This is a genomic window from Salinicola rhizosphaerae, assembly GCF_014652715.1.
GTDB lineage: Bacteria > Pseudomonadota > Gammaproteobacteria > Pseudomonadales > Halomonadaceae > Salinicola > Salinicola rhizosphaerae.
On record NZ_BMZI01000008.1, the window covers coordinates 166,371 to 223,294 of the forward strand.

At 63.4% G+C, this 56,924-nt stretch carries 55 protein-coding genes (2 of these 55 cut by a window edge); 24 read left to right on the top strand and 31 right to left on the bottom strand.

Features of this window, described 5'->3' with window-relative positions:
• Together IE125_RS17425 and IE125_RS17430 are read right to left on the bottom strand one after the other, a co-directional pair.
• Positions 1 to 750, bottom strand: partial view of a DHA2 family efflux MFS transporter permease subunit gene (locus tag IE125_RS17425; protein WP_189445951.1) — the 5' portion only. Its footprint begins 816 nt before the window's first position; only the first 750 of its 1,566 coding nucleotides appear in the window; its start codon is at positions 748 to 750; its stop codon lies beyond the left edge, outside the window.
• Positions 751 to 756: 6 nt separating this feature from the next.
• Positions 757 to 1,977 carry an HlyD family secretion protein gene (locus IE125_RS17430; protein ID WP_189445952.1) on the bottom strand — a complete coding sequence of 407 codons (1,221 nt, stop codon included), beginning with the start codon at positions 1,975 to 1,977 and terminating at the stop codon, positions 757 to 759.
• Between the two features lie 196 nt (positions 1,978 to 2,173).
• Here IE125_RS17430 and IE125_RS17435 point away from each other — a divergent pair, with 196 nt between their 5' ends.
• Positions 2,174 to 2,821 (top strand): TetR/AcrR family transcriptional regulator, encoded by a 648-nt coding sequence (locus IE125_RS17435; RefSeq protein ID WP_189445953.1) that lies wholly within the window; start codon positions 2,174 to 2,176, stop codon positions 2,819 to 2,821.
• On the opposite strand, the gene IE125_RS17440 is transcribed toward IE125_RS17435, so the two are convergent.
• The 3 genes from IE125_RS17440 to IE125_RS17450 are packed head-to-tail and all read right to left on the bottom strand — an operon-like array spanning position 2,806 to position 6,625.
• The gene (locus tag IE125_RS17440) at positions 2,806 to 5,055 is read right to left on the bottom strand and encodes a xanthine dehydrogenase family protein molybdopterin-binding subunit (RefSeq protein ID WP_229809188.1); all 2,250 of its coding nucleotides are present in this window, start codon (positions 5,053 to 5,055) and stop codon (positions 2,806 to 2,808) included. The genes IE125_RS17435 and IE125_RS17440 overlap by 16 nt on opposite strands.
• The gene (locus tag IE125_RS17445) at positions 5,052 to 6,056 is read right to left on the bottom strand and encodes an FAD binding domain-containing protein (protein WP_189445954.1); all 1,005 of its coding nucleotides are present in this window, start codon (positions 6,054 to 6,056) and stop codon (positions 5,052 to 5,054) included. The genes IE125_RS17440 and IE125_RS17445 overlap by 4 nt, the downstream gene beginning before the upstream one ends.
• A complete protein-coding gene (locus IE125_RS17450) occupies positions 6,053 to 6,625 on the bottom strand; it encodes a (2Fe-2S)-binding protein (protein ID WP_189445955.1) in 573 nt (190 codons plus the stop codon). The genes IE125_RS17445 and IE125_RS17450 overlap by 4 nt, the downstream gene beginning before the upstream one ends.
• Before the next feature lie 380 nt (positions 6,626 to 7,005).
• Between IE125_RS17450 and IE125_RS17455 the strand changes: the two genes are divergently transcribed.
• The 3 genes from IE125_RS17455 (at position 7,006) to IE125_RS17465 (ending at position 10,055) form a co-directional block, all read left to right on the top strand.
• Positions 7,006 to 8,724: a Na+/H+ antiporter gene (locus IE125_RS17455; protein WP_189445956.1), complete on the top strand. Its 1,719-nt coding sequence runs from the start codon at positions 7,006 to 7,008 to the stop codon at positions 8,722 to 8,724.
• A gap of 37 nt (positions 8,725 to 8,761) precedes the next feature.
• Positions 8,762 to 9,250 carry a DUF302 domain-containing protein gene (locus tag IE125_RS17460; protein WP_229809189.1) on the top strand — a complete coding sequence of 163 codons (489 nt, stop codon included), beginning with the start codon at positions 8,762 to 8,764 and terminating at the stop codon, positions 9,248 to 9,250.
• A gap of 94 nt (positions 9,251 to 9,344) precedes the next feature.
• Positions 9,345 to 10,055: a ribonuclease activity regulator RraA gene (locus tag IE125_RS17465; protein WP_189445957.1), complete on the top strand. Its 711-nt coding sequence runs from the start codon at positions 9,345 to 9,347 to the stop codon at positions 10,053 to 10,055.
• 161 nt (positions 10,056 to 10,216) lie between these two features.
• Here the strand turns inward: IE125_RS17465 and IE125_RS17470 are convergent, their stop codons facing one another.
• The 16 genes from IE125_RS17470 to IE125_RS17545 form a co-directional block, all read right to left on the bottom strand.
• The gene (locus IE125_RS17470; protein WP_189445958.1) at positions 10,217 to 12,442 is read right to left on the bottom strand and encodes a xanthine dehydrogenase family protein molybdopterin-binding subunit; all 2,226 of its coding nucleotides are present in this window, start codon (positions 12,440 to 12,442) and stop codon (positions 10,217 to 10,219) included.
• Between the two features lie 22 nt (positions 12,443 to 12,464).
• Positions 12,465 to 13,460, bottom strand: a complete 996-nt coding sequence (locus tag IE125_RS17475; RefSeq protein ID WP_189445959.1) for an FAD binding domain-containing protein — start codon at positions 13,458 to 13,460, stop codon at positions 12,465 to 12,467.
• A gap of 5 nt (positions 13,461 to 13,465) precedes the next feature.
• Positions 13,466 to 14,149, bottom strand: a complete 684-nt coding sequence (locus IE125_RS17480; protein ID WP_189445960.1) for a (2Fe-2S)-binding protein — start codon at positions 14,147 to 14,149, stop codon at positions 13,466 to 13,468.
• Between the two features lie 302 nt (positions 14,150 to 14,451).
• Positions 14,452 to 15,357 (bottom strand): formylglycine-generating enzyme family protein, encoded by a 906-nt coding sequence (locus IE125_RS17485; RefSeq protein ID WP_229809190.1) that lies wholly within the window; start codon positions 15,355 to 15,357, stop codon positions 14,452 to 14,454.
• Between the two features lie 54 nt (positions 15,358 to 15,411).
• On the bottom strand, positions 15,412 to 16,176 hold the full coding sequence (locus IE125_RS17490) for a tetratricopeptide repeat protein (RefSeq protein WP_189445961.1): 765 nt from the start codon (positions 16,174 to 16,176) through the stop codon (positions 15,412 to 15,414).
• Positions 16,173 to 17,573, bottom strand: coding sequence for a BatD family protein (locus IE125_RS17495; RefSeq protein ID WP_189445962.1), 1,401 nt, complete (start codon positions 17,571 to 17,573; stop codon positions 16,173 to 16,175). The genes IE125_RS17490 and IE125_RS17495 overlap by 4 nt, the downstream gene beginning before the upstream one ends.
• A gap of 20 nt (positions 17,574 to 17,593) precedes the next feature.
• Positions 17,594 to 19,249 (bottom strand): VWA domain-containing protein, encoded by a 1,656-nt coding sequence (locus tag IE125_RS17500; protein WP_189445963.1) that lies wholly within the window; start codon positions 19,247 to 19,249, stop codon positions 17,594 to 17,596.
• Positions 19,246 to 20,229: a VWA domain-containing protein gene (locus IE125_RS17505; protein WP_189445964.1), complete on the bottom strand. Its 984-nt coding sequence runs from the start codon at positions 20,227 to 20,229 to the stop codon at positions 19,246 to 19,248. The genes IE125_RS17500 and IE125_RS17505 overlap by 4 nt, the downstream gene beginning before the upstream one ends.
• A complete protein-coding gene (locus IE125_RS17510; protein WP_189445965.1) occupies positions 20,222 to 20,776 on the bottom strand; it encodes a DUF4381 domain-containing protein in 555 nt (184 codons plus the stop codon). Before IE125_RS17510 ends, IE125_RS17505 begins: the two co-directional genes overlap by 8 nt.
• Complete coding sequence (locus IE125_RS17515; RefSeq protein WP_189445966.1) at positions 20,773 to 21,777, bottom strand: DUF58 domain-containing protein; 1,005 nt, start codon at positions 21,775 to 21,777, stop codon at positions 20,773 to 20,775. Before IE125_RS17515 ends, IE125_RS17510 begins: the two co-directional genes overlap by 4 nt.
• A gap of 73 nt (positions 21,778 to 21,850) precedes the next feature.
• Positions 21,851 to 22,846 carry an AAA family ATPase gene (locus tag IE125_RS17520; RefSeq protein ID WP_189445967.1) on the bottom strand — a complete coding sequence of 332 codons (996 nt, stop codon included), beginning with the start codon at positions 22,844 to 22,846 and terminating at the stop codon, positions 21,851 to 21,853.
• Positions 22,843 to 23,856 (bottom strand): HAD family hydrolase, encoded by a 1,014-nt coding sequence (locus IE125_RS17525; protein WP_229809191.1) that lies wholly within the window; start codon positions 23,854 to 23,856, stop codon positions 22,843 to 22,845. The genes IE125_RS17520 and IE125_RS17525 overlap by 4 nt, the downstream gene beginning before the upstream one ends.
• 115 nt (positions 23,857 to 23,971) lie before the next feature.
• Positions 23,972 to 25,594 carry an arylsulfatase gene (locus IE125_RS17530; RefSeq protein WP_229809192.1) on the bottom strand — a complete coding sequence of 541 codons (1,623 nt, stop codon included), beginning with the start codon at positions 25,592 to 25,594 and terminating at the stop codon, positions 23,972 to 23,974.
• Between the two features lie 202 nt (positions 25,595 to 25,796).
• Positions 25,797 to 27,164 (bottom strand): OmpP1/FadL family transporter, encoded by a 1,368-nt coding sequence (locus IE125_RS17535; protein ID WP_229809193.1) that lies wholly within the window; start codon positions 27,162 to 27,164, stop codon positions 25,797 to 25,799.
• 84 nt (positions 27,165 to 27,248) lie between these two features.
• Positions 27,249 to 28,061 (bottom strand): transporter, encoded by an 813-nt coding sequence (locus tag IE125_RS17540; RefSeq protein WP_189445968.1) that lies wholly within the window; start codon positions 28,059 to 28,061, stop codon positions 27,249 to 27,251.
• A gap of 442 nt (positions 28,062 to 28,503) precedes the next feature.
• A complete protein-coding gene (locus IE125_RS17545; RefSeq protein WP_189445969.1) occupies positions 28,504 to 28,992 on the bottom strand; it encodes a hypothetical protein in 489 nt (162 codons plus the stop codon).
• Positions 28,993 to 29,351: 359 nt separating this feature from the next.
• On the opposite strand from IE125_RS17545, the gene IE125_RS17550 reads away from it, so the two are divergent.
• Positions 29,352 to 30,116, top strand: coding sequence for a MipA/OmpV family protein (locus tag IE125_RS17550; protein WP_189445970.1), 765 nt, complete (start codon positions 29,352 to 29,354; stop codon positions 30,114 to 30,116).
• A gap of 79 nt (positions 30,117 to 30,195) precedes the next feature.
• Here the strand turns inward: IE125_RS17550 and nadA are convergent, their stop codons facing one another.
• The 3 genes from nadA to polA all read right to left on the bottom strand — a co-directional run bounded on the left by nadA (position 30,196) and on the right by polA (position 35,867).
• Positions 30,196 to 31,251, bottom strand: a complete 1,056-nt coding sequence (gene nadA / locus IE125_RS17555) for a quinolinate synthase NadA (protein ID WP_189445971.1) — start codon at positions 31,249 to 31,251, stop codon at positions 30,196 to 30,198.
• A gap of 119 nt (positions 31,252 to 31,370) precedes the next feature.
• Positions 31,371 to 32,786, bottom strand: coding sequence for an NADP-dependent phosphogluconate dehydrogenase (gnd, locus tag IE125_RS17560; RefSeq protein ID WP_189445972.1), 1,416 nt, complete (start codon positions 32,784 to 32,786; stop codon positions 31,371 to 31,373).
• Positions 32,787 to 33,086: 300 nt separating this feature from the next.
• The gene (gene polA, locus IE125_RS17565) at positions 33,087 to 35,867 is read right to left on the bottom strand and encodes a DNA polymerase I (protein WP_189445973.1); all 2,781 of its coding nucleotides are present in this window, start codon (positions 35,865 to 35,867) and stop codon (positions 33,087 to 33,089) included.
• Between the two features lie 220 nt (positions 35,868 to 36,087).
• Between polA and IE125_RS17570 the strand changes: the two genes are divergently transcribed.
• From IE125_RS17570 to speA, 3 genes are all read left to right on the top strand, one after another.
• Positions 36,088 to 36,393, top strand: coding sequence for a DUF2782 domain-containing protein (locus IE125_RS17570; RefSeq protein ID WP_189445974.1), 306 nt, complete (start codon positions 36,088 to 36,090; stop codon positions 36,391 to 36,393).
• A 151-nt stretch (positions 36,394 to 36,544) separates the two neighbouring features.
• Positions 36,545 to 37,492: a homoserine kinase gene (locus tag IE125_RS17575; protein WP_189445975.1), complete on the top strand. Its 948-nt coding sequence runs from the start codon at positions 36,545 to 36,547 to the stop codon at positions 37,490 to 37,492.
• Between the two features lie 217 nt (positions 37,493 to 37,709).
• Entirely contained in the window at positions 37,710 to 39,617 is a 1,908-nt protein-coding gene (speA, locus tag IE125_RS17580; protein WP_189445976.1) for a biosynthetic arginine decarboxylase, read from the top strand.
• A 201-nt stretch (positions 39,618 to 39,818) separates the two neighbouring features.
• Here speA and IE125_RS17585 read toward each other — a convergent pair whose 3' ends face one another.
• Positions 39,819 to 40,484: a fumarylacetoacetate hydrolase family protein gene (locus tag IE125_RS17585; protein WP_229809194.1), complete on the bottom strand. Its 666-nt coding sequence runs from the start codon at positions 40,482 to 40,484 to the stop codon at positions 39,819 to 39,821.
• 139 nt (positions 40,485 to 40,623) lie between these two features.
• Positions 40,624 to 41,571 (bottom strand): ectoine hydroxylase, encoded by a 948-nt coding sequence (gene thpD / locus IE125_RS17590; RefSeq protein ID WP_189445978.1) that lies wholly within the window; start codon positions 41,569 to 41,571, stop codon positions 40,624 to 40,626.
• A gap of 413 nt (positions 41,572 to 41,984) precedes the next feature.
• Here thpD and IE125_RS17595 point away from each other — a divergent pair, with 413 nt between their 5' ends.
• The gene (locus IE125_RS17595) at positions 41,985 to 42,170 is read left to right on the top strand and encodes a hypothetical protein (RefSeq protein WP_189445979.1); all 186 of its coding nucleotides are present in this window, start codon (positions 41,985 to 41,987) and stop codon (positions 42,168 to 42,170) included.
• Positions 42,171 to 42,304: 134 nt separating this feature from the next.
• Here the strand turns inward: IE125_RS17595 and IE125_RS17600 are convergent, their stop codons facing one another.
• From IE125_RS17600 to IE125_RS17620, 5 genes are all read right to left on the bottom strand, one after another.
• Positions 42,305 to 42,610: a hypothetical protein gene (locus IE125_RS17600; RefSeq protein ID WP_189445980.1), complete on the bottom strand. Its 306-nt coding sequence runs from the start codon at positions 42,608 to 42,610 to the stop codon at positions 42,305 to 42,307.
• Between the two features lie 818 nt (positions 42,611 to 43,428).
• A complete protein-coding gene (locus IE125_RS17605) occupies positions 43,429 to 44,061 on the bottom strand; it encodes a hypothetical protein (protein WP_189445981.1) in 633 nt (210 codons plus the stop codon).
• Positions 44,062 to 44,636: 575 nt separating this feature from the next.
• Positions 44,637 to 45,398 (bottom strand): DNA adenine methylase, encoded by a 762-nt coding sequence (locus tag IE125_RS17610; protein ID WP_189445982.1) that lies wholly within the window; start codon positions 45,396 to 45,398, stop codon positions 44,637 to 44,639.
• Positions 45,399 to 45,521: 123 nt separating this feature from the next.
• A complete protein-coding gene (locus IE125_RS17615) occupies positions 45,522 to 46,637 on the bottom strand; it encodes a phage portal protein (protein ID WP_189445983.1) in 1,116 nt (371 codons plus the stop codon).
• Positions 46,634 to 48,412 (bottom strand): terminase large subunit domain-containing protein, encoded by a 1,779-nt coding sequence (locus IE125_RS17620; protein ID WP_189445984.1) that lies wholly within the window; start codon positions 48,410 to 48,412, stop codon positions 46,634 to 46,636. The genes IE125_RS17615 and IE125_RS17620 overlap by 4 nt, the downstream gene beginning before the upstream one ends.
• A 161-nt stretch (positions 48,413 to 48,573) precedes the next feature.
• Here IE125_RS17620 and IE125_RS17625 point away from each other — a divergent pair, with 161 nt between their 5' ends.
• From IE125_RS17625 to IE125_RS17695, 15 genes are all read left to right on the top strand, one after another.
• Positions 48,574 to 49,392: a GPO family capsid scaffolding protein gene (locus IE125_RS17625; protein WP_189445985.1), complete on the top strand. Its 819-nt coding sequence runs from the start codon at positions 48,574 to 48,576 to the stop codon at positions 49,390 to 49,392.
• A 13-nt stretch (positions 49,393 to 49,405) separates the two neighbouring features.
• Positions 49,406 to 50,464: a phage major capsid protein, P2 family gene (locus tag IE125_RS17630; RefSeq protein WP_189445986.1), complete on the top strand. Its 1,059-nt coding sequence runs from the start codon at positions 49,406 to 49,408 to the stop codon at positions 50,462 to 50,464.
• Positions 50,461 to 51,171, top strand: coding sequence for a phage terminase small subunit (gene gpM / locus IE125_RS17635; RefSeq protein WP_189445987.1), 711 nt, complete (start codon positions 50,461 to 50,463; stop codon positions 51,169 to 51,171). Before IE125_RS17630 ends, gpM begins: the two co-directional genes overlap by 4 nt.
• Positions 51,172 to 51,282: 111 nt before the next feature.
• Entirely contained in the window at positions 51,283 to 51,756 is a 474-nt protein-coding gene (locus tag IE125_RS17640) for a head completion/stabilization protein (protein ID WP_189445988.1), read from the top strand.
• Positions 51,753 to 51,965, top strand: coding sequence for a tail protein X (locus IE125_RS17645; protein ID WP_189445989.1), 213 nt, complete (start codon positions 51,753 to 51,755; stop codon positions 51,963 to 51,965). Before IE125_RS17640 ends, IE125_RS17645 begins: the two co-directional genes overlap by 4 nt.
• Before the next feature lie 4 nt (positions 51,966 to 51,969).
• Positions 51,970 to 52,266, top strand: a complete 297-nt coding sequence (locus IE125_RS17650) for a hypothetical protein (protein ID WP_189445990.1) — start codon at positions 51,970 to 51,972, stop codon at positions 52,264 to 52,266.
• A complete protein-coding gene (locus tag IE125_RS17655) occupies positions 52,263 to 52,763 on the top strand; it encodes a lysozyme (RefSeq protein ID WP_189445991.1) in 501 nt (166 codons plus the stop codon). The genes IE125_RS17650 and IE125_RS17655 overlap by 4 nt, the downstream gene beginning before the upstream one ends.
• 10 nt (positions 52,764 to 52,773) lie before the next feature.
• Positions 52,774 to 53,142, top strand: coding sequence for a hypothetical protein (locus IE125_RS17660; RefSeq protein WP_189445992.1), 369 nt, complete (start codon positions 52,774 to 52,776; stop codon positions 53,140 to 53,142).
• 95 nt (positions 53,143 to 53,237) lie between these two features.
• Positions 53,238 to 53,720: a phage tail protein gene (locus IE125_RS17665; RefSeq protein ID WP_189445993.1), complete on the top strand. Its 483-nt coding sequence runs from the start codon at positions 53,238 to 53,240 to the stop codon at positions 53,718 to 53,720.
• Positions 53,717 to 54,388 (top strand): phage virion morphogenesis protein, encoded by a 672-nt coding sequence (locus IE125_RS17670; protein WP_189445994.1) that lies wholly within the window; start codon positions 53,717 to 53,719, stop codon positions 54,386 to 54,388. Before IE125_RS17665 ends, IE125_RS17670 begins: the two co-directional genes overlap by 4 nt.
• A 74-nt stretch (positions 54,389 to 54,462) precedes the next feature.
• Entirely contained in the window at positions 54,463 to 55,104 is a 642-nt protein-coding gene (locus tag IE125_RS17675) for a phage baseplate assembly protein V (RefSeq protein WP_189445995.1), read from the top strand.
• An 8-nt stretch (positions 55,105 to 55,112) separates the two neighbouring features.
• Entirely contained in the window at positions 55,113 to 55,454 is a 342-nt protein-coding gene (locus IE125_RS17680; RefSeq protein ID WP_229809195.1) for a GPW/gp25 family protein, read from the top strand.
• A complete protein-coding gene (locus IE125_RS17685) occupies positions 55,451 to 56,350 on the top strand; it encodes a baseplate assembly protein (protein ID WP_189445997.1) in 900 nt (299 codons plus the stop codon). The genes IE125_RS17680 and IE125_RS17685 overlap by 4 nt, the downstream gene beginning before the upstream one ends.
• Positions 56,343 to 56,906 (top strand): phage tail protein I, encoded by a 564-nt coding sequence (locus tag IE125_RS17690; protein WP_229809196.1) that lies wholly within the window; start codon positions 56,343 to 56,345, stop codon positions 56,904 to 56,906. Before IE125_RS17685 ends, IE125_RS17690 begins: the two co-directional genes overlap by 8 nt.
• Before the next feature lie 9 nt (positions 56,907 to 56,915).
• A protein-coding gene (locus IE125_RS17695) for a hypothetical protein (RefSeq protein ID WP_189445999.1) crosses the window boundary here: on the top strand, positions 56,916 to 56,924 show its 5' portion. It continues 2,418 nt past the right edge of the window; the window shows 9 of its 2,427 coding nt (coding positions 1-9); the start codon lies at positions 56,916 to 56,918; its stop codon lies beyond the right edge, outside the window.

Below are 56,924 nucleotides of genomic sequence, written 5' to 3' on the forward strand. Positions count from 1 at the left end.
CCAGATGATCAGCTCGCTGGCGAACCAGTCGTCGCCGGGCCCCTCTTCCAGCACGAACTCCAGACTGCCGAGAAACAGCGCGATCAGGATCAGGCCCTGGAAATCGAGCCGCTTGGCGACCTCGGGATCACCCTCGTCGACATCCAGAAAACGCCATGCCGCGATCGTCACGCAGATGCCCGGAATGACGTTGGCCAGGAACAGCCAGTGCCAGCTGAAGAGTTCGGTGACGTAGCCGCCGACCGTCGGCCCGATCGACGGCGCCATGGTGACGACCATACCGATCACCCCCTGCACCGCCCCCATCTTGCGCCGCGGAAACAGCGAGAAGCTCACCGCCTGGGTGATCGGAATCATCGCGCCACCCATGAAGCCCTGAATGGCGCGCAGGATGATGAGCTGCTCGATGCTCGAGGCCAGCGCACAGCCGAGACTCGCCAGGGTGAAGCCGGCGCAGGAGATGACGAAGGCGACTCGCGTCGAGAGCCAGCGCATCAGCACGCCGGAGAGCGGAATCATGATGATCTCCGCCACCAGATAGGAGGTCTGGATCCAGGAGATTTCGTCGCTCGAGGCCGAAACGCCGGCCTGAATCTCGTTGAGCGAGCTGGCGACGATCTGGATGTCCAGAATCGCCATGAACATCCCGAACACCGCCGCAATGAAGCCAAAGCGGTGATGCCAGGAAGGCATGTCCTGCGGGCCGGCGTGATTGCCTGCAGGCGCTTCGGGTGTTGCCACCTCACTCATGCCGAATCACTCGCTCGCGCCGCTGGCTTGGCGCGACATGGCCTCATCGGGCTCGGCAGTCGAGCCGCCTCCGGACTGTCCCGAGGTCGAGGCGCCATCGGGCGGTTTCTGATCCGAAGCATCATCGGCCAGCCCGGAGTCCGGATCGCCATCGGGCAGCCCCGGGCCCGGATTAAAATAGATCGCCTGACCGTCGACTTCGCGAGTATCCACCGAGGGTACCACCGAGAGCCCCGCCTGCAGGCGCCACAGCTGATCCTTCGGACCAGTCACGAGGATCTTCACCGGCACGCGCTGGACGATCTTGTTGAAGTTGCCGGTGGCGTTGTCCTGCGGCAGCAGACTGAATTCGGTCCCCGTCGCCGGCGCCACGCTGTCCACGCGGCCGGTGAACGCGATATCCGGGTAGGCATCCACCGCAAGCGAGACCGGCTGGCCGACGCGCATGCGCTCGATCTGCGTCTCCTTGTAGTTGGCGACCACATAGGCGCTGGAGACCGGAACCAGCTGCATCAGCGTCAACGATGGCTGCGCCAGATTGCCCGGCTCGACGGTGCGATTGCCGATCACGCCAGCCCGACTGGCGACGATGCGGGTTTTGTCGAGCTGGCTCTGGTTGTAGGCAATATCCGCCTCGGCGGCTTCGCGATTGGCCTTGGCGCTGTCGATCGAGGCTTGATCCGCCGTGAGCTGCCGCTTGGCGGACTCGACGCTCGCCTGGCGCGCCTTCAGCGTGGCCTGCGCGACGTTCAACGACGCCCGGTCATCGTCGAGCTGCTGGCGCGAGGCATAGTTGTTCGCCGCCAGCGATTGAGAACGCTGCAGATGCTGGCGCGCCTGATCCACGTCGGACTGGGCCGACGCGACCTGAGCCTCGGCCTCATCGATGCTCGCCCGGTCGAGATCTACCTGACGCTCGGCCTGGGTCACGTTGGCGCTGCTCACCGCCAGCTGTGCCTGCGACTGGGCGAGCTGGCTGCGCACGTCACGGTCGTCGAGCTGGACCAGCAGGTCACCCTTTTCCACCCGCTGATTGTCGTTCACTGCCACCCTGACCACCTTCTGGGTCAGTTCGGCACGCACCGCCACGCTGTCGGTCCGCACGTAGGCGTTGTCGGTCTCGATGAAGAAACGACCGGTTTGCCACCAGTGCCAGCCGTAGATCAACGCGACCACGAGCACGACCACGACCACCGCGACCGTGTACAACTTCTTCTTGATCTTCATGCCAAGCCTATTTCGATAAGCCCGTGTCGACGAGCCTGTTTCGATGCTGGTGATACAGGCAACTCAATGTGTAATGTATGCTACACTATCTTTTGTAAAACGCCACCGCCATCGAGTATGAGAAGGTAGCGGTACGCATCCGAACGCAGCGCCGTTTCCCGTTCTGGATGCGTCCTGCTCCCGGCCAGAGACTTCCATGCCAGAACATTGCTCACAGACACCGCGCAAGCCGACGACCGAACGCGGCATGAAGCGTCGAGACGCGCTGATCGATGCGGCACACAAGCTCTTTCTCGAGCGCGGATACGGGCAGGTCAGCGTCAATGACATCGTGGCCGAAGCCGGCGGCTCGCTCTCCACGCTCTATCGCCACTTCGGCAACAAGGAAGGGCTGTTCCAGGCCATGATCGAACGGCGCTCCCATCATCTCTATGACGCCCTCTCCGCCGAGCGCGTCGATGAGCTGCCGGTCGAAGAAGCGTTGCAACGACTCGGCGTCACGCTACTCGCCAAGGTGACCGATTGCGAGACGCTGGGAATCTACCGCGAGGTGGTGTCGGAAAATCCGCGTCAACCGGAGATCGGTCGCATCTTCTACGCCGCCGGCCCCGGACGCGTACGCCAGGCGCTGGCGGACTATCTCGAGCGCCAGATGCAGGCTGAGCGTTTGCCGGCGGCCGACGCCATGGAACTGGCCGGGATCTTTCTGGGTTCGATCCTTGGCGAGCTGCACCTGATCCAGCTGCTGCAACTGCAATCGCCGCCCTCTCGGGCGGCGATCGAATCACGCGTCAGTCGCTGTGTCGCGCTGTTCGTGGGTGGGCTTCGCTACGCCGAACGCTGATCGGCCAACAGGGCCTCGATCGTGACCGGCAGATCCCGGTAGCGCTTGCCGGTGGCGTGGTAGAGCGCATTGGAGATCGCCGGCGCGATCCCCGTCAGGCCGATTTCGCCGACACCTCGCGCGCCAAACTCGTTGAACTTGAAGTCCGGATAGTCGAGCAGTTCTACGTCGATCTCCGGCGCATCGGCATGAACCGGCACGATGTAGTCGGCGACGTTCGAGTTGATCAGCCGCGCATCGCGAGGGTCGTAGTCGAGCTTCTCGAACAGGCCCATGCCAATGCCCATGACGATACCGCCCTCGACCTGATTACGCGCCGTCGGCGGATTGATCGCCCGACCGATATCCATGGTCGAAACGACCCGCGCCACGCGCACTCGCGAAATGCCCGGATCGAAACGCACCTCGACGAAGTGGGCGCCGAAGGAGCGAAAACTGTACTCCCCCTGCTCATCGCCCGGGGCGCTGCTACCTTTGCCATTGACGCTCGCGAGCCGGTTGGCCGCAAGCACATCGGCAAAGCTCACCGTGCGGTTGCCGTCGCTGAAAGCGCCATCGGCGACAGTCAGCGAGTCGGCATCCGCGCCTTCGAACGCACCACCGCTACCGGTCGCGACTTCCTTGAGCGCACTCAGCGCATCGCGCACTGCCGCGGCCACCGCCGGCAGCGTCGTCGCGGTCGCCATCGAGCCACCGGAAAGCGGCCCCGCCGGCAGGCTGGTCTCGCCCAGCTTGACCTCGATGTCGGAAAGCTTGACGCCGGTCAGTTCGGCCACCGTCTGCGCCACGATGGTGTAGGTGCCGGTGCCGATATCCTGGGTGCCGCAGGCGGCGAACAGCGTGCCATCGGCGCGCAGTTCGACCCGCGCCTCGCAAGGCTGTCGCCCGGCGAACCAGGTGCACGAGGCCATGCCATAGCCGATGATCTCGTCGCCATCGCGCATCGAGCCGATTTGCGGGTTGCGCTGCGCCCAGCCGAAGCGTTCGGCGGCGCTCTGCAGACACTTGTCGAGCTGTTTGCTCGACCACGGCAGCCCGCTGGACGGGTCGGATTCGGCGTAGTTCTTCAACCGCAGTTCGACCGGGTCCATCTCGAGCGCGACCGCCAGTTCATCCATCGCCGTTTCCAGCGCGAAAATACCGGAGACTTCGCCCGGAGCACGCATCGGACAGGGCGTGCCGTGATTGACCGGCAGAATGCGCTGGCTGACCGCCAGGTTGTCGCAGGCGTAGAAGCTCGGCGTCGCGCTACCACAGGCATCGACGTACTGATCGACGAGTGAGGTCTCGGTGGTGCTGTCATGGATCACCGACGTCAGCCGACCCTCGCGATCCGCACCGAGGCGAATGCGCTGGCGCGAGGCGGGACGATTGCCGCCGGACATCATGTCCTGCTGTCGCGGCAGCACTACCTTGAGCGGTCGGCCAAGCTCGCGCGCGGCTCCCGCGGTGGCAACCGCATGCGGCCACATGAACAGCTTGTTGCCGAAACCGGAGCCGATATAGTGGGAAATGACCTCGAGATGCTCCTGCGGCATATCGAAAATGCGCGCCATGGCGTTACGCTGGTAGAACACCCCCTGACTCGACTCATGAACGACGAGCTTTTCGCCTTGCCATTCGGCGAGCGTGGCGTGCATCTCCATCTGCAGGTGGCTCTCGGCGGCGATGTGGTAGACCTCATCGATCTTCACCGCACTGCCGTCGAAAGCGGCTTCCGGATCGCCACGCGAGCTGCCCGCGCTCTCGAGCAGTTGGCCCTCCTCGTCACTGTCGTGATCGCCATCCAGCAGGCTGGAAACGGCCCCCGTCTTCTGACGGTAGCGAGCGACGACCCGCTGCGCGGCGGCACGCGCCTGTTCGAAGCTTTCGGCGGCCACTAGCGCGATGTACTGGCCATGGTAATAGATGCGCTCGTCCTCGAACGGCAGGCGCACTTCGCTGACCTGATCGCCATGCCCCATGCTGTTCGGTGAGCGGTGCAGCTTGGGGAAATTGCCGTGATGGAAGATATCGACCACGCCGGGCATCGCCAGCGCCTCATCGAGTTCCAGCGCTTCGAGTTCACCATTGGCGATGGTGGCCGGCACGGGATAGCCGTAAAGCATACCCTCGACGTGCAGCTCGCCGGTGTAGCCGGCACGCCCGGTCAGCTTGAATTCACCGTCGACACGCGGCGTGCGCTGGCCGACGACCTTGGGCTTGTGAAACGCGGATTGGGTCATGTCGTTCATGCGGACGCCTCCTGAGTCTCTCCAGCACAACGCGCCGCTTCACGCAGCGCGCGTACGATCGCCTGTTTCGCCAACGTCACCTTGAACCCGTTGTGCGCAAGCGGCCGGGCATCCGCCAGCGCGATCTCGGCGGCGCGCTCGAAGCTCGCGATCTCGGCCGGCTGGCCGACGAGCGCAGCCTCCGCCTCGGCGCAGCGCCAGGGCTTGGTGGCAACGCCTCCCAGCGCGACTCGCGCCTCGCCGATCAGCTCTCCATCGAGCGAGAGTTGGGCCGCGCAGGAGGCGAGCGCGAACTCGTAGGAAGCCCGGTCACGCAGCTTGAGATAGTGCGAACCGGCCGGCACCAGCGGCGCGTCGAGCGTAATCGCCGTGATCAGTTCACCATCGCGCAGGTCATGCTCGATGTGCGGCGTGTCGCCCGGCAGCCGGTGGAATTCGCCGAACGCGACCTCGCGCTCGCCGTCGGGGCCCTTGAGTGTCAGCGTGGCGCCGATGGCGGCCATCGCCACACACATGTCGGACGGATGAACGGCGACACAGTCGGTGCTGCCACCGAGCACAGCATGCATGCGATTGATTCCGTCACGCGCATCGCAGCCGCTGCCCGGCGCGCGTCGATTGCACGCCGCCGCGGGGTCACGGTAATAGGGACAGCGCGTACGCTGCATGACGTTGCCGGCAGTCGTCGCCATGTTGCGAAGCTGCGTGGAGGCACCGGCCAGCAGCGCCTGCGACAGCACCGGGTAGTGCGCCTTGACCTCCTCATGGTGCGCCAGATCGGTGTTGGTGACGAGCGCCCCGATCTTGAGGCGGCCGTCATCGAGACGCTCGACGCGCTTCAACGGCAGCGTGTTGATATCGACCAGTGCGGTCGGACGCATGACATCGAGCTTGACCAGGTCGAGCAGCGTCGTGCCGCCGGCGACGAAGGCCGCCGTTGGCGCCGTCTGATGCGCGGCATGATCGACGGAATCGGCGCGAGAAAAAGCAAAAGGTCTCATGCGGCTCCCTCCTTGCGCTGAACCGAACCACGCTCGGCCGTGGCATCGTAGGCCAGACGCGCCTGCTGAATCGCTTCGAGAATGTTCTTGTAGGCACCACAGCGACAGATATTGCCGCTCATCGCCTCCTTCACCGAGGCGTCATCGGTACCGATACGTTCATCGGCAAGCAGCGCCGAGGCCGACATCATCTGGCCAGGCGTGCAGTAGCCGCACTGAAACGCATCGCACTCGAGAAAGCTCTGCTGAACGGGATGCAGCTCACCGTCGCGCGAAAGCCCTTCGACCGTCGTCACGTGCTGACCTTCACACATGGCTGCCAGGCGCAGGCAAGAATTCATCGCCTGTCCGTCGACGTGAACCGTACAGGCGCCGCACTGCCCGTGGTCGCACCCTTTCTTGGTGCCCCCGAGTTGGAGCTGTTCGCGCAGGACATCGAGCAATACAGCGTTGGGTGCGACCTGAAGCGAGGTCGCCTTGCCATTCAGCGTGAAATTCACCGTCAACGGTTCTCCATCGCCGGTTCCAAGGGGGGATTTATTGGGGGAAGAATGCACGGAATCATCCATCTTGCCGGCTCCTCATCGATTCGTGGACCGCGGCTTGCTGCGCGTCACTGCGTCTGGCCACGGTCAGGGAAAGTGCTGTTATCGGTCTCTTACCGGTCTTCGCCGGCTGTCAGGCATTCGCAACTCCAGGCTCGCGGAGCGCTCGACGGTCGAGAGCTTCCGGCAACGGCCGGGCCTGGAGCGTCTCGAAGCGGACCACAAACGAGGCGTCGGTGTCAGGCCGCCGCCATCGTCTCGACTAGGAAGCATAGTCACCACTTCACCGACATGCCCGGCGCGCGATCGGAAAATTTGTCGCAGCTGTAGACGGGATTAACTTCCGTTAAGCTCGGCGACTTGGCGACGACCGCCCTCACCCCGACAAGCGACCTTCTGCCTTCATGAATACCCTGATTCTGGTTCTCATTCTTCTACTGGTGGCCTCGGCGACCGGGGTCATCGCGCGCTTTCTACCCTCGCTGCCGACGCCGCTCGTGCAGATCATTCTCGGCGCCATCCTCGCCTGGCCGGCTTCCGGTCTACACGTGGAGCTGGAGCCGGAAATCTTCCTGCTGCTGTTCATCGCACCGCTACTGTTCTCGGACGCCAGACGCTTCCCCCAGCGCGAGTTCATGATCCTGCGCGGGCCGATACTCGCGCTCGCACTTGGCCTGGTGCTGTTCACCGTGGTCGGCGTCGGCTACTTCATTCACCTGCTGTTCCCGGTTCTGCCGCTGGCGATCTGCTTTGCGCTGGCGGCGATCCTCTCGCCCACCGACGCCGTCGCCGTCTCCTCGATCTCGGGGCGATTGCCGGTCCCGCCGCGGCTGATGCGCGTGCTCGAAGGCGAATCGCTGATGAACGACGCCTCCGGTCTGGTCGCGTTCAAGTTCGCGGTCGCGGCGGCGATCACCGGCACGTTCTCGCTGGCTGACGCCACACTCAGTTTCTTCATCATCGCCGTGGGCGGACTGGTCGTCGGTGCCCTGCTTGCCCTCGGCTTCAATTTCGTGCGCACGCGTCTGATCGAGCGCCATCTGGGCGAGGCGACGACGGTGCAGGTCATTCTGCTGGTGCTGCTGCTGCCGTTCGCCGCCTTCCTGCTTGCCGAGCATCTCGGCATGTCCGGCATTCTGTCCGCCGTCGCGGCGGGCATGGTGATGAACCGGGCCGACATCAAGCGGGTCGGCCAGCTGCATACGCGAATGCAGACCCAGAGCGTGTGGGAAATGCTCGAGTTCGTGCTCAACGCGCTGGTCTTTCTACTGCTCGGTTTCCAGTTGCCGGCGATCATCACCGGCGCACTGGATCACTCGCTGCACGACGTCGGCGACTTCGAGTTTCTGCGTCTTCTGGGCTACGTGGCGGTCATCTCGATCGCACTGCTGGTGTCTCGCTTCGTCTGGATCTGGCTGGCCAGCGAGGTCGGCCGTGCGCTGACACGACTCGCCGGCGCGATTCGCGGTCAGCCGCGCCTGCCGTCGCCGAACGGCAATGCCCGTGTACCGCTGCGTCTGATGCTCGCCGCCACGCTGGCCGGCATTCGCGGTACCATCACGCTCGCCGCCGCACTCTCGCTGCCGCAGGTGATGGCAGACGGCACGCCGCTACCCGCGCGCGAACTGCTGATATTTCTCGCCACCGGGGTAATCCTGTTCACGCTGATCGTCGGCAGCGTCGGCCTGCCGCTGGTGTTGCGCAACCTGAAGATTCCCAACGACACTCATGAGTTCGAGGAAGAGAGGCGCGCCCGAATCGCCGGTGCCGAGGCTGCGATCTACCGCATCGAGCGTTTCCACCATGATCGCACCGGCGAGTTTGCCGAAGCCAAGACCAACGACGAGACGATCATGGCGTTCAACGATATCAGCGGCCAGCTGATGGCCTACTATCGGGAGCGACTGACGCTGCACTCCGCGGATACCGCGACGCCGCAACTGGAGATGACGCGCCAGCTCGAGCGTGAGACCCGGCTGGAAGCGCTGCGCGCCGAACGCCGCGAGTACTACAAACTGCGCGAGCGCGACCGCATCAACGACAACGTGCTGCGCAAGCTGGTGCGAGAGGTCGACCTCGCCGAAGCCGCGCTGACCAGCGATCAGGGCGCCAGCGTCCATTGAACGCCTTCGATCGATTTTCACCAAGCAGGAGAACGCCATGAGATCACCCTACCGCTGGCTGACCGCCGCCGCCATCGCCCTGAGCTGCCTGGGCGGTGCGACCAACGCCCAAGCACAGGCCACGTCCGATGCCCCGCAGGTACCGGGCATGATCGTCACGAAAAGTGACGCCGACGTTCACGAGACCGCCAGCCGATTCGCCGAGCAGGTGCGCACCAGCGGCATGACCGTCTTTGCGCGGATCGATCATCGTCAGGCCGCGATGTCGCGCAGCATGGCTTTGCTGCCGAACGAGGTAGTCATCTTCGGCGACCCCAAGAGCGGCACCCCGCTGATGCAGTGCGCGCCGACTGCCGGCATCGACCTGCCGATGAAGGCGCTGGTGTGGCAGGACGAACAGGGCCAGACCTGGATCGGCTACAACGACCCGCAGTGGATCGCCGACCGTCACGGTGTCGGCGACTGCCCGGCGGTGAAACCGCTTCAGCAGGGCATGCAGAAACTCATCGAGGCGACGGTCGACTGAGTCGACCGATCAGTGACCAAGGTCTTATCGACTTTGGCCGCACGCCGCGTAGGCTCCGAGATGACGTTCCCCTTCCCGTTCTCGGAGCCAGCGCATGCATGCATCGATCATCGAGCCTCTCAAGGGCGTTTCCGTGGCGACCCTTTCTACCGCGCTGTTCAAACGCGGATTGCGTAACCAGACGCTGCAAGGCGTCGGCCCGGTCATGCCCAAAGGCCAGATCATGGTCGGCCCCGCCTACACGCTGCGCACAATCCCCGCGCGCGAGGATCTCAACGGCATCGACGTCTTCCGCGACCCCGAGCACCCGCAGCGACGCGCCATCGAGCAGTGCCCAAGCGGCCACGTCATGGTGATCGATAGCCGCAACGACCCGCGCGCGGCCTCGGCAGGCTCGATTCTGATCACTCGGCTGATGGTGCGTGGCGCCGCCGGCATCGTCACCGACGGCGGTTTTCGTGACAGCCCGGAGATCGGCAAGCTCGAGATTCCCGCCTACCATCAGCGTCCTTCCGCGCCGACCAATCTGACCCGACATCAAGCCATCGATATCGACGTCCCCATTGGTTGCGGCGATGTCGCGGTCTTCCCGGGGGACATCATCGTTGGCGACGATGAAGGCGTGATCGTGATCCCCGCCGAGCTGGCGGAAGAGATTGCCGCCGAAGCGGTCGAGATGACTGCCTTCGAAGATTTCGTCACCGAGAAAGTGAAAGGCGGGCGCTCCATCGTCGGCCTCTACCCGCCGACGGATGAACGGTCATTGAAGGATTTTGCCGCCTGGCGGGAGAAGAACGGCCGGTGACAAAGCCCGCTTTTCAATGACACCCAAAATATCAACGCCGGCTTCTGGAACCTCCAGAAGCCGGCGTTATCCTTTCTACCGATTTTGAATCTCAAGCACGCTACGTCTTTTTCAGATCACGCACTTCGTGTTCCTCTCACGCAAGGCACATCCTATCTCCATTACGCGCTCTGCGCTGCGGGCACGTCCTCCATCAGCTTGTCGAGAGTGATCGGCAGTTCGCGAATGCGCTTGCCGGTGGCGTGGTAGACGGCGTTGGCGACCGCGGCGGCAAGCCCGGTAATGCCGATTTCGCCGATGCCACGGGCCCCGTATTCGTTGAATTTGGTATCCGGATAGTCGAGCAGGATCACGTCGATCTCCGGTTGGTCGGCGTGCACCGGCACCAGGTATTCGGCGTAGTCGTTATTGACCGGGCGCGCGTTGCGCTCGTCATACTCGGTCGCCTCGAACAGGCCCATGCCGATACCCATGACCACGGCGCCTTCGACCTGGTTGCGTGCGGTGGTCTCGTTGATCACGCGGCCGACATCGATGGCACTGACGACACGGGCGACGCGCAGTCGCGAAATGCCCGGGTCCCAGCGCACTTCGACGAAGTGAGCGCCGAAGGAGCGGTAGGAGTATTCGGAGTCGGCAGCTTTGGTGTGCGCTTCGCCATCGGCACTGCCGTAGCGGCCGGCGTCGAGAATCGCGGCAAAGTCCGAGTGCTTGCCATCGGCGTTGCGAAGGCCGCCATCGGAGACTTCCAGATCGTCGCTGGCAGCGCCCGCGAAGACGCCTCCCGTGCCCGTGGCGTAGCGCTTCATCTCGTCGAGCGCGTTACGCGCGGCGCCGGCGATGGCCGGCAGCGTGGTCGCCGTGGCCCAGGAACCGCCGGAAACCGGGCCGTCCGGGTAGGAAGAATCGCCCAGCTTGACGGTGATACGATCGAGCGGAATGCCGGTGACGTCGCTCACGGTCTGCGCCACGATGGTGTAGGTGCCGGTGCCGATATCCTGGGTCGCGCAGGAGGCGAACGCGGTACCGTCGGCGCGGATCGAGACCCGCGCGTCACACGCCATCTTCAGCGCTTCCCAGTTGCACGCCGCCATGCCGTAGCCGACGATCTCGCGACCGTCGCGCATGCTGCCCACGCCGGGCGTACGATCCGCCCAGCCGAATTTCTCCGCCGCCCGGTTCGTCGCTTCGACGATATGGTTGCTGGAGAAGTCGAGATCCTTGCTCTCGTCGCGGCTCGCGTAGTTGTCGAGCCGGAACTGCACCGGATCGGCGCCCGCCGCCAGCGCCATCTCGTCGATCGCCGACTCCAACGCGAAAAGTCCCGGCGCTGCGCCCGGCGCCCGCATCGACGTCGGCGTGCCCCGATTCACCTGGGTTGTGGCGTGACTGACCGTGAGATCCGGACAGCGATAGAGACTCTTGGTCACGCTGCCACAGGTCTCGACGTACTGATCGGTGAACGAGGTCGTGTTGATCGACTCATGCCGCACCGAGACCAGCTTGCCATTCTCGTCCGTTGCCAGGCGCAGGCGCTGACGCGTTTCCGGACGATGACCGACCGTCGTGAACATTTCACGACGCGGCACGACGAGCTGGACCGGGCGCCCGAGCTCACGCGAGACGGCTGCCGTGGCGATCGCGTGCGGCCAGGTCCACAGTTTGCCGCCAAACCCCGAGCCGATGTAGGGCGCATGAACGGTGATACGCTCCGGCGACATGGCGAAGATCTTGGAGAGCGCCCCCTTCGCCACGACGACGCCCTGAGAGGCATCGAAGATCGTCAGCTCGCCGCGCTGCCACCAGGCAGTCGAAGCGTGCATTTCCATCGGGTTATGGGTCTCGACCGGCGTGCGGTAGGTGACGTCGACGGTCGTCGCGGCGCTGTCGAAGGCTGCTGGGGCATCGCCGCGAGAGTGATTGCCGCTGCCGGGCTGGGTGCCGTTCGCCTCGATACCCTGCTCGAGCGTGGCAAGCGTCGGTTCCTCGGCATAGCTCACCTTGACCCGACGCGCGGCAGCACGGGCATTCTCGAAGGTATCCGCGACCACCAGTGCCACGAACTGACCGGCGTAATAGACGCGGTCATCCTCGAACGGCAGTCGCGTCTCCTCGACCTTGTTGCCCTGGGCCAGACTCGACGGTGTGTGATAGAGCGTCGGGAAGTGGCCATGATGATAGATGTCGACCACGCCCGGCATGTCGCGGGCGTCATCGAGTTCGATATCGGTCACGCGGCCACTGGCGATCGTGCTGAACACGCCGTAACCGTAGGTCAGCCCCGGCGGCAGGTTATCGGCGGCGTAGTTGGCGCGGCCCGACAGCTTGTCGGGTCCATCGATGCGGGGCACGCCCGCGCCGATGATGGAACGGGATTGATCACTCATGTGGGGTCTCCTCGCGGGCGAATCAGGCGGCAGTCGAATCGATCAGATCGGCGAGATTGCGCACGATCGCCTGCTGTCCGAGCGGAATCTTGTAGGCATTCTGCGAATAGGCGGTGGCGTTCTCGAAAGCCCGACCGGCTGCGTCGGCAAAGAGCCGTTCGCTTGCGCTCTTGCCTTTGAGTGCCGCTTCGACTTCGGGCGCACGCCAAGGCTTGGTGCCTACACCGCCCAGGGCTACGCGGGCCTGCGTGATCGTGTCGCCGTCCATCTGTACGATCACCGCGCTGGAGGCGAGCGCAAACTGGTAGGACTGGCGATCACGCAACTTGAGATAAGCGGACTGGCTGCCGGTGATCGGCGCATCGAGCGTCACGTGGGTGATCAGCTCGCCCGGCTCGAGGGCGTGTTCTCGTGCCGGAGTCTCTCCGGGCAGCAGGTGAAAATCGGCGAAATCGATTTCGCGCTGGCCTTCCGGCCCTTCGACCTGAACGGTCGCGCCGATGGCGATCATCGCCACGCACATATCGGACGGATGCGAGGCGATGCACTGATCACTGGTGCCCAGCACGGCATGAACGGAGCGGTTGACGCCGCCAATGGCAGAACAGCCACTGCCGGGTTCACGTTTGTTGCAAGCGGAGACACCGTCGCGGAAGTAGGGGCAGCGCACCCGCTGCATCATGTTGCCGCCGGTAGTCGCCTTGTTGCGAAGCTGTGTGGAGGCTCCCGCCAGCAAGGCCTGGGAAAGCACCGCATAGTCATTGATCACGCGCTGGTCACGCGCGAGCGCCGTATTGGTCACCATGGCGCCAATGCGCAGACGACCATCGTCCAGACGCTCGATGCCATCGAGATCGACGCGGTTGATGTCGACCACTTTTTGCGGCTGCATCACGTCGAGCTTGACCAGATCCAGCAGCGTCGTGCCACCGGCGAGAAAAGAGACCTCGCGATCCGTACCGTGAGCGGCGACCGCCTGGTGCGCACTCTCGGCACGGGCATAATCGAAGTTACGCATGAACGTTACCCCTGCATCTGTTGGCGGGCGGACTGGATCGCCGCGACGATATTCTTGTAGGCGCCACAGCGGCAGATATTGCCGCTCATCGCCTCGCGCACATCGGCATCGCTGGTTCCGATCGCGTCATCCTGCAGAATCGCTACCGCGCTCATCATCTGACCGGCGGTGCAGTAACCGCACTGATAGGCATCGTGTGCCAGGAACGCCTGCTGGATGGGATGCTGCCGACCGTTTTGCTCGAGCCCCTCCACGGTGGTGATCTCGTCACCATCGTGAGTCACCGCGAGACTCAGGCAGGAGTTGATCGCGGTGCCGTTGACCAGAATCGTGCAGGCGCCGCACTGACCGTGATCGCAGCCCTTCTTGGTACCGGTAAGACCGAGACCGTGGCGCAGCGCGTCGAGCAGCACCACATTGGGTGTCACGTCCAGTTGATGGCGTTGGCCGTTGACGGTGAGCGTAATGCGCTGCTTGCCCTCGGCGGGTGGGGTGTCGCTCTGCGTCGCCGGCTGATCCGGCGAGCCAGCGTAGCTTACCTGTGACAGCGCCGGCGCCGCGGCAACCGCCAGACCGGAAACCCCAGCCGTCTGCAGGAAGCGGCGACGCCCCGGCGAGTGCGGCTGTGGCGCCGAATCGCGCGGGTCAAAAGTCGAAACGCCCGACTCGGGGCGCAAGTTGTCGTCCATGTCATCGTCCTCATCAAGGAAGCATCGGCCGATGCCGCGTCGTTTTTGATCTTCGGCACCCGGCTCATCACACGATTCGGCGCGGAAGACGTCCGCGCTCGCGGTAGGCGGCCGCAACGTGTCAGGCGTCGCGGCAAGTTCTTTTCTGATTGACCCACTTTTCTGTTCAATCAACTTAAGAAAGGTTGGCGAGCTCTGCAAAGTGGCAGGGAGGATTCAGGAGCAATCCGCCCCGATCGAGGAGGAATGGGCAAGTCACGACCGATGACCTGCCACGGATGCCTTGCGACTATTGAACCCGGCTACTGACGCCTCACGCAACGAAACCCGATGTGTGAAGTGGCCTCGTCGATCGGCTGGGGGTGCCGGGCGGCGGGGCGATAGCGCTGGCAGTATTCGGGGGCGCAGAGGTGCGAGCCGCCTTTCAGTACCTTGAGACTGGCCGCCGGGTCATCGGCCTGTTGGCTACTGCTGCAGCAGGACCGGGTCGGTGCCTCGAGGCGGTGATACGGGTCTTTCGTCCACTCCCAGACATTGCCGATCATGTCATGCAGCCCGTAAGGATTAGGCGGATAGCTGCCCACCGGCGCGGTGCGCTCCAGCCCGGGGGGCGCGTCGTTGCGCCACGGGAAGGCCCCTTCGAACGTCTTGGCCAACCGTTTGCCGTCTGGATGCAGCTCGTCGCCCCAAGCGTACTCCTTGCCGACCAGCCCGCCACGGCCGGCGAACTCCCACTCGGCTTCCGTCGGCAGGTCCTTGCCGACCCACTCGGCGTAGGCCATGGCATCGTTGAAACTCACCTGGGTTACCGGGTGCTTGGCGATCCCCTTGAGCGACTTGCCCTTGCCCAGCGGGTGACGCCAGCTCGCGCCCGGTACGAACTGCCACCACCGAAAGTGGCTGTCGAGCGGTACCGGGCCCGCCGTCGGCGTGAATACGGCGGCGCCGGGCAGCAGCAGCGCCGGATCGGCGCCGGGAAAGCGCGCGGGGTCGACCGCTTTCTCGGCGTCGGTGACGTAGCCGGTGGCGTCGACGAAACGCCGAAAGTCGGCGTAGGTCACGGGATAGACGTCGATCTCGAACGCCGCCACGGTTACCTCGCGACAGGGCCTCTCGTCGGCATAGAACGCCTCCGAGCCCATGCGGAAGGTGCCGCCCGCCAGGGCGATCATCGAGCTCGATTGCGACTTGCTGCGTGACTTGGCCATCCAAAGACTCCTCTGCCATTGATGATAAGCAGGCACACTCGGGCCACCACCGGCTCATGGCACCGCCTGCCCCTTGAGCTGGTGTTCGAGTCGACCAAGCTGCGGGTCGTCCGGCGCGACACGGCGCAGAGCCTCCATCGCCGCCAGCGCCTCGCTCACATGACCTTGCGTGGCGTTGAGATAGACGGCGGCATAGAGCAGATCCGGCGACTCCGGCGTCAGCCGCAAGCCCCGGTACAGCGCATCTAGCGCGGCTGCCTGCCGTCCCAGACGGTCGAGCAGTAGCGCCTGATTGTAGAAAGTACGCGCGTGCTCCGGGCGCCATTCGGCATCGCGCGCCAGCCAATCCAGTGCCGTTTCATACTCACCCTGCTCCGCCAGACTCAGGGCAAGCAGGTAGGCCAGATGTCCACGGTCCCGGCGCGGGGTATCGGCATTGGCAAGCCCCTCGCGCAACAGCGCCTGCGACCGTTCGGTCTCGCCCTGGCGGCTGTAGAGCATGGCCAGGTTGACCCGCGCCGGCAGATAATCCGAATCCAGATCCAGCGCCTCGCGATAGCCATCGATGGCCGCTTGGGTCCGCCCCGCCTGTAGTGCCGCGTTCGCCCGTTCGACGTGGCGCTCGACACGGCGTTCGTTCGCGGCACTGGGCGTGTCTGCCTCCGAACTCGTCGCGGGTGCTGAGGCCAGGCCTGCGGGGACGACATCACCTGCCGGCGACGCATCGGCCGGACTGCCGGCGCACGGCGCCAGCAGCAATATCAGCAGGATGGCAACGCGACACTGGAAACCGACGGCGAATGGCGGTAGTTGCATCATGATGCCCTCGGATTGAGTGGCGGCAGGCAGGGCCCGAGCCTTGCCTGGCGCAGGTCAGCCGCTCGAGGCAGCGCCCGCTGCAGCGCTGCCCAAGTGTCAGGCGTCGAGGCCGACGGCATGGCTGATTGCCCGGTCACGCCGTAGCGCTGCTGCCCCAGCATGGCCAGCAGCCGCTCGATCTCCTGGCGGTGTACCGTCTCCAGACCGGGGACCCGCGCCTGCAACGCCTGCCAGGCGCTCAAACTATCGGCAAGTTGCCGCGCTCTGACTGCGCGTTCGAACTGCACAAGTACGGCACGCCCATCCTGTGTGCGCCGCTCGCGGCGATGCTGTCGCCAGCGTTGCCATGCCGATCGCCCCCAGCGCCGAAAGAGCACGCCCCCCATCACGATCAGGAGGACGCCGATCAGCACGACCGCCAGCGCCGCCGGCCCCTGTGTCGCCGCGCGTGCGCGCAGGGAGGCTGCCGCACCAGCACCACCGGACACGTCCAGCGAGAGTGCCGGCAGGCTCGCCGAGTCGATACGCTGATGCGCCAGGTCATACCAGTCCAGGCGAATGGCCGGCAGCGTGACTGGCCCGCCATGCTGAGCAATATAGGTCAGACGCTCGGTACGGGTGCCGCCGTTCGCGGTTTCCGTCAAAGTCGGCGACGCCGCGTGCACCGCCATCGTCGGCAGCGGTGTCGCGTCTATCAGGGAAGGCAGCAGCAGTGGGCTGCCGCCCTCCAGCGTCACCACGAGCTCGCGCTGCAGACTGTCGCCGACCGTCAGCAAGACCGGTTCCTCCGGACGCTTAAGCACGGAGGTCTCTCCGGCCGCTTCGCCGGCGTCCTCCGCCCGTGTCACGGTGATCCGCTGCTCGAGCGTCAGTGCGGTACCGGCCACATAGGGCGAGAGCCCGGCTGCCGCCTGCGGCACCGTGACAACCAGCGTCTGCGCGGCCAGCGGCGCCGTGCGCGTTACCGTGTCACCGGCCTCGGGATCCTGATAGGTAATCTCCAACGTCCCCGGCCCAAGCCTGAATTCGCCGGCGGCCAGCGGCGTCACGGCATAGCGGCGCGACACGCCGGACCAGGTGCGACCCTCGACGGCCTGGCTGATCGGCATCGTCGCCCGTGAAGGCAGCTCGATGCGCAGATTCGGTTGGTCGAACCTCGGGAACGCCACGGGCTGCGGCATGAAGGTCGGTACCAGCACGGTGATACGTAGCTGCGCGCGCTCGCCCGGGGCGACGCGTTCCGGCGTCAACGTCGCGGAGACAAGAGGATCGCTGGCCGGTGCAGGGGTCGAGGTCGATATAACCGATGCCGGCTGTGCCGCTAGCGGCAGGCTGGCGAGCGCGCTCAGGCAGAGCAGCAGGCCCGCCAACCCTCTCCACCATCTTGCTAGAGGCATCTGTTCGTGCCGGCGGCGCATCATGGCACACCCCCCGAGATCGGACCCGACGCCGGCTTCGCGGCCTGATCAGCAGAACCGCCCGAGCGCGACATCGCGGCTTCCAGCGCAAAGCGCTGGCGCAGGTAGTCGCCGGTATCCGAGTCGATGGCGCTGATCCACTGCTCGGGGGTCAGCAGCTTGTCGCCTTCATCCCCGCTCAGGGTCGTCTCCACGCCGCGCTGAGACTCGTTGTCGAAGACGATGTCATCCGCGCCTTCGCCACGATCCTCACCGGTATCGGATTGCTCCCGGGTCTCCTCGACATAATCCCGTATCTCGCGGGCCAGAGCGAGATTGCGCTCCCCTTCGGGGTAGTCGGGATCGCGTGCCAGCGCGGTTTCGAAGGCGGCCACGGCATCGCGATACTGACGGCTGCGGATCAGCGCCAGCCCCTGGGTAAAGGCGGCATCGGCCGTCTCCAGCGCGGCGAGTGCCGTGACCGCTTCGGCATACTGGCCATCGCGATAGAGCGCGTAGCCGCGCCAGGCCGGGTCCTCGAAGTGCATGCTGGCCCGGTCGTACCGGTTCCGTTCCACCCACCACCGCCCCTGCTGATCCGGCGTCAGAAACGCATCCATTAGCCGGGTCGTCAGCGGCGAGGCCGTCTCGGCTTCGGCGGCGCGCGTCGACACGCTCGATTGGGCGCAGGCCACGTCGATACCGAGCGAGCCCGGTCCGAGTGCACCGGTCCATAACCCCGCGCCCAGCGTGAGCGCGACGACGCCGAGCTGCCAGCCACGCCGAAACCCGAGCAGCGCGAGCATCGCCGCGGGCCAAGCGAGCCAGACGCCGCGGTCCTCCCACGCCAGTCGATCATCGTCGATTAGTGCCTGGCGGTAGGCGGATGCCAGCAGGCGTTCGAGCGTCTGAATATCGCTGTCGTCGGCACTGACGCTGACCTGTCGCGCCCCTAGTCCCTCGATCTCTGGCAACGGCGCTTCGCCCGGCAGCAGCGAGAGGAAGGCCAGCGTGTTCGCGTCATCGCGGGCCGTAAAAGCCGAACGATTGGCGCCGCTTATCCCGTCGCTCACGAACAGGATCGTGCCGGGCACGGGTTGATCGGCCAGCAGCGTCTCGGCCAGTGCCAGCGCCTCACCCGCGACATCGCCCTCAACCGGCATCACTGCCGGAGAAAGTCCCTCCAGGTAGGGCTTGATCAGCGCAGGGTCGCCGGTCAGCGGCACCACCAGATGGGCCGAGCCCGAATAGGCGATCAGTGCCGTTTCCGCGCCGCTGCGCGTGGCCAGCAGGCGCTCGATCTTGATCACGGCGCGCGCGAGCCGGCTCGGCGGCACGTCGCTTGCGAGCATCGACGGCGTGACCTCGAGCGCGATCACCAGCGGGGCCGTCTGACTGACCATCGGATTCGGCATTCGGCTCCAGGCGGGGCCGGCCAGCCCGATAACCAGGCAGAGCGCCAGCGCCGCTAGCGTGTCGACCGGCGTCAGCCGCCCGCGGCGCCCCTGACCAACGGTCAGCGCCCGTGCGAGGTGTGGCGCGACGTGGCGGACACGGGACTCGCGAGACCCCGTGTGAAAGCGCCCCATCCACCAGAGCACAGCGATTAGCAGCACGAGCAGCAGCCATAGCGGCCGCAGGAAATGAAAGGCTGAAACGAAATCGGTGAGCGTCATGACGTCTGCCCCCGAACAAGCCCCACGCTGCGCCAGAGCCAGCCGAGCAGCAGTAGACCGAGCGCCAGCGCCATCGGCCACACCGCCAGCGGCTGGCGCTGACGATAGCTGTGATCGGCGATCTGGCGCGGCGCGAGCGCGTCGATACGCTCGTAGACTGCCTGCAGTGCCTGCTGGTCGGTGGCCAAAAAACTCTCGCCACTGGTGGCTTCAGCGATGGTCTCGAGGGTAGCGGTATCGACGCGATTCTCGCCGCTGCCCTGCGGGTCGCCGATCGCGATGGTGAGGATCTGCACGCCGCGCTCGGCGGCGATCGTCGCGGCATTGATCGGGCTCATGCGGCTGCCGGTATCGGCGCCGTCGCTCAACAGGATCAGCAGACGCTGCTGCACATCGCTGGCCTCGAACTGACGAATGGCCAGGCCGATGGCATCCCCCAATGCCGTGTGCGGCCCCGCCATGCCCACCTCGGTCTGTGCCAGCAGCGACTGCAGCGTGGCTAGATCGGTGGTCAGCGGCGACTGCACGAAGGCCCGCGTGCCGAAGACGATCAGCGCCATGCGTTCGCCCTCGCGGCCATCGAGGAAACCCGCGATGACCTGCTTGACCCCGACCAGTCGCTGCAGCGTCTCGTCGCTCGAGGCCGCGAAATCCCTGGCGTCCATCGAGCCCGAGATATCCACCGCCAGGATCAGGTCGCGAGCCGCCGTCTGCCAGTGGATGGGAGCGCTCACCCGCTCCGGGCGTGCCAGGGCCAGCACCAACAGCGCCCAGCAGATCACCAGCACAGCCGTCATGACGCGTGAGCGGGCGAGTACCCGAGCGCCTTCTCCCGGCGTCACCCCCGCGGCCTGCATGTAGCGGTGGAAGAACGGCAGACGCAGGGCGGCCGTACGCCGTCGATACGCGGGGATTAGCCAGTGCGCCAGCAGCGGCAATGGCAGCAGCGCCAGCGCCCAAGGCGCGGCCAGCTCAATCATGCGCCCCCCGCTGGGTATCGTGGTGTCGAATCCAGCGCTCGACTCTTTCGGTCAGATCGCCGAGAGAGGAGTGGTCGTCGCTAGCTGGCATGTTCTCTACCATCGGGCGGTAGGGCTGGTCCGAGATCCATGCCATGGCACGCTCATCGAAACAGCGCCGCCCGGGAGGCATAGTGCGGTTGAGAAAATGGCCCCAGGCCTCGCCGCGCAGCGAGGCGACTTGCGTCCGAGGGAACGCCGCGAGCGCCGTACGCCGAAGGACCTCCGCCAGCGCCACGACCCCTTCGCCGCTGGCCAGCCGGCGATTCAGCGCGGTCAGCGCCTCGCGGCGGTAGCGATTGGCCCGCCAGCGCCGATAGCGATGCCATCCCCACCCGGCCAGCCATAGCAACACGATGCCGCCCGCCACCCACCATCCCCAGGTCTGCGGCCACCAGGCAACGGGCAGCGGCTCAGGTGGCGGCGACAGCCGATCGATCAGCTGCGACAACATCAGCGGCGGCGTGTCATTCGCCGATTGGCTGACGACGGACGCCGACTGATTCACGATGACGCCCTCCCCGGCGCGGATCGATGATCCGTGCGTCGATTCACGCCGAGCAGCCGGCGCAGCTGTACCGCGCTCTCCTCGCCGGCGGAAAGCGGCACCAGCGAGAGCCCGAAGCGCCGCTGCCACGCATCCAGCGTCTCGCGGCGTTCGCGGGAGACCCGTTCGAGGGCCTCGCGGATCCGTGCGCTGCGCGTATCCAGCAGCGCCTGCCACCGGCCGTCGGAAACGGTCTCGCGCAGGTCATCCGGCAGCTGTTCCGCCAGCACGTCGGTGACCGGGGCCAGCACGACATCGTTATGGCGACATAGCGCGCCAAGCAGCCGCTCGCTGCGCGGGCCGATCACATCGAAGTCGCTCAATACCACGACCAGGTGATCGCGACTCGCCAGCCGCGACACGGCTTCGAACACGGCATCCAGCGAGGTCGGCTCGACGGGTTCGGCATCGGCGTGGAGCGCCAGATTGGCTTCGGCTAGCGCCTGCAGAAAGCGCATCGTACCGGCACGCGAACTCGCCGGACGGCACTCCACGAGTTCGCGATCCCCCACAACGATGCCGCCGACCCGGTCATGCTGGCCAAGCACGGCAAAGGCGAGCATCGCGGCAACTTCAGCCGCGGTGACGGATTTCATCGCATGGCGACTGCCGAAGAACATCGACTGGCGCTGGTCGACGACGATCAGCGCCGGCCGGTCGCGCTCCTCGGTAAAGACGCGCACGTGCGGTTCACCGGTACGCGCCGTCACGCGCCAGTCGATGTTGCGCACGTCATCCGACGGCAGATAGCTGCGCAGTTCGAGAAAGTCGAGCCCGCGACCGCGCAGGCGCGAGCCATGACGACCGTTGAGGACGCTGCGCGCCGGCTGTCGCGGCAGCAGGCTCAGGGTTCGCCCGACGCGCTCCAGACCGCGCAGATGGGCCAGGTCGACATGAATGCGGCTGTCCCGGCCCTCGGCTGACGTCTCGGTGTACTTCCGGCGCAAGATGAAACGCGGCATCACTCTCTCCTCTCTTCGGACTCTCCACGTGGCGGGAAAGCGCGAGAAAGTGGCGAGCCGAGCGGCGGGCGGTTCACGGCAGCGCCACGCTGGCCAGCAGCTGTTCGATCACGGCGTCCGGAGTCACGCCTTCGCCCTGCGCCTCGAAGCTGAGCCCCAGCCGGTGACGCAGCACATCCGGTGCCACGGCCTGCACGTCCTGCGGGTCGAGATAGTCGCGCCCCGCGAGCCAGGCATGGGCACGACCGCAGCGATCCAGCGCCAGACTCGCGCGCGGACTGGCGCCCCGCTCGATCCAGCGGCCCAGCGCCTCGCAGAGCGCAGCCGGATGGCGCGTGGCATCGACCAGATCCGCCATGTAGCGCTCGATCGGCTCGGCGACGTGCAGCGCGGCAATCTCGCGCCGGGCGTCGAAGACCGCGGCCTGAGCGATGACGACAGGTGCGTTGGCCGGATGCGTATCCCCGGCAGCTGCCGGCGGCTGAACGGCCCGCTCCTCGCCACGTACCAACCGGATCACCTCGACCTCCTCCTCGACCGCCGGATAGTCGATCAGCACCTTCATCAGGAAACGGTCGAGTTGAGCTTCGGGCAGCGGGTAGGTGCCCTCCTGCTCGATGGGGTTCTGGGTCGCCAGCACCATGAACAGGTCCGGCAGCGCATGCGTCTTGCCGGAGACCGTCACCTGGCGCTCCTCCATCGCCTCGAGCAGCGCCGACTGCACCTTGGCCGGCGCCCGGTTGATCTCGTCGGCGAGCAGCAGGTTGGCGAACAGCGGGCCGGGGCTGAAACGGAAGATCGCGCCCTCGGCCCCCTGGTGATAGACATCGCTGCCGGTAACGTCCGAGGGCAGCAGGTCCGGGGTGAACTGGATGCGGCTGAAATCCGCCTCGAGATGGCGCGCCAGCGCCTTGATCGCACGGGTCTTGGCAAGCCCCGGCAAGCCCTCGATCAGCAGATTGCCATTTGCCAGCAGGCCGATGACCAGCCGCCGGATCACGGCCTGTTGGCCGATGATCGACTCTCCGACCGACGCTTCGAGCGACGCGATCGCCTCGCGACAACTCATGGCGTGGCGTCCGACGCCGGACTTGCTTGCAGGTCCGGGGCGTAGATCGTGCGCCAGTCGGCGGCCATATCGACCACGACCCAGTCTCGGCTCGCCGCCTCGTCGAGTCCCTGATCCAGCTTGCCGATGGCGCTCTCCCGGTCGTAGGCGACCTCGCGCGTGTCGTCGGTATGGTGGATCAGCACGCCGAGCCGGGGACCCTCGCCCTCGGTGGCCCAGATCATCATCGGCACGTCGCCATCCGAGTTGCCCACGGCCATGGCCGGTCGCACTCCCAGTGTGCGCTGAATGGTGATCGGCTTGCCGTCGCCATCATCCAGAAAGGCAATATCGCCGCGCTTGATGAGTGCAAGACGATCCCCCTCTCGAGACACTTCCAGATTGCCGGTGCTGCCGATCACGTTCTGCGTCGGAATGCCGTAGACGTCTTCGGCGAACACGCGCATGAAATCGATGCCGCCGCCGGAGACGATATAGGTCGTGTAGCCGGAATCGCGCAGATAGCTGAGCAGCTCCAGCATCGGCTGGAAGACCATCTCGGTATAGGCAAGCCCCTTATCGGGGTGGCGCGCCTTGGCCAGCCAATCGGCGACATCGGCCTGGAAAGCCTCGACCGACAGGCCGGAATGACTGACGTCGAGAATCTCGAGCAGCGCTTCATTGCCGCCTTCGAGGATCGCTGCCAGATCACGCTCGTTTACGGCGGTCTGTAAAGCCGGGCTAAGCGTATCGGCTGGCGCGTTCTCGGCGCGGTCGAGCGCATAGGCGAGCTGAAAATAGTAGGGCTGCTCCGACCAGAGCGTGCCATCGTTATCGAACACGGCAATGCGTCGGGACTCGGGCAGGTAGCTATCGCTCTCCGGATCGGTGGTCGTCTTCACGAAATCGATAATGGCGCTTTTGTTGTCGCCCGATGCCCAAGAGGGCAAGGGATCGGCAAGCGCCAGCGGTATCATCAGCATGGTCAGACTGAGCAAGGCAAGGTGAAAAACCAGGCGTTTCATCAGCATCGTGACTCCTATCATGCCTCGTTGCGTGTGAGTCGGTGCCGGACGTGACACGCAACGAGATTTCATGATTTCAGGCTCGGGCAAGCGCCTCCATGCACCCGCCCGAAGCGTGCCGTTATTGGGACAGAGGCTCCTGCAGGGTCTCCATCACCTTGTCCAGATTGAAGCTGGCGGCTTCCTGACGCGGCGGGAACTCGCGGAACGTTTCAAGGAAGTTCGCGACGTAGGCCTGCGCCGGCACCAGCATGAAGGCGTGGTCGAGCAGCCAGTCGTAGTAGGTGTTGGAGGTAATCTGCGCGCGCTCGTAGGGGTCGCGGCGTAGGTTGAAGATGCGCGGCACGCGCAGCGGTGTGAACGGGTTGGCCCAGGTTTCCAGCGTGCCTTCGGCGCGCTGCTCCATGAATACGAGCTTCCAGTCACCGTAGCGCAGCGCCATCAAGTCGCCGTCGTCCGAGAAATAGAAGATCTCGCGTCGAGGCGTCTCGTCCGTCTCGCCGGTCAGATAAGGCAAGAAATCATAGCCGTCGAGATGAACGTTGTACTCGCGGCCGATCGCCTGCACGCCGCCCTCCAGCAGCTCCTGCTTGATGTTGGGATCGCCGGCGGCATGCAGAAAGGTCGGCAGCCAATCCATGTGGTGCATGACCTGGTTGGAGATCGTATCCGCCTCGATGTGCCCCGGCCAGCGCACCATGGCGGGTACGCGCCAGCCGCCCTCCCAGTTGGTGTTCTTCTCCCCGCGGAACGGCGTCATACCCGCATCCGGCCAGGAGTTCATGTGTGGCCCGTTGTCGGTGGAGTAGAACAGGATGGTGTTGTCGGCGATACCCAGCTCATCGAGCTTGTCGAGGAAGAGCCCGACATGGCGATCGTGCTCGACCATGCCGTCGGCGTACTCGTTCTGGCCCGAAATCCCCCGCAGCGAATCCTTCACGTGGGTTCTAAAGTGCATGCGGGTGGCGTTCCACCAGACGAACCAAGGCTGGCTGGCCTGCGTCTTGCGTTCGATGAAGTCGAGTGCGGCAGCCGAGGTCTCGTCGTCGACGGTCTCCATGCGCTTGCGCGTCAGCGGGCCTGTGTCCTCGATCTCGCCGTCCGCCGTGGAGCGCACCACGCCACGCGGACCGAAGGCCTCACGGAAGGTGCGTCCATCTGGCAGCTCCATGTCGCCCGGATAGTCGGGCAGCTCCGGCTCCTCTTCGGCGTTCAAGTGGTAAAGGTTGCCGAAGAACTCGTCGAAACCGTTGTTGGTGGGCAGCATCTCGTCGCGATCGCCCAGATGGTTCTTGCCGAACTGGCCGGTGGCATACCCCTGCGCCTTCAACAAGCCGGCGATGGTCGGGTCCTCGATACTCATCCCTTCCGCCGCGCCCGGCATGCCGACCTTGGAGAGCCCGGTGCGGAAGACGCTCTGACCGGTGATGAACGACGAGCGCCCAGCGGTACAGGACTGTTCACCGTAGTAGTCGGTGAACATCATCCCCTCGTTGGCGATGCGGTCGATATTGGGTGTCTGGTAGCCCATCAGGCCGCGGGTATAGGCGGAGATATTGGACTGGCCGATATCGTCCCCCCACAGCACGAGGATGTTGGGCTTGGATGCGTCGCCGTTCGTCGACTGGCCTTGCGTTTCCTGCGCGAGCACCGCCGCGCCCGGTAGTGCCAGCGCGACGGCCAGCGCCGCCGACATGACGGCAGCACGGTGGCGCGGAAAGCGTTGTCGTTGCATGGATTCCATCGAACAATCTCCTGACAATGATGCATTGATGAAGATGCCGCTTGGGTTACCTGCCGTTCGATGACACGGAGCTGACCCCTGTCACGACCGGCCTCTCCTGCTCTTGCGTTAACGGTTCACCGTTTCTGTCGTTGTCGTTCATGGTCACGCCCCGATTCGCGTCGGGATCTTGTTTCACGCTGACGCCGGGCCGGGCCCACCATCAGAACGTCCACCTCACGCCGCCGCCGATCACGTGGAGATATGCGCTGGAATACTCGCCACTGACGCGACGGCCGGAGAGATTCTGGGTCTGGTCGACATCCATGTCGCCGAGGTAGACGAAGGTGTAGTTGAGGGTGAGATCGAGACTCTCGTCCCAGCGGTAATTGAGCCCGGTCGCGAGCCGCCAGGCTTCGTTCATCGGGTTGTCGAGGGTGCGGTCGGCGTCTTTCACCGCCGAGCTGTCGTAGGCAATGCCCAGGTTCCAGCGCAGGTCACGGTGAATCTGGCGCTGGGCGCCGAGCGAGACGTGCCAGGTGTCCTGATAGTGGCGATCCGCTCGTGCCGAGGCACTGCCCGGCGCGGCGTCGAGCTCTACGGCGACATCGCCGAACTCCGACCAGTTCTGCCAGCCGATACTGCCCATGACGGCCCACTCGTCGCTGATGCGATGGAAAACACTCGCCGTCACCGTCTCGGGGATCCGCAGCCCCAAACCGACACGATTGATCGCGATCTGCTCAATGGCCGTGTCCAGGGCTGGATTGTCGATCCCACGAAAATCCGGCCGGTCCTCGAAATCGAGATCGACCTTGCTGGTGTAGGCGATGCCGAAACGGGTGAATTCGTCCAGTTCGTAAAGCGCACCAAAATTCCAGCCCCAGGCGGTATCGTGATCTTCATATTCCATCTGGCCATCGGCGTAGCCGCTCGCCCCGCCGACGTTGTTGTTCACCGCGGATTCGGTGCGGTAATTGCCGTAGACGAGCCGCGGCCCGATACCGAGCGAGAGCTGCGGCGTGAGACGGTAGGCAAAGGTAGGTTGCAGCGAGGCGGCAACGATGGAGGTTTCCTGCACCACGTAGCGCCCGGCCCAGTCGTTGTCGTAATCGAGCCCCAGGCCGAAGTTGCCGTAAAGGCCAAGGCCAATGGCGGAGCGTTCATCCAGCTGATGGCTGATGAATAGACTCGGGCCGGGCGTCGGCACCATGGCGTTATCGCCATCGCCGCCGCTGGTCGTCGTGTTGCCATCCGGATCGAAATCGATGCGCCCGACGATCAGCTGCCCGCCCACGTAGAGCTGATTGCCGGTCAGCCGGACGATGCCGGCAGGATTGGTCATCATCACGCTGGGATCCATCGCGCGAGCAGCGGCACCGGCATTGGCGAGACCGCTGTCTTCCTGGCCAGCTTCGTAGAGCAAAATGCCGCCGGCTTCGGCGACTGCGCTGTAACCTGTCAGCGCGCCACTTCCGATCAGCGCTATGACCAAGGCCCGTGGAAAGCGAACGTCCTGGCGGCCAGACGACTCGGGCGCTGACGAGCTCGCCCGCCGCGAGCCCCACCCCATGATCCGAGCGTGATCCATGTCCCCTGCCCCGCTTCTATGAGAGGTTCTTTATTGGTGAGAGATGCTTTGTTTACGAGAAATGCTTTGTCTATGAGCAGCTCTTTACTGTGGAAACAGCAACGTGGCGATGAGGCGCACGCCCCAGCCTTCCGGCCCGCTTTCGGGCTGCTCCGCCCAGTAGCGAATGCCGCCGCCGAAGCTAACCGGTTGCGCGCCGAGCGACGTCAGTTTGGTGACGAAGGCGTTGATCGGCACCGACCATTGGCTGGCTTCCCAGTCGTAGGTCGATTCGGTGTTCATGCCGTAGGTCCAGGCATCGGCCGTGGTGTAGGAGGCAAACGGCTGCACAAAGGTGCTGTTGATATCGGGACGACCGCTCTCTCCGGCGACATCCCAGATATGGTTGGCGAGCAGGCCGGTCGTCCAGGGACCTGACTGACGCAGCACGACACCGGTCGGCCCCGCGCCCCATTTGTCGCTGCCGAGGGTATTTTCACTGGCGGTGGGCAGCAGAAACACGGGGCCGGCGCCCCAGATCAGACCGGAGGCCGTCGGCGCCTTGGGCGAGAAGAACAGGCTCTGCACCACGTCGCCGGTGCCGAACTGGCTACCCTGGCCGGGAACGACATCGTCCTGACTGACGATCGGCAGGATGGTGCGACTGATCAGGTTCCAGTCTCGGGAAATACCGAAGGGAATGACCGGCTGGATATTGAGCAGGAAGCGCTCGCCGCGTCCGTCGCTTCCCAGATCCTCGTCATAGTTCAGTTGGAAAGGCACGCTGATCAAATTGGCGACAGGATTGGAGAGCTGTTTGGCAAGGTCGGCATCATCGGCAGCGAAAGCCGCACCACCGGCAAACAGCAGCAGTGGCAGAACCGCGCGGCCTATGACAGAAGCGGTCGTGGATAGCATGGCGTTCCCTTCAAAGAAGCGGCCGCCGAATTGAAATTAAGAGCTCTAGAAATGATCCAATGCGTCGGCGGCTATTCATTTATGAACAGCGCCCACGACGTTAGCAAATGCCGCTTTGAAATATTTTGTATTGATGCCTACCAGTAACATTTCACAATCAAAAATAGTGGCTAATAATATTTAAACATTACGCACAAACCCGAACAATTTCAAAGCTCACACAAAAACACATAGAACCGAACCTCACCAAAAACCTCCCCGCTTCAACAATCAGCTTTGAAAACCATCGCTACCCAACCACCCCGAATTAAAATTCATTCAATAGACTACAGAAAGCATGATCTCATCCAAAAGTTTGATAAACCCACTTTTCTCGGCACACTAAAAAGTAAAGGCCGCTAAAATTTAGCGGCCTTTATTGCTTATCGAATTACCGTCATCTTTATGGATCGATCCGCATCATCACCATCTGTGCGCCACGATCGTTCTCGAAGCTCTTCAACGTCAGCACCGGGCTTCCGGAACTCCCCCGGAAATCGATGGCGCCATCTTCAGCTGGGGCAGAAGCCCAGCTCGACCCAAGGCACTGCCCGATGCCATCGGTGGCCGCTTCCAGTTGCGACTCCCCCGCGTCGGATTCGACGCGCCCAGAGCAGGTGTAATAAGTTGGCCCGCTAGCGGAAACGATTGAGCAGGCGTTGTTAAAGGCCTGGGTCGAGGTATTCCAGATCTGGCCGTAACGCGTCGTCCGAGAGCCACGTTTGATATCATCGAACCCGTTATCCGCACTAGCGATTGCCTTTTTCAAGTCATCGCAGTTCAGATACGTGGTGACCGAATCCTGAACCGGACCGCCGCTGGCGCAAGCTCCTAGCATCAGCAATGTGGCGCCGCCCAGCAGACCTTTTCCTATCATCGACGTTTGTCGCATATTACCCCCTTCCCTTGAATCACTACTGCCCATCAACCGCGGCCGCCATGTGTAACGACCCCGACCATTACCATTCCAACACTGTACTGCTTAATATTTACTGGCCAATGATTTATTGGCCAATTTTTTGCCAGCCAATGTGGCACGGACATCCGATCAAGATTGTAGTCGTCTCAGAGTAGGTCAGCGGTATGGCGACGGGAAGGTGGATTCAGCGAATGATTGCCGCTCGAGAGCAGCATGCACTTTCCGGTCAGGCACCCGCTGGCAAAAGAGGCAGAAAACTGGCGTTCTGGACAGCCGCCCAGTATGGTCTGACTCCTCAGAAAGCCGGGATTTCCGACTCAAGGACGAATGGCATGCCATCCAGGTTCTGTTTTTCAATGATGGGCGTTATCGGTCTTCTCGCATCGGCAACGGTGCAAGCGGCACAGCCGCAATGGGAAGGATCGATTGGCGGCGGCGCGGCCTACTGGCCGAAGTACACGGGCAGCGATGAATATCGCACGACACCCTGGCCCACTTTCGATATCACCTATGGCGATACTTTTTTTGCCAGCCTGCAGGACGGCATCGGCTGGAACATCGTCAAGCAGGACAAGTGGCGCGTCGCCCCGTTTATCGGCTACGCCTTCGGTCGCGATGATCGCGGAGATATCGATGAACTCGACAAGGTCGACGATAGCCTCACCGGTGGTCTGCGCGTCAACTACGACGATGGCCACTGGCGCTATAGCGCGTCCGCGCAAACGCCGTTCACCGGCGACCTCGATGGCTATCGGCTTAGATTCAAGACCGACTACGTGACGCGGGTCGGCGAGCGCGCGGCATTTACCATCGGCCCGCGCTTCACCTATACCAGTGAGAGGTGGGCGGATGACCTGTTCGGCGTATCTAAACGGGAGAGCCAACGCTCCGGTATCGACGCCTACGATCCGAGTGGCAGCTACTTCTCTGCCGGGCTGGATACGACCTACAGCTACTATCTAACCCACCAACTCTCAGTCACGGGACTACTCGGCATGACCCAGCTGACCGGCGACGCAGCCGACAGCCCGATCGTCGATGACCTGGGCGATTCGACCCAGTGGCGAGCTGGCGCGTTCATCAACTACCACTTCTAGGCGGAATCGTCGCGACACACCGGCGCCCGCCTCGGTATCGACCGGGCGGGCGCTATGCCGTTCTCTCGAGGCAGACAGCTCAGCGCCGCTTGAGCTCGGCGCCGAAGTCGAGCATGCGATTCAGCGGGACCAGTGCGCGCTCGGCGATAGCGGGGTCGACATGAATTTCCTGACCGCAGCCGTTGGCGTCTTTCAGCACCACCAGCGTGTTCTCCAGCCCGTTCATCGCCATCCACGGACAGCTCGCGCAGCTACGGCAGGTCGCGCCGTTGCCGGCGGTAGGGGCGGCCATGAAGATCTTATCCGGCATCAGCTGCTGCATCTTGTAGAAGATGCCGCGGTCGGTGGCGACGATGAACTCGGGATTGTCGAGCTTCTGCGCCGCGGCGATGAGCTGCGAGGTGGAGCCGACGACATCGGCGATCTCGACCACCGAAGCAGGCGATTCCGGGTGCACCAGTACGGCGGCTTGCGGATGCAGCGCCTTGAGATCTAAAAGCCCCTTCGCCTGGAACTCGTCATGGACGATGCACTCGCCGTCCCAGCAGAGCACGTCGGCCCCCGTCTTGTCGCGAACATAGGCGCCGAGGTGGCGATCCGGTGCCCACAGGATCTTTTCTCCCTGCCGATCCAGGTAGTCGATCAGCTCGACCGCGATCGACGAAGTCACGACCCAGTCGGCGCGGGCCTTCACCGCGGCCGAGGTATTGGCGTAGACCACCACGGTGCGCTCGGGATGCTGATCACAGAATGCCGCGAAGGCGTCCGCCGGGCAGCCGATATCGAGCGAGCAGGTCGCCTCGAGTGTCGGCATGAACACGCGCTTTTCCGGGCTCAGGATCTTGGCGGTCTCGCCCATGAAACGCACGCCGGCGACGATCAGCGTCGTCGCCGGATGATCCTTGCCGAAGCGAGCCATCTCCAGTGAATCGGCCACGCAACCGCCGGTCGCTTCCGCCAGCGCCTGGATTTCCGGGTCGGTGTAGTAATGCGCGACCAGCACGGCGTTGCGGGCTTTCAGCTGCTCGGCAATGCGCGCCCGATAATGGGCTCGCGCCTCTTCGTCCAATATCGGCTGGGTCGATGCCGTGTTGGCCAGATGCTCGCGCACTCGATCCCGATCCAACTGCGTCATGACGATTCTCCGCCCAAGTCATCGATATTCAGAAAGCCCTGAAACAAGATCGGCCAGCCTATCAGAGGCTGGCCGATCCCGGGCCGATCAAGACCAAGGTCTAAGACAGACGGTCAGGTTCAGTCGGCGAGCCACTCGGTGTGAAAGACCCCTTCCTGATCGACACGCTTGTAGGTGTGCGCGCCGAAGAAGTCACGCTGAGCCTGGATCAGGTTGGCCGGCAGCTTCTCGGCTCGGTAGCTGTCGTAGTAGGCGATCGCCGAGGAGAACGTCGGTACCGGAATGCCGTTCTGTACCGCATGAGCGATCACATCGCGCAGCGCCGATTGGTAGTTGCCGGCGATCTCGCCGAAGTACGGCGCCATCAGCAGATTCTTGAGCTCGGGATTCTCTTGATAGGCGTCGGTGATCTTCTGCAGGAAGCGAGCGCGGATGATGCAGCCGGCGCGGAACAGTTTGGCGATCTCGCCGTAGTCGAGGTTCCAGTCGTACTGCTCGGAGGCGGCGCGCATCTGGGCGAAGCCTTGAGCGTAGGAAGCGATCTTGCTGAAGAACAGCGCCTTGCGCACCTTTTCGATGAATGCCTGCTTGTCGCCCTGGAGCGGTGTTTCTGAGGGGCCCTTTAGCACCTTGGAAGCTGCCACGCGCTCATCTTTCAGCGACGAGATGAAGCGAGCGAAGACCGACTCGGTGATCAGCGGCAGGGGCACGCCGAGATCGAGTGCGCTCTTGCTGGTCCACTTGCCGGTGCCCTTCTGGCCAGCGGCGTCGAGGATGATGTCGACCACGTCGTGATCGCTCTTGTCATCCTTCTTGGTGAAGATCTTGGCGGTGATGTCGATCAGATAGCTGTCGAGTTCGCCCTCGTTCCACTCGCTGAAGACCTCGGCCAGTTCAGCGTTGGAGAGCCCGAGCGAGCCTTTCAGGATCGAATAGGCTTCGGCGATCAGCTGCATGTCGCCGTACTCGATACCGTTATGGACCATCTTGACGTAGTGGCCGGCGCCATCCGGCCCCACGTAGGCGACGCAGGGCTCGCCGTCATCGGCGCGCGCGGCGATCTTCTCGAGAATCGGCGCGACCATGTCGTAGGCTTCCTTCTGCCCGCCGGGCATGATCGAGGGGCCTTTCAGCGCGCCCTCCTCGCCACCGGAAACGCCAGTGCCGATGAAGTTGAAGCCGGCGTCCGACAGCTCCTTGTTACGCCGAATGGTGTCCTCGTAGGGGGTATTGCCGCCATCGATGAGGATATCGCCCTCGTCGAGATGCGGCGCCAGCGAAGCGATGGTCTTGTCGGTGGCATCGCCCGCCTTGACCATCAGCAGAATGCGGCGCGGGGTTTCCAGCGAGGCGACGAACTCCTCGACGCTATAGAACGGCTTGAGCTTGCTGTCCGGGTTCTCCGCCATCACCTCGTCGGTTTTCTCGCGGGTACGGTTGAAGATCGACACCGTGTAGTCGCGGCTTTCGATGTTGAGTGCGAGATTGCGCCCCATGACGGCCATGCCGACGACGCCGATTTGCTGTTTGGCCATTGACCATGCTCCTTGCAGAAAAAAAGCCGTTATCCGGCGATAGACGGTAATCAGTGACACCAGTGTAAGGCAGAGACTGCCATCCGCCGAATCTTGGCGGTTTTCCGTTGTAATGCATCAGGGTGGAAGCGCCGAAACCATCGTCGAGATAAGACGCCATCGGATCGAGCTGAAAAGTCGGCGAGCGAGGCTCAAACAAGGCAAAAAATGGCGAAAGCCCGGAGTTTACAGGGTGTAAGTGAGGAGCTTGAGCCATTTTTTAACGCCGTGTGAGCGAGCGCAGCCAATTTTCAGCCGAGCCTAGTGCGCCTCGTCCCAATTGGCCCCACTATTGGCCTCGACGATCAGCGGTACGTTGAGCGTGGCCGCGTTCTGCATCCGCTCGCGGACCGCACCGATGAAGTCATCGACCTGTTGCGCCTCGATCTCGAAAACCAGTTCGTCGTGAACCTGCATGACCATCCACGCATCGAATTCGGCCTTGCCCTTGGCCGGGTTGAGCCAGTGGTGCACGTCGATCATCGCGAGCTTGATGATATCCGCGGCGGTGCCCTGCATCGGCGCATTGATGGCGGTACGCTCGGCGGCCTGGCGCCGCGCGTGATTCTGCGCCTTGATCTCCGGCAGGTAGAGCCGCCGGCCGAACACGGTTTCCACATAACCGTCGTCAGCGGCCTGGGCGCGAATGCGGTCCATGAACTGCGCCACGCCCGGATAGCGATCGAAGTAACGGTCGATATAGACCTTGGCCTGCTTGGCGTCGATATGCAGCTGTTTGGAGAGCCCCCAGGAGCTCATGCCGTAGATCAGCCCGAAGTTGATCGCCTTGGCGCTGCGGCGCTGGTCGGTGGTGACCTTGTCCAGCGCCACGCCGAAAACTTCGGCCGCAGTGGCGGCGTGGATATCGCGGTCGTTAGCGAAAGCATCCAGCAGGCCCTTGTCGTCGGAGAGATGCGCCATGATGCGCAGCTCGATCTGCGAGTAATCAGCGGCGACGATGCGATACCCCTCGCGGGCCACGAACGCCTGGCGGATCTTGCGCCCCTCGTCGGTGCGAATCGGGATGTTCTGCAGATTGGGGTCGCTCGAAGAGAGGCGGCCGGTTGCCGTCACCGCCTGGTGATAGCTGGTGTGCAGCCGGTTGGTCGCCGGGTTGACCAGACGCGGCAGCTTGTCGGTGTAGGTCGACTTGAGCTTGGTCATGCCGCGATGCGACATGATCAGCTTGGGCAGCGGATAATCCAGCGCCAGCTCTTCGAGCACGGCTTCGGCGGTGCTCGGTGCGCCCTTGGGCGTTTTCTTGATCACCGGAATCTTCTGCTCCTCGAACAGAATCTCCGCGAGCTGCTTGGGCGAGCCGAGGTTGAACTCCTTGCCGGCAAGTTCGAACGCCTCGGTCTCGAGTTCACGAATTCGCGTCTCGAGCTCCTGGCTCTGGGTATGCAGGCGCTTGGCATCCAGTGCCACGCCGTTGCGCTCCATGTGTGACAACACCGGAATCAGCGGGCGTTCGAGCGTGTCGAGCACTTCAGCCAGGCGGCCGGTATCGTCGAGCTTCGGGCGCAGTTCGCGGTGCAGGCGCAGCGTGATGTCGACATCCTCGCAGGCGTAAGGCACCGCCTCTTCCAGCGCGATCTGATTGAAGGTGAGCTGCTTGGCGCCCTTGCCGGCGATATCCTGAAAGCTGATGGTTTTCTCGCCGAGATACTTGAGCGCCAGCGAATCCATGTCGTGACGCGTCGCGGTCGAGTTGAGCACGTATGACTCGAGCATGGTGTCGTCGAGCGCGCCTGCCACGCGGATGTCGTAGTTCGCCAGCACCGAGATGTCGTACTTGAGGTTCTGGCCGATCTTGCCGAGCTTAGGGTCTTCTAGCAGCGGCTTGAGCGCCGCCAGCACGTCCGACCGGTCCAGCTGGGCCGGCGCATCCAGGTAGTCATGCCCGACGGGAATATAGGCCGCCTCGTGCGGCTCGATGGCAATGCCGATGCCGACGATCTCGGCTTCCATGTAATTGAGGCTGGTCGTTTCCAGATCGAAGCAGAAAAGATCGGTTTTCTCGAGCCGTTTCAGCCAGTCATCGAACTCGGCCTGCGTGAGCACGGTATGATCGGTGCGCTCGGGCTTGGTCAGCGCCGGATCTTCATCGACATCGCCACCCTCCAGCGATTCGCCCGTACCAACGTCGTCGACGCCCTCGTCCTTGCCCTCGAGCAGCTCGGCCAGCCAGTTCTTGAACTCGAGCTGGGTGTAGAGCGCCTTCAGCGCTTCGCGGTCGGGCTCGGCCAGATGCAGGTCATCGAGACCGACGGGCAGCTCGCAGTCGGTCTTGATCGTCGCCAGCTGATAGGAGAGATAGGCCTGTTCACGGTTGGCTTCGAGCTTCTTGGGCATCGTCTTGGCGCCGCGAAAGCCGAGCGTCGTGACTTTCTCCAGATCGGCATAGATCGCATCCAGCCCGCCGCCCACACCCTGCAACAAGCCCAGCGCGGTCTTCTCGCCCACACCGGGCACGCCGGGAATGTTGTCGACCTTGTCACCCATCAGGGCGAGGTAATCGATGATCAGCTCGGGCGGGATGCCGAATTTCTCCTCGACGCCGGCGATGTCGAGGGTCTCGCTCTTCATGGTGTTGACCAGCGTGATGTGCGCGTTGACCAGCTGCGCCATATCCTTGTCGCCGGTCGAGATCACCGCATCTCGGCCGGACTCCGTGGCAAGCCGCGCCAGCGTGCCGATGACGTCGTCCGCCTCGACACCTTCGATGCACAAAAGCGGCAGGCCGAGCGCGCGGACGCACTCATGCAGCGGCTCGACCTGGGGGCGCAGATCATCCGGCATCGGCGGGCGATGCGCCTTGTACTCGGCGTAGATCTCGTCGCGAAAGGTCTTGCCCTTGGCGTCGAACACCACCGCCATGGGGCTTTGCGGATACTGCTTGATCAGGCTCTTGAGCATCGACAGCACGCCACGCACGGCACCGGTCGGCTGGCCGCTCGAGGTGGAAAGCGGCGGCAATGCGTGGAAGGCGCGGTAGAGATAAGACGATCCGTCGACGAGGACGATGGGGGCATCTGCCATGTGCGCGAGCATCCGTAGCTGACTTTCGATGCGCTCATGATACGCAAGCGGCCGCGCCGAGTCAGGGAATCCGCACGCCGGCACACGCACCGGGCGTCAGCGCCGCGCCGCCGGACGCATCGACATCGATACGATGCGCCACCGATGTCGATGCGCGCGCCGACGCGTTACACTGAGCCACAAGACGGCACCGGAACCGGGCGGGAACAAGGAGTCTTCGATGTCACGACTCAAGCTAGCGGCCAGACGCTTCGTGGCCGCGCTGCTCGCACTCGGCGCTCTGTCACCGCTCGCCCTGGCGCAGCCGGCAGTGCAGCCGGAGATCACCTCGCAGCGCGACGCCCAGCACACGATCGACGAGTATCGCGTCAATGGAGAGCTCTACGCGATACGCGTCTCGCCGCGCCACGGTGATGGCAAGTCGGACGAGATCTACTTTCTTTACGACGACGATGGTGACGGCGACTTCAAGCGGGTCGATGCGCCCAGCGTACCGATACCGGACTGGGTGCAGAGCGAGCGATAGCGTCGACGCGCCACGGTCATGAAAACCTGTCGGTGAGGGTCCCGGCATTAGGAGCGCGACACGCAAGCCGCTACAATGCGCGCTGACGTTTCGACCTTGACGTTTTCACCCCAGACATTCGCTCCTGATTCGAGAGTCCGATTCCGAACTTATGGCCGTATTCACTCCCCTGAGCGACGCCCAGGTCGCCGAGTTCCTCGAACGTTTCAACGTGGGCAACCTGCGCTCGCTCAAGGGCGTGCCGCACGGCACCGAGAACAGCACGTTCTTCGTCACCACCGAGCGCGGCGAATGGGTGCTGACGCTGTTCGAACAGGGGGAGTTCGAGGACCTGCCCTTCTTCGTCGATCTGCTCGACTATCTGGATGCCCACGATCTGCCGGTGCCGGGCCCGATTCATGACCGTCAGGGCGTTGCACTGCAGCGTCTGGCCGGCCGGCCGGCGCTACTCTTTCCGCGAATGCCCGGCGCGCACCCGAGCGCGCCCAATTTGGCACAGTGCGCGGCACTCGGCGATGCCCTCGGGCGGATGCACCTCGTCTCGCAGCGATTTCAGGGCAGCCGCGCCAACCCGCGCGACCTCGACTGGCTCAATCGCCGTCATCTCGAGGTGCTGGCGTTTCTCGACGATGCTGACCGCGCTCTGATGCAGGCGGAGATCGCCGACTACACGCTCGCCTTCGAGGGCATCTCACTGCCGCGCGGCGCCATTCATGGTGACCTGTTTCGCGATAATACGCTGTACGAGGGTGACCGCCTCGGCGGCATCATCGACTTCTACAACGGCTGCACGGGCGAACTGCTGTTCGATCTCGCCATCGTGATCAACGACTGGGCAAGCGACGAGGATGGCAAGCTGAATGCCGAGCGCTATTCGGCGATTCTCGGCGCCTATGTCAAGCATCGCCCGCTAGACGCCTATGAGCGACGGCTGTGGTCGACGATGCTGCGCATGACGGCGCTGCGCTACTGGCTCTCGCGGCTGCTGGTCATTCATGTCGACCCGCCGGCACACGACATTACGCCGCACGACCCGGCGCGTTTCCGGCTGCTGCTGGGCCGGCGCCTCAATGCCGAAATTCCGCCGCTGCCCGCGTAATGCCAACCCTCCCGCGGTTTTATCTCTTGTGGCTTTCGGCGAGTTTGATTCGCGGCAGCCGGCGTTGCGTCGGCAATCGCGGTTTCTCGTGGAATTCATGGTCGTGGACGCCTGGCGGCGGCATAATGCGCGCCATCGCGCCCCGGCCATTCATCGACCTTCTTTGACCTGTCACGCCGGGGCGGGGATTTACCCTGCCGGCTGATCGGAGAGCGCAATGACCAACCCCACCCCTGCCGCACAGGCCCGTCGCACCTACAACATCGATCAGTGGGGCAGCGGCTATTTCGACGTCGACGATCAGGGCCGCGCCTTGGTACGCCCGCTCGGTACCGAAGTGCCCGGCCCGACGCTGGTACTCGACACGCTCGTCGACAGGCTGCGCGATGCCGGGCTGCGCCTGCCCGTACTGGTGCGCTTCATCGACATTCTTCATGACCGGGTCGAACAGCTCTGTCTCGCCTTCGATCAGGCCATGCGCGAAGAGAAATACCAGGGCAATTACACCGCGGTCTATCCGATCAAGGTCAACCAGCAGCGCCGCGTGGTCGAAGAGATCCTCGCCACCCAAGAGCGCGGCCACGGCCGGGTCGGCCTGGAAGCCGGCAGCAAGCCGGAGCTGATGGCGGTACTCGCCCTCTCCGGCGATGCGCCCTCGCTGATCGTCTGCAATGGTTACAAGGACCGCGAGTACATCCGACTTGCGTTGATGGGCGAAAAGCTCGGCCACAAGGTCTATCTGGTGGTGGAGAAGTTCTCCGAGCTGAATCTGATTCTCGAAGAGGCCGCGAAGCTCGACGTCAAACCGCGCGTCGGCGTGCGTGCCCGCCTCTCCTCCGTCGGCAAGGGCAAATGGCAGGACAGCGGCGGCGAGAAGTCGAAGTTCGGCCTGACCGCCGGTCAGATTCTGGCCATCGCCGAGCGTATGCGCGAGGCCGGTGCGCTGGAGAGCCTGCAGCTCGTGCACTTCCATCTCGGTTCGCAGATCGCCAATATTCGCGACATCCAGCGCGGTCTGCGCGAGTGCGCCCGTTTCTACCACAGCCTGCGCGCGGTCGGCGCCCCGGTGGATACGGTCGATGTCGGCGGCGGTCTCGGCGTCGACTATGAAGGCACGCGCTCGCGCAGCTTCTGCTCGATCAACTATTCGATGCGCGAATACGCGAGCAACGTGGTGTGGGCGTTCCGGCAGATCTGCGAAACTCACGACCTGCCGCACCCGCAGATCATCTCCGAATCCGGACGCGCGCTCACCGCCCATCACGCCGTACTGGTCACCAATGTGATCGGCGAAGAGCGTATCGGCCACCTCGAACCCGAGCGACAGACCGAAGGCGACGCCCATGTCGACGAGCTGTGGCGCGTCTACGACCGACTCGAGGGCATGCGCGAACCACGCGATCTGGTCGAGGCGTATCACGACGTCGTCCAGGCGCTCGGCGAACTGCAGGAGCGCTTCGTGCTGGGGCTAGCCGACATTCACGCTCGCGCCGAGGGTGAGTCGGTCTACTTCGCGGCCTGTCAGCGCCTGCAGGACCGGCTCGACGGTCGTAATCGTGCCCACCGCGAAATCGCCGACGAGCTGGCCGAAAAGCTCGCCGACAAGATCTTCGTCAACTTCTCGCTGTTTCAATCACTGCCGGACGTCTGGGGGATCGATCAGGTCTTCCCGGTGCTGCCGCTGACCGGACTGGAACGTGCGCCGACTCGCCGCGGCGTGATCCAGGACATCACCTGCGACTCCGATGGCAGGATCGACCTCTACGTCGACGGTCAGGGGCTCGAGTCCACCCTGCCGCTGCCGGAGTGGGAAGACGATGACGACAAGCTGCTGGGACTGTTCCTCGTTGGCGCCTATCAGGAGATTCTCGGCGATCTGCACAACCTGTTCGGCGACACCGACTCGGTCGACGTCGCGCTCGATGCCAACGGCGAATGGCAGCTCTCTCACGTGCAGCAGGGTGACGCGGTCGCCGACGTGCTCGGCTACGTCAACTTCGATGCCGAAGCGCTCAAGCGACAGCTCACCCAGCAACTCATCGCCAGCTCGCTCAGCGCGCAAGAGCGCGTCCAGTTCGTCGAGGAGATCGAAGCGGGCTTGAGCGGATATACGTATCTGGAGTGAGCCGCGAGCCGCGAGCCGCGAGCCGCGAGCCGCGAGCCGCGAGCCGCGAGCCGCGAGCCGCGAGCCGCGAAACTTAGTGTGAACTTGCGGCGAAGAAAAGGGCCAGCGATGTTGCTGGCCTTTTTCGTGGCTTATGGCTGCTGACTATCACACTCCGACCCGGCGCAGTCGACGCTCGAAGCTCGAAGCTCGAAGCTCAGATCATCTCGTCCGCGTGCCGACATCCAGGCCCAGCGACAGCGACATGCCCAGTACCGCGTTGCGCGGTAGCGCGCCCACGCCAGCCGGCGTGCCGGTGAGCAAAATGTCTCCCGGCTCCAGGGTGAACGTCTTGCTGACGTCCTCGATCATGGCTGCCACGCTGAACAGCATGTCGCTGGTATCGCCGGTCTGCTGACGCTTGCCGTCGATGTCCAGATGAAAGTTGATCGACTGCCAGTCGACGTCTTCGCCTTCGACGTGAACGAAGCGAGAGATCGGGCAAGCGCCATCGAACCCTTTCGCCCGCTCCCAGGGGTAACCCTGCTTCTTCAGGTCGGACTGCACGTCACGCAACGTCAGATCCAGCGCCAGCCCGGCACCGACGATCCCCTGCGTCGCCTCTTCGGCGGTCACGTTGCTCATGCGTTTGCCGATCAGTAGCGCCAGCTCCGTCTCGAAATGCACCTCACCATGGTCGAACTGCGCAGCGATCGGCTCTTCCAGCTCGACGGCAGCCGTCGAAGGCTTGATGAAAACGACCGGCGAATCGGGCACGGCGTTGTTCAGCTCTTTGGCATGATCGGCATAGTTACGACCGACGCAGACGATCTTGCCCAGTGTGAACTCGGATTCGCTGCCATCGATGAAGCGCGGGGTAAACGGCACGATAACTCTCCTGATGAAGGAATGAATGACGCTGAAATGAACCGACATAAAAAAGCCGCCAGGGAGGCGACTCTTCGAGTCTAGCCTCAATGGCGGCGCTTGGCACTGCTCGGGCGGCGGACAACCGCGAGATGGCGTGCTAGTGGGTGCCCTGAGTCGGCGTCCACACCTCATCTGGCTGATGCGCCAGGAACGACGGACGCGGGCGCTTGGCACCGAATGGCTGAACGCAGGCGTTGTCGCGACGGTTATAGACGAAGAAGGCGTTGCTTCTCGGGTCCGGCGACATATTCGCGTTGGAGCCGTGCAGCGCGTTGCAGTCGAACATCAGGAGGCCACCAGCCTGCCCGGTCGGCGCCTGAATGCCGTTGGCTTCGATCAGCTCGCGCAGCGCATCGTGACTTGGCACGCCCAGCTCCTGTTGCTTCAGCGACTGCTTGTGGTTGTCGTCCGGCGTCTCGCCCAGGCAATGGACGAAGACCTTGTGCGAGCCGGGAATCAACATCAGCGGCCCGTTGAACTCGTGGTTGTCGGTCAACACGATCGAGGCGCTCACCGCATTCATGCCGGGCATACCGTCTTCGGCGTGCCAGGTTTCGAAGTCCGAGTGCCAGTTGAAGCCTTTACCGTGGAAACCGGGCTTGTAGTTGATGCGCGACTGATGAACGTAAACATCGCCGCCGACGATCTGACGCGCGCGTCCCGCCATGCGTTCATCTTTGGCAAGCTGCTCGAAACGTCGCGACAGAAAGTGAACCGCGAACAGCGAACGGATTTCGTGGCTGTGGGGCTCGGTGATGGAGAAATCGCGGTCACGGAAATCGTCGCGAGCCAGCAGGGCCGCCAGCTCGGCACGCAGAGCCGCCACTTCTTCCTGACTCAGGAAATTGGGTTCGAACAGGAAGCCATTGCGCTCGAACTGGTCGAGCTGGTCGCCGCTCAGCGGGCCGTTCAAGTGACGGCCCTTAACGACCTCTTCCTGACGCGGTCGCCAGAGGGCTTCCTGCGGCTGGCGCAAACGTGTCGGATAGCGATCCTGCTTCGTCCACGTGCTCTGTACGTTGGGGGATGCGGTCTGTACTGACATCCAATCACCTCCAGGTTTGTGATCAGGGTTCAGATCCAGTCCTCGGCGTCACGCTGGCGAATATCGGTGACTCACTGCGTGCGCCTATTGGCGTTAGAAAAGGGTCAAAGGATCTCGTGATTACCTCGTTACCGGGTTCGGGAACTCCATCCTAGAAGAGGGCCTCGAAATTGCAACCATTCGCATTCAAGCGATCTCGGGCCCGCCTTCTTCGGGACGTGCCCACCGTGTCAGCCCAGACACGGCGCCGCCTTAACCCAAGTCAATACGCCTCTGAGGCATAAGTCGTGGATAGGTCGGTAACGACGAACAGAGTGTATCCAGGCGGTCATCGATCGTTCATACGTCGCGCGTATTCTCCGTGCAGCGACGACGGGCCACAGCGCCCGAGCACTCTCGAAAAGGAGAACGGGATGATTCGCGTCACACTGGATTTCAACTGCGCTGTCTGCGGCCACGATCAGTTCAACTTGCCGGTCAAGCGCGAGGACGGGCAACAGATACGCTGCGCCAACTGCACCGCTTACAAATGCCACACGCTCGACCTGGAGAGAGCGCTGGTCGCCATGCGCAGAGAACCACCGCGCACCGCCGCATGAAAGGGCGCGCGCTGGGTGGCGGTAAGCACTTCCCGAGTGATGGGCACCGTCAAGACAATGAATCCAGGTTCATCAGGCTATCTGGGTCGTTTCGAGAGAACTGCCACGCCATCAGCCACCGATTCGCTCACGCTCTACGCCTGATTGGCTTCGCCGCGCTTGCCTCTCTCTTCGCGAGCCGCCGGCGATGACGGCCGGGCTGCGCGAGTCTTCCAGCGCGACGGTTTGCCCCACTCCTGATAAGGAAGCATCGGGCGCACCGTCTGATCTTCGTAAAAGGAGCGAAACGGTTCCGGCAACAGCGGTGGCGCCGCTTTGGGTACATCGCCGAACTCGCAGCGGAAGTCGGCACAGCTCTCGGCCTCAATGCCATCGGCCACTGCCGTACCCAGACAGCAGACCAGGCACAGACTGGTCAGGACCACCTTACAAGGTGACATGGCAGCGTTCCCCCGCAGAGATTGGCAGCGCAATGAGTGACGGCGCTAGACACCGATAAGCTGCCCACTCGAAGTGTAAAGCCGGAAACCGGCGCCCGCCGTCTGAAAAGCGTCATACCGAAGGGGTGATGAAAGGCGGCACAGGGCTGGCGGATCTGCCCGTGTTGGGAGGGCGCCGAAAAGCCTTGCCGAGATCACGCAGTGGGCCCGCTAGCCCCCTCGTTACCGGTTTCTCCGCGCCCGAGTCCACGCCTACCGGTCAGGACACTCTGACCAGCGACACCCGGACCAGCGACACCTCCGACCAGCGAGCTCCCACCATTCGACAGGTCGTTTTCCGCTGAAGGCAGACACAAGCCTGTCATTGGCCAAGAAATTTCGCTCAAGCTAAGGGCAACGCTGTCGATAACCCATGTTACGAAATGTGTTTGACGTAAACGTTTCGCTTCATTCGTTTCTTGGCGCCCCTGCGCTCGCTTCGACCCGGCGTGAGAAGTCGCCTCATCAGGCTACCTCTCATGATCGGGTCGTTTTTTCTGCACTCGTTATTCTGTTGTCGAGACACAAAAAAACCGCCGTTGATGGGCGGTCTTTAATCGTCACAATTAACTGATACAAAAACGATTATTGCCTGGTGCCGGTGAGAGGATTCGAACCTCCGACCTACGCATTACGAATGCAAAAGTTAAGTCCCGCACCACGCCGAACACAGCCAATAAATTGATTAAATTCGGGACGTTATCGCCAAACTGACAAGTCATCGGTGGTCACTTTTTGGCACACCGCCTGTACCACTACTGCACCAGAGAAATGCTCCCCTATTCTACCTCTGGTGGCCGCTCATTAGAGGGCGTACTGACATCTAGACTATCTATTAGAAATCTAGACAGTCGCTGCTTAGCGCCATCCCGTTCTGACGGTGGTGTGAACGCGAAGAGGATAGCCGCGAGCAAGATGGCTGTGATGACACCTGCGAAGACACCGGAGAAACCATTTCCGATCCACTTCAAGACCGAAATGGGCTTCGTATCGAGGCTCGTTTGCCGAACCTTGTTTACAAAATCCCGCCGCTCAGAGGTCTTAGCCTTTTTGATGTCACTCTGGTGACTTTTCTTGAGCTTAGCTATCTCGGCGTCTCGATCATGCACCTTACGTTGAAGACTCTCGATCTCACGCACATGATCCTCAGCTAGCCTTCTCTCTAGCTCTGCTGCAAAGCCGTCGAGTGCACGATGCGCTCGCTCCCGATACTGCTCTTGCTCGCCTGGTGTAGATAGCAGATTGTCGTGGAAGGTTTGCAGAACTGAAGAGATTTCATCTTGACTAAGCCCCTGGCCTCGCTTATTGCAAGCAAGTTCATATTTAGCAGACTTATAAAGTGCGTATGCAACCAAATGCACAACGTTCTCTTTATCCTCAACTATCTCTTCGAAAACCCATCTTTTTTCCACAGCGCACCCGACACGAAAAAGCCCCCCGCTTGCGCAGGGGGCTTGAGAAATTTGACTTTATTAAGCTGTTGCAGCTCTGAGCGCCCTGGAGAAGGCCTCCTTCGCTTGGGCGTGATACTTCGAGCTTGCGGTTTTGGTCGTCCGTGAGGTGTTCTTCGCTGCAGCTGCAGTCGACATTTTATATGCGCCAACCACTTCGTCGAGTACAGCTCGGCGTTGCGTTGCAGACATCTCCTTCGCGGTCTTCCTGGATTGAGCCATGCTCTCCTCCTTAGATCTCGCGCGTACAGTATACGAATTTTTCGTTACCGCAACCTTTGGGCTAATTACTTTAGGCTATACGGGCAAGATTTGCATAGATTCGCATAAAAAGACCATCTCTACTAATCCCCATCGTCCCCAGTGCTGGCGCGGCTTCCGCTCTCTTGCAGAGGTGCATAATTTTCGACCCATTTAGCGCGCGGGCGGGGCGGGGTGCTGATCGCGCGGCTCGGGGGAAAACCAGTCACGGCTGAGCGACAGCCGAACGAAAGCGGCCGCCCGAGAGGGAGGCCGCTTGTGGTTGGATCTTTTGGTCAGCGGTTAGAGATGATCAGCTCACCACGTGCTTCCGTCGTCTGGCGACCTACGCTGTAGCGAAGCTGTGTCGTGTGGATATTCAGCCCATCGAACGCGGCTCGCATCTCTGGGATGTCGTTCACGCTGATGACTACCTGCCCTTTCGATCGCTTCGCGAACTCGGCCATGTGGTCATACTGCTCGAGACCGAAGTCGCGGCCGTAGCCAGCGGTTCCCCAGTACGGCGGATCCAGATAGAACAACGTCTGATCGCGATCGTACCGGCGTAGGCACTCCGACCAGTCCAGGTGCTCGATCCAGGTGCGAGCGAGACGAAGATGGGCATCGCTAAGCTCTTCCTCGATTCGCAGGAGATTGAAGCCTGGGGGTGCACTGACCTTAGCCCCAAAGGTCTGCCCGGAAACCTTTCCACCGAACGCCAGCTTCTGCAGGTAGAAGAATCGCGCGGCGCGCTGAATGTCGGTCAGATGCGCGGGATCGATCTCGCGCTGGGTGAGGTACTCCTCGCGGCTGACCAGCGCCCAGCGGAATTGCCGGACGAGCTCCTCCAGGTGGTGTTTGACGATCCGGTAGAGGTTGACCAGTTCGCCATGGGCGTCGTTGATCACCTCGACCGGGCTCGGCTCCTTCATGAAGTAGAGAGCGGCGCCGCCACAGAATGGCTCGACGTAGGTGTGGTGGGGCTGGAACAGCGGCAAGATCTGTTTCGCGAGACGACGCTTGCCGCCCATCCGCGGGAGAATCGGTTTCTGTGCCATCCTGATACCTGTCTATTTATACAGCTTTTCGTTAAGATCCGGCTGTCGCTGTGAGGTCCGAGGGAGTGACAGGAATCAGGAAGATTCAGGCGACGCGCCCGGTGGCCGCCGGGCGCTCAATCTTCAATTGATCGAGGTAGAAGGCTCCTGGGGTGTCGGTGTTTCCAGCGAATACGGCCGGAACCTCACCACTTCTTCCCCTACCCGCTCGTTGATCTCGAGCATGATCTGCTGCAGCGGTTCGAGTTCGTTGGCCACATAGACACGTGCCGCCTTCTCCGAATCACCGAACCCACCCGTGTTGTTCGGGATGATGCCCATGAGCTGCGGCGGGATCCGATGACCGGCGAGCTGGTCGTCGCGGGTGATGTTCTTGATGTGCCAGAACTCGTCCTTCGCCGCGACCTCCGAGACCGGAATGATCTGAACGCCATCCTTCTTGCCGTGCGGCGAGTACATGAACAGATTCTTGAAGTTGCCGACGCCCTTCGACTCCTTGAGCGCGGTGCGCATCGCATCGATATCTTTTTTGTCGTGAGCGGGGTCGCTCACGTACATGATGAACCCAGCGTGCGAGCCATTGAGGTAGTAGCGCCGGCGGAACAGCGTCGCGCTCTCGTTGAGCCAGGCCGATTGGAGCGAGCCCAAGTAGTCGGGCAGCCCGTAGACCTCCTGGTCGATATCGGGCTCGAGCAGGTGGATCGTTCGGCCAGCGGGCAGCTCGGTCTTGTTGACCCAGTCCGGCACCCAGAAATAGCGATCGGTCTGCGCGCCGCGGCGCATGTATTTGGCTGGCCGACGTTGGAGGTCGAGCAGTCGCCCCAAGCGCCCGCGGATCTCTTCCAGGTAGCAGTTACCGAACACCAGGTAATCGAGCGCCAGCGCGCTGAACGTCTGGCGATTGAGCAGCGGGTGCGGGATGAAGGTGCGCAGGAGGATGTTGCGCTTCACCTGCAGCGCGCTCCCGTGGTGCGCCGTTGCCCGGTAGCTCTTCGCCAGCACGTCGAATGGGACCGGCGGCTCGTACCACTCGTTCGGCGACAGATAGACGCCTTCATAGAAAACGTCGCGCAGGCTGGTCACTGGCTCGGCATCGCCAAACGAGAACGCCTCGACGCTAGCCGACTCATGAGGCTTGGCCTCGCGCGCGGTCTCAGGCGTGTTGGCCTCTCGCGTCGTTTCGGACGCATTGGAGAGTATCGCGGGAACGCGCATTCGCGGCTTGGCGGTCGGGGTCATTCGTACATCTCCATGATGGATTCGCTGGTCTCGCCGGCCGGGCCGTCGATCGGTTCAAAGTGCAGGGCGTGCATCGTTGCCCAGGCCAAGTCGGCATGGCCTGTTTGCGCGTTGCGCCCGGATACGTAGGTGAATTGGCGGCCGCTGGCCGTGAGCTGTTTCTTGATCGCCATGAACGACTGGGCGAGATCCACCCAGCCGGCGTCGAATTCGAGCCGATCCTTGCGGATGATTTGCTGGGCCTGCAGCACCATCTGGGTCTTGAGCTCGACGGTGTAGTGATAGCGGGTGACGAGCGGGAACCACTTCTCGACGTGCTCGGCCACGGCCGCGCCGATGCCGGTGGTATCGATACCGATGTGGTCGATGTCGTACTTGTCGGCGAACTTGCGGATGAACGCCGCTTGCTCTTCGTAGTCCTGCCCCTTGAGCCGGTGCCGCTCGAGGATCCGATGCTTCTCCCCTGCCGCCTGCGCTGGCAGCACCACGACCAGTCCCGCGCCGTCGCCGTCCTCGTTGCGCCCCGTCGGGTCGTAACCGATCCAGACACCGCGATTGCCGACCGGTCTCGGTGCATAGGGGCGATAGACGCTCTCCCACTCTTCCCAGGCATCGACCATGCAGCCCTGCATGACACCGAGCGGGAACGCCGACTGGCTGTCGTCGACGAACACGCACTCGAACAGGTTGGCGAACTCGTCGGCGCTGTACTCGAACTGCAGATCCTCGACATCGAACAGATCGCACCCGCCGGCTTCGGCATCGTGAACGGTGACAATCTGCTTCCACTGGCGATCTCCGCACAGCGCGCCGGCGGCGAGCGCGGCGTGGCTCACGTCGATGTCGACCCGGTCGGCTTTCTTGCGGCGCTTGTTGATCCGCTCACCGGTCCAGAACGTGTAAGCCTCGTGCGCGATCGATGACGGCGTCGAGAAATACGTCTGCCGCCATTGCTTGTGCGTCGCCATCGCGCTCGCGACTTTCCGGAACTGCTCGAAACCGTGGATCCAGAAGTACTCATCCAAGTAAACATCGCCGTGGTAGCCCTGGGCGGTTTTCGAGTTGGTGCCGAGAAAATGGAGCTCCGCACCGTTGTCGAGGATGATCGGGTCGCCCTTCAGCTCGACATCGCAGGTCTCCTTGACGAACTGGATGATGTAGTTCTTGAAGATGTGCGCCTGTGCCTTACTCGCGCTGAGGAAAATCTTGTTCTTCCCCGTTTTGAACGCGTCGACGATGGCCTCGCGGGCGAAGTAAAACGTCGCGCCGATCTGGCGGCTCTTCAGGATGTTGCGTATCCGGTGCTTCTCGCCGGCATTCAGCCACTGGCGCTGGTATTCGAATAGCGACTCCAGGAACGCCGCTTCCAACGCCTCGAGCTGATCTTCCGTCAGCGCATTGCGCTTCGGCTTGCGCTTCTCGCCCGCGTTGCGCGCGGCGAGGTTCGGATTGAGATCCCCTTCCCTCCCCGTTTCCTGATATCGGTGCACCCGCGCCAGGCGCTCGATCATCCGCCCGAGCGCGTCGATCTCCTTGTATTCCCCGTTCCCCTTCCGAGCCATGCCAATGAGCTGGACGAGTCGCGCCTCGAGCGCACCTTCGACGCGTTGCGTGGGGCTCGCCTCTTCCCAGCCATCGCGGTCTTTCCAGCTATGCACCGTGGCCGCTTTCGTCTCGAGAAATTCGGCAATACGCGCGACACGCCAGCCCTGCCAGTACAAGTGGCGGGCCGTGAGTCGCGGGGAGTCGAGTGTGTCGGGGGCTGTCGTCGTCATGCGTGCCAGCCTATCCGCGCGCGCGATCCGCCGAACGGGGAGCCGTCTGTAAGCGGCCGTCTTACAGACCCTGCGCGTTGAGGAAGTAGCCGGTCACGCGGAACCTGACCGCACTTTGCACAGACCGCGACACCGCCCCGCTCACCCGCTGAGGAAACCCCATGCCCTGGCACGTTATCGCCACCGAAGGCGCCACGATGGATGGCCGCAAGATTCCCGCCGACTGGCTGGAGAAGATGGCCGCGAACTTCGATCCGAAGACCTACGGCTGCCGGATCAACCTCGAGCACATCAAGGGAGTTTTGCCGGATAGCCCGTTCAAGGCTTACGGCGATGTTACGGCGTTGAAAGCCGAGAAGAACGGCGAGGGCAAGCTGCAGTTGTTCGCCGAGATCGATCCCACCGACGAACTCAAGTCGATGATCAAGGCGCGTCAGAAGGTCTACTCGTCCATGGAGGTGGATCCGGATTTCGCCGACACCGGCGAGCCATACCTCGTGGGCCTGGCAGTCACCAACACGCCGGCATCGCTGGGTACGGAGATGCTGCAATTCAGCGCCGGCGCCGGTAAGGACTCTCCGCTAACGGGAAAAAAGACCCGTCCCGAGAACTTCTTCTCCGCTGCCCTCGAGCTGGAGCTCGCGGAGACCGTCCAGCCGCCGGCCGACACCGGCCCGTCGCTGCTCGACAGCGTGAAGGCGCTGTTCAAGCGCCACGACGCGAAGACCGACAAGGGGTTCGCCGTGTTCCGGGGCGACCTGGAGCAGACGCTCGCCCTCTTCGTTCAGAAGCACGCCGCGCTCGAGGACGAGCTCGCCAAACGCCCCACCGCCGAGGCGTTCGCCGAGCTGAAAGACGCTCACCAGAAGACGAGCGCCAAACTCGACGAGCTCTACACCACCCTCGACAACACACCCGACCAACCGTCTCGCTCGTTCGCCACCGGCAGCAGCGGCGACACCGAAATGACCGACTGCTAAGGACCGCCACACCATGCGCAACGATACTCGCATCCTCTTCAATCAGTTCGCCGCCCAGGTGGCAAAACTGAACGGCGTGCCGGATGCCACGCATAAATTCGCGGTCGATCCGAGCGTCCAGCAGCGTCTGGAAAAGCGCATCCAGGAATCGAGCGACTTCCTGAGCCGGGTCAACGTGATCGGCGTCGACGAACTCAAGGGCGAAAAGCTCGCGCTCGGGGTTTCCGGCCCTATCGCGGCACGCACGGACGTCAGCAAGCAGGATCGCCAAACCCGCGACATCAGCACTCTCGATGCCCAGGGTTACGAATGCCGGATGACCCAGTTCGACACGCACCTCGGCTACAACAAGATCGACGCCTGGGCGAAGTTTCCCAACTTCCAGGCCATGATCCGAGACACCATCGTTCGTCAGCAGGCACTGGACCGAATCACCATCGGTTTCAACGGCACTCGCGCCGCCGTCCAAAGCGACCCGACGGCCAACCCACTGCTCCAGGACGTCAATATTGGCTGGTTGCAGCATTACCGCACCCAGGCCCCCCAGCGCGTGATGTCGGAGGGCAAGGCCGGCGGCAATGTCGTTATCGACCCCACCAAGGCTGACAGTGGCGGCTTGGTAGGCGACTACGCCACGCTGGATGCCCTGGTCTACGACGCGGTCAGCAACTTCATTCAGCCTTGGTACCAGCGCGCGCCGGGCCTGGTCGTGATCCTTGGCCGGAACCTGATGGCGGACAAGTACTTTCCCCTGCTCAACCAGCTCGCTCCCTCCGAGCAGTTGGCAGCCGACCTGGTCATCAGCCAAAAACGCATTGGTGGGCTCCAGGGGCTGGACGTTCCGTTCTTCCCCGACAACGCGCTCATGGTTACCACGCTGGATAACCTCTCGATCTACTGGCAAAACGGCGCGCGCCGCCGGTATGTCACGGAGAACCCCAAGCGCAATCGGATCGAAAACTACGAGTCCAGCAACGAAGCCTACGTGGTGGAAGACTTCGGCGCCGGCTGCCTGGTCGAGAACATCGAACTGTCTTCGGCCGCGCGCGAGGGCAAAGGGGTTGAATCATGACCTCACCCGCCCGCCGACACTTCCAACGCGTCACTGCCGCTCAGTCGGCCGGTGACGCCATCGCTGGCCAGCCGCAGAACGGCCCGCAGTACGAGTTGATGATGGCCACGCTCTATGACGCTCGCCGCGCACTCAAACAGATCAAGTCGACCGAGGGAAAGATCGCCCGAAAGCGCGAGCTGCTGCCGCAATTCGACCCCTACATCGAAGGCGTGCTCGAGAGCGGCAACGGCGCTCAGGATGAGGTGCTGACCACTGTCCTGATCTGGCGCTTCGATATCGGCGATCTCGCCGGCGCGCTGGACATTGCCGGCTATGCCCTCGAGCACAAGCTCGACATGCCGGATCGGTTCGAGCGCGATCTCGAGAGCATCGTCGCCGAGCAGCTTGCCGAGGAGGTGCTGGCCCAGCTCGCCAAGCTAGGCGACGACGCCGACCCGTCCGAGCGCCAGGCACTCGGGACGCAGCTCGCATCGCTCATGGTTCGCGCCCGCGAAATGCTCGACGGCGCCGATATGCACGACCAGATCTCGGCCAAGTTTCACAAGGCGTATGGCTACGCCCTGCGCGACGCCGACTGCCCGAGCGCGGCCATCGAGCAGCTCAAGCGCGCGCTCGAGCTGAACGACCGCGCTGGCGTTAAGCGTGACATCGAGCAGCTCGAACGCCAGGTCAAAAAGAACGCAAGCGATCAGCCCAGCGGCTGACGCTGCAACCGAGTCGCACGCCGACCCCGGGAGGCATCGGGGGGAGATCCAGGCCACGTGCCCCATATCGACGATCCCCGATCCACCTCCCTCTAATTCAATGGATCGTCCATGTCCCTAGTCGCTCACGGCGGTAGTGAAAGCCAGAACCGGCCCGCCCCGCCGGTCCCGAACAATGGATTCTGGCCCGACATCGAGCCGGGCGATTTCCGCGATCGTCATCGCATCGAAACGACGATCACCGAGGGGCGCATCGTCCAGGCACTCGGTGTCGCCGTGCGCGACATCAATCGCCAGCTCGCCGGCTTTCAGGTGTCCCAGCAAGATGCCGGCATCCATGCCGCCGACGCGGTACAGGGCGAGCGATGGCAGATGCCCGGCGACACGACCGCGCTCTATCGCCAGGCCGTCTATGCCAGCGCCCACGCCAGTCTCCTCGAAGCGTACCGGGACTACAGCGCGACCCGATCCGGCGAGGAGATTGGAGAGGCGAAAGACGAAGCCGCCGACGACTATCGCCGCAATTCGCGCTGGGCCGTCGCCGAGATACTCGGCGAGACCCACACCACGGTCGAGCTGATATGAGCCGGATCGTTTACGCGCACCAGGGCGACACCGTCGACGCGATCTGTCAGCGCATCCACGGCAAGACCGCCGGCGTGACCGAGCAGGTGCTCGAGCTGAACCCCGGGCTCGCCGAGTTCGGGCCGATCCTGCCGCAGGGTACGCCGGTCGCCATGCCCGAATTGGCACGGCGCCAGGAGCGCACTGACACCGTCCAGCTCTGGAGCTGAGGCCATGCGAATCCGGCTCGACAACCACAACCACCGGCCCGATCCGATGATCGTGCTGATCACGCTACTCATCGCCAACGCGGGAGCCCAAATGGCACAGCAGCTCAACATCACCACGGAGGCGATCAAAACCACGCCGCCGGCCATCGTTTCGCTGCTCCACGCTGGAGGCATGACGCCAAGCGATTGGATCACGGTGCTGACGCTCGCGTATCTCGCGCTGCAGATCGGGCTGATCGTGCCCAAGTACCTCGAAAAATTCCGCCACTGGTGGGAGCGGATCCGCAGAGGCCGATCATGAAAAATCTCGGCAGCTGGATTGGCGGGGGCGCCATAGGTGGCGCCTGCGGCCTGGCATTGTCGATCTCCATCGGCGTCGTCAAACACTACGAAGGCACCGAACTGGAGAGCTACCCGGACCCGGTCGGCATCCCGACGATTTGCACCGGCCATACCGGGCCGACCGTCGAGCTGCACCAGACGAAAACCGCCGAGGAATGCGAAGCCCTGCTCGCCGGAGATCTCGGCAAAGCGTTCGACGCCATCGATCGCAACGTCGCTCCCGAGATCAACGCCACCATGCCACCAACGCGTCGGGCGGCTCTGGCCAGTTGGATTTTCAACGTCGGACAGGGCGCATTCCGGGACTCGACACTTCTCGAGCGGCTCAATGCCGGGCGAGTAAGGGACGCCTGCAACCAGCTCACGCGCTGGGTCTACGCCAAGGGCCGAAAGCTCGCCGGACTGGTAAAGCGTCGATCAACTGAGCGCGAACTGTGTCTCATGGGCCTGGAGTGAGGGCGCTCGAATGAAAATCCGCATCCTGATCGGCCTTATCACGCTCGCCATCGCCGCTTGGTGCGGCTGGCTAACGCGTGGCTGGTTCGAGGACGCCCAGCAGCTCACCGAAGAACGCGCCGCGCGGCTGGTCGCTGATGCCGCCATGGCCCGCGAGGCCGATATCGCCAGCGTCGTCGAAAGCCGGCTCGCCGAACTCGACGCCAACGAACGCATCATCGACCGGGGAGTGATCCGTGAGATTCAGAAACCGATTTATCGTCGTGTCTGCCTTGGCGATGACGCTATCCGCCTGCTCAACGATGCCGCAGCGGGGGGAGCCCCCAATTCAGCAGAACCTCAAGCGCAAATGCCCGACCACGCTGCCGGCACTCACTGACGGCACCGGCGGCGACGTCGTACTGACGATGCAAGCCTGGGCGAGCCTTTATCACGGCTGCGCCACTCGGCATAACGGACTCGTGGACGCCCTCGATGCGAAAACTCACTAGCCTGCGCCAGCACCTGCTCGATAGCGTGCCAGGACTCGCCGACGACCCGGACCGGCTCCGAACCTACGTTCCCGACGGCAATATCAAGTTTCACAAAGGCGCGCACCTCTCCCATGAGTACCGGGTAACCGCCGAGATCATCGTCGTTGGCATCGGCGGCGACCTCGATCCGACCGTGTTGCCCCTGCTCCAGTGGCTCGCGCACTACCAGCCGGACGTCGACCCCGAGCAGGCGCTGCGCTTCACGCTCGAGATCCACTCGAACACCGATATCGACGTCATTTTCAGCGTCGAGCTGACCGAGCGCGTCGTCGCTCTCGTCGACTGCGACGCCGGCGTGATTCGCAGCGAACACCGCATGCCGGAGTACCCGGCGAACGACTGCCCAGCAGAACGCTGGCAACTGTTCACGCGCGACAATCCAGCGGACGGCTACCGGCTCGCCGCCGAATGGGGCAACGCGTGAGCGATGACTCCCTGACCCAGCTCGCCGAATGGATCGAGCCGCTGCTCGACAAGCTCGAGCCCGCCGAGCGCAAGAAGCTCGCCCGTGAGATCGGCACCGCACTGCGAAAGCGTCAGCAGCAACGGATCCGACGGCAGAAAAATCCGGACGGCACGCCCTACCCGGCCCGCGTCGGCAAGAAAAAGCGCCGGCGCGCGCGCAAGCGGCTGCGCTTCCTCTACGAAAAGCCGGGGCATGCCGCCGAAGAGCGCGAAATCGTGAACTGGTTTTCCACGCCCGAGACCTACTTCGGGTTCGACCAGCGCCACGCCGGAGCTCTGCGCACGTTCAAGAAGCGTCGCGTCGTCCGCGTGCTCGAGATCGATCTGACGCCCGTCGCGGATCCGCGCGAGAAGGCTGGCAAGCGCAAGTCCAGCGAGGCGATGTTCGAGAAACTGCGCACCGCGCGCTATCTAAAGATGAAGCCGACATCGGATGGCGTTTCGATGGGCTACGAGGGCCGAATCGCTCACATCGCCCGCATCCACCAGGAGGGCAAACGCGCGCCGGTCAACGCCCACCTCGAGTACGACTATCCCAAGCGCCAACTGCTTGGGACGACGCCCGATGACGTCGAGATGATTCACGACATGATCGTTCGCCATCTCGGCGCGGACCTTGAGGGCTGACGCCCTACTGTAAGCCCGAGACTTACAGACACGCCCGCTACCGCCAATACGGGCACCCGCGACAGCATGGCGCCATGAACAACGCCGCCGAACTACTCCGCCTGATCAACAACCTGATCCGATACGGCACCATCGCCGAGATCGATCACGATGCCGTGCGCGTCCGCGTGCGCTCGGGTGACGCCCTCACCGATTGGATCCGCTGGCAGGAGCAGCGCGCGGGCCAAACGCGCACATGGAATCCCCCTAGCCTCGGCGAGCAGGTCGTGCTGCTGGCACCGGGCGGTGAGCTCCGCGCTGCCTCCGTACTCATGTCGCTGAACACCCGGGCCACCCCACCGCCGAGCGCGGATCCAAACGTGACGATGATCGAGCTACCCGACGGCGCGATCATCCATTACGACCACGGCGCGCACCACCTGCAAGCGACACTGCCCGGCACCGCCACCGTTAAGACCAAAGGCGACATTGTCGTGAACACCGATGCCGCACTCACTGCGACGGCCGCCGGCGGCGCGACGATCAATGCCAACGTCATCATCAATGGCGATGTCACGTTGAACGGCAACCTGAGTCAGCCCAGCGGCAAGACCGCGACCATGGCCGGGGACGTCAAATTCACCGGCGGCGTCACCAGCAACGGCAAGGACATCAGCTCATCGCACACCCATGACGACGTGAAGAGTGGCGGAGACAAGACTGGGGGCGTGACCTGATGCCCGGCATGAACCGCACAAACGGCGCCGCGCTCGATGGCTTCGAGCATATCCGGCAGTCCGTCGCCGACATCCTGACAACGCCGATCGGCTCACGCGTGATGCGCCGGGAATACGGCTCGCTGATTCCCGATCTCATCGATCAACCGCTCAACGACGCCTTGATGCTGCGTGTCTACAGCGCCGCCGTCATGGCGATCATCCGTTGGGAACCGCGCCTTCGGGTGACCGGCGTGCGGCAGACTGTCGACGTCGAATCACCCGGACGCGTTGCCGTGGAAATTCGGGGCGTTACCGAGGATGAAGACGACGTCGCGCTCGCCCTACCGCTAAACGGGGGTGACGCATGAGCGGCGGTTTCACGGCGGTCGATCTCTCACGGCTGCCCGCGCCGGCGGTCGTCGAGGAGATCGAGTTCGAGACGATCTTCGAGGCCATGCTCGCCGACCTACGGCAGCGGGATCCGAGCTTCGATGTCACCGTCGAATCCGACCCCGCCTACAAGATTTTGCAGGTCGCGTCCTACCGCGAAATGCTGCTGCGCCAACGCATCAACGAAGCGGCCAAGGGCGTCATGCTCGCCTACGCCATCGGCTCGGATCTCGACCACCTCGGCGCCCTCTACGGCGTCGAGCGTCAGACGCTGAGCGAGGGCGATCCCGACGCTATCCCACCGCTGCCGGCCACCCTCGAGACCGACGCAGATTTTCGCCGCCGTATCCAGCTCTCGCTCGAAGGCTTCAGCACTGCCGGCCCGGAAGGCGCCTACGTGTTTCACGCGCTATCCGCCGATGGCGCCGTGCTGGATGCCAGTGCGACCAGCCCATCTCCGGGCGAGGTCGTCGTCACCGTACTGTCGCGCGAAGACAACGGTAACGCGCCGGCGGCGCTGCTGGATCTCGTCGACCGCACGCTCTCCGCCGAAGACGTCCGGCCGCTCACCGACCACGTCACCGTGCGCTCGGCCGAGATCGTCGAATACCGCATCGACGCCACGCTCTATTTCTACGCCGGGCCCGATCGGGAGGTCGTGATGCGCCAAGCGCGACAACAGGCCACCGCTCACGCCGAACAACAGCACCGCCTCGGGCTCGACGTCACCCTGTCCGGCCTCTACGCCGCACTCCATCAGCCGGGCGTCCAGCGCGTCGAACTCACGTCACCGGCGGCCAGTATCGTCGTCGATCGCACACAAGCCACTTACTGCACCGCGATCGATCTTACCGATGGGGGCCTCGATGAGTGATTCAGGCACCCGAGGCGACGCCGTCAGCCTGCTACCGCCCAATGCCACCGCCGCCGAGCGGTCGCTCGAGGCCACCACCGCTACAGCCAGCGATCTACCGGTACCGCTGCGCTCGCTTTGGAATCCCGACACCTGCCCCGCCGATCTGCTGCCGTGGCTTGCCTGGGCACTGTCGCTGGATTCGTGGCAACCCTACTGGCCCGACCGCATCAAGCGTCAGCGCATCCGCGATGCGATCGAGATCCAGCGCCGCAAGGGTACCGCCAAGAGCGTGCGCGACGTGGTCCGTTCCTTCGGCGGCAGCCTGGCGCTGCGCGAGTGGTGGCAACGGGCCACACCCAGCGAGCCGCATACCTTCGATGTCTTGCTGACGCTGGGCGCCGAGGTTCCCAATACCGCCAATTTTCAGCAGGACATCGTCGACGAGATCTCACGCACGAAACCGGTTCGCTCGCACTTCACCTTCACCGCCGGATTGAGCGCGTCCGGTGGGGTAGGCATCGCGGGGGCAGCACGCCCGATCATTTACCGCCGACTCTCGGCCACTGCCGAATAGAGGATCCCCATGGCCATT

Coding starts and splice junctions, on each gene's coding strand:
- IE125_RS17645 (WP_189445989.1), top strand. CDS start 51,753: ATGAGCCGGATCGTTTACGCGCACCAGGGCGACACCGTCGACGCGATC.
- IE125_RS17650 (WP_189445990.1), top strand. CDS start 51,970: ATGCGAATCCGGCTCGACAACCACAACCACCGGCCCGATCCGATGATC.
- speA (WP_189445976.1), top strand. CDS start 37,710: ATGACCAACCCCACCCCTGCCGCACAGGCCCGTCGCACCTACAACATC.
- IE125_RS17485 (WP_229809190.1), bottom strand. CDS start 15,357: ATGGCCAAGTCACGCAGCAAGTCGCAATCGAGCTCGATGATCGCCCTG.
- IE125_RS17535 (WP_229809193.1), bottom strand. CDS start 27,164: ATGGATCACGCTCGGATCATGGGGTGGGGCTCGCGGCGGGCGAGCTCG.
- IE125_RS17470 (WP_189445958.1), bottom strand. CDS start 12,442: ATGAGTGATCAATCCCGTTCCATCATCGGCGCGGGCGTGCCCCGCATC.
- nadA (WP_189445971.1), bottom strand. CDS start 31,251: ATGACGCAGTTGGATCGGGATCGAGTGCGCGAGCATCTGGCCAACACG.
- IE125_RS17435 (WP_189445953.1), top strand. CDS start 2,174: ATGCCAGAACATTGCTCACAGACACCGCGCAAGCCGACGACCGAACGC.
- thpD (WP_189445978.1), bottom strand. CDS start 41,571: ATGTCAGTACAGACCGCATCCCCCAACGTACAGAGCACGTGGACGAAG.
- IE125_RS17540 (WP_189445968.1), bottom strand. CDS start 28,061: ATGCTATCCACGACCGCTTCTGTCATAGGCCGCGCGGTTCTGCCACTG.
- IE125_RS17500 (WP_189445963.1), bottom strand. CDS start 19,249: ATGACGCTCACCGATTTCGTTTCAGCCTTTCATTTCCTGCGGCCGCTA.
- IE125_RS17520 (WP_189445967.1), bottom strand. CDS start 22,846: ATGAGTTGTCGCGAGGCGATCGCGTCGCTCGAAGCGTCGGTCGGAGAG.
- IE125_RS17440 (WP_229809188.1), bottom strand. CDS start 5,055: ATGAACGACATGACCCAATCCGCGTTTCACAAGCCCAAGGTCGTCGGC.
- IE125_RS17615 (WP_189445983.1), bottom strand. CDS start 46,637: ATGACCCCGACCGCCAAGCCGCGAATGCGCGTTCCCGCGATACTCTCC.
- IE125_RS17545 (WP_189445969.1), bottom strand. CDS start 28,992: ATGCGACAAACGTCGATGATAGGAAAAGGTCTGCTGGGCGGCGCCACA.
- IE125_RS17465 (WP_189445957.1), top strand. CDS start 9,345: ATGCATGCATCGATCATCGAGCCTCTCAAGGGCGTTTCCGTGGCGACC.
- IE125_RS17490 (WP_189445961.1), bottom strand. CDS start 16,176: ATGATGCAACTACCGCCATTCGCCGTCGGTTTCCAGTGTCGCGTTGCC.
- IE125_RS17530 (WP_229809192.1), bottom strand. CDS start 25,594: ATGGAATCCATGCAACGACAACGCTTTCCGCGCCACCGTGCTGCCGTC.
- IE125_RS17445 (WP_189445954.1), bottom strand. CDS start 6,056: ATGAGACCTTTTGCTTTTTCTCGCGCCGATTCCGTCGATCATGCCGCG.
- IE125_RS17685 (WP_189445997.1), top strand. CDS start 55,451: ATGAGCGGCGGTTTCACGGCGGTCGATCTCTCACGGCTGCCCGCGCCG.
- IE125_RS17480 (WP_189445960.1), bottom strand. CDS start 14,149: ATGGACGACAACTTGCGCCCCGAGTCGGGCGTTTCGACTTTTGACCCG.
- IE125_RS17505 (WP_189445964.1), bottom strand. CDS start 20,229: ATGATTGAGCTGGCCGCGCCTTGGGCGCTGGCGCTGCTGCCATTGCCG.
- IE125_RS17690 (WP_229809196.1), top strand. CDS start 56,343: ATGAGTGATTCAGGCACCCGAGGCGACGCCGTCAGCCTGCTACCGCCC.
- IE125_RS17550 (WP_189445970.1), top strand. CDS start 29,352: ATGCCATCCAGGTTCTGTTTTTCAATGATGGGCGTTATCGGTCTTCTC.
- IE125_RS17675 (WP_189445995.1), top strand. CDS start 54,463: ATGAACAACGCCGCCGAACTACTCCGCCTGATCAACAACCTGATCCGA.
- IE125_RS17680 (WP_229809195.1), top strand. CDS start 55,113: ATGAACCGCACAAACGGCGCCGCGCTCGATGGCTTCGAGCATATCCGG.
- IE125_RS17575 (WP_189445975.1), top strand. CDS start 36,545: ATGGCCGTATTCACTCCCCTGAGCGACGCCCAGGTCGCCGAGTTCCTC.
- IE125_RS17525 (WP_229809191.1), bottom strand. CDS start 23,856: ATGCTGATGAAACGCCTGGTTTTTCACCTTGCCTTGCTCAGTCTGACC.
- IE125_RS17660 (WP_189445992.1), top strand. CDS start 52,774: ATGAAAATCCGCATCCTGATCGGCCTTATCACGCTCGCCATCGCCGCT.
- IE125_RS17460 (WP_229809189.1), top strand. CDS start 8,762: ATGAGATCACCCTACCGCTGGCTGACCGCCGCCGCCATCGCCCTGAGC.
- IE125_RS17665 (WP_189445993.1), top strand. CDS start 53,238: ATGCGAAAACTCACTAGCCTGCGCCAGCACCTGCTCGATAGCGTGCCA.
- IE125_RS17430 (WP_189445952.1), bottom strand. CDS start 1,977: ATGAAGATCAAGAAGAAGTTGTACACGGTCGCGGTGGTCGTGGTCGTG.
- gpM (WP_189445987.1), top strand. CDS start 50,461: ATGACCTCACCCGCCCGCCGACACTTCCAACGCGTCACTGCCGCTCAG.
- IE125_RS17630 (WP_189445986.1), top strand. CDS start 49,406: ATGCGCAACGATACTCGCATCCTCTTCAATCAGTTCGCCGCCCAGGTG.
- polA (WP_189445973.1), bottom strand. CDS start 35,867: ATGGCAGATGCCCCCATCGTCCTCGTCGACGGATCGTCTTATCTCTAC.
- IE125_RS17610 (WP_189445982.1), bottom strand. CDS start 45,398: ATGGCACAGAAACCGATTCTCCCGCGGATGGGCGGCAAGCGTCGTCTC.
- IE125_RS17600 (WP_189445980.1), bottom strand. CDS start 42,610: ATGTCACCTTGTAAGGTGGTCCTGACCAGTCTGTGCCTGGTCTGCTGT.
- IE125_RS17570 (WP_189445974.1), top strand. CDS start 36,088: ATGTCACGACTCAAGCTAGCGGCCAGACGCTTCGTGGCCGCGCTGCTC.
- IE125_RS17455 (WP_189445956.1), top strand. CDS start 7,006: ATGAATACCCTGATTCTGGTTCTCATTCTTCTACTGGTGGCCTCGGCG.
- IE125_RS17620 (WP_189445984.1), bottom strand. CDS start 48,412: ATGACGACGACAGCCCCCGACACACTCGACTCCCCGCGACTCACGGCC.
- gnd (WP_189445972.1), bottom strand. CDS start 32,786: ATGGCCAAACAGCAAATCGGCGTCGTCGGCATGGCCGTCATGGGGCGC.
- IE125_RS17595 (WP_189445979.1), top strand. CDS start 41,985: ATGATTCGCGTCACACTGGATTTCAACTGCGCTGTCTGCGGCCACGAT.
- IE125_RS17640 (WP_189445988.1), top strand. CDS start 51,283: ATGTCCCTAGTCGCTCACGGCGGTAGTGAAAGCCAGAACCGGCCCGCC.
- IE125_RS17450 (WP_189445955.1), bottom strand. CDS start 6,625: ATGGATGATTCCGTGCATTCTTCCCCCAATAAATCCCCCCTTGGAACC.
- IE125_RS17625 (WP_189445985.1), top strand. CDS start 48,574: ATGCCCTGGCACGTTATCGCCACCGAAGGCGCCACGATGGATGGCCGC.
- IE125_RS17495 (WP_189445962.1), bottom strand. CDS start 17,573: ATGCCTCTAGCAAGATGGTGGAGAGGGTTGGCGGGCCTGCTGCTCTGC.
- IE125_RS17655 (WP_189445991.1), top strand. CDS start 52,263: ATGAAAAATCTCGGCAGCTGGATTGGCGGGGGCGCCATAGGTGGCGCC.
- IE125_RS17515 (WP_189445966.1), bottom strand. CDS start 21,777: ATGCCGCGTTTCATCTTGCGCCGGAAGTACACCGAGACGTCAGCCGAG.
- IE125_RS17475 (WP_189445959.1), bottom strand. CDS start 13,460: ATGCGTAACTTCGATTATGCCCGTGCCGAGAGTGCGCACCAGGCGGTC.